Below are 56,753 nucleotides of genomic sequence, written 5' to 3' on the forward strand. Positions count from 1 at the left end.
ACCACCACGTCGGTGAACCTCGCCGCGGCGATGGCGGCCCGCGGACTGTCCGTGCTGCTCATCGATCTCGACCCCCAAGGCAATGCCTCCACCGCGGCGGCGATCCCGCACGCATCGGGCACGCCGGGCACCTACGAGGTGCTCCTCGACGAGCTGCCGATCGACCACGCGGTCCAGACGAGCCCGGACGTGCCGGGACTACGCGTGGTGCCGGCCACGATCGACCTCGCCGGCGCCGAGATCGAGCTGGTGATGCTCGAGCAGCGCGAGCGTCGGCTCCGCAAGGCCATCGACACCTACCTCGCCGGGCCGGGTCGCGATGTCGACTACGTCTTCATCGACTGTCCCCCGTCGCTCGGCCTGCTGACCGTCAACGCCATGGTCGCCGCCCGTGAAGTACTGATCCCGATCCAGTGCGAGTACTACGCGCTGGAGGGCCTGAGCCAGCTGCTCGGCAACATCGAGCTGGTGCAGCAGCACCTGAACTCCGATCTCGACGTCTCCACGATCCTGCTGACGATGCACGACGCGCGCACCAACCTCTCGTCCAGCGTCGCTGCTGAGGTTCGAGGGCATTTCGGCGATCGCGTGCTCTCCACGGCGATCCCGCGCTCGGTCCGCATCAGCGAGGCACCGGGCTATCAGCAGACGATCATCACGTACGATCCCAACTCGACGGGAGCGCTGTCCTACCTGGAGGCCGCCCGCGAGATCACCCAGCGCGGCGCGGCGCCGGCCGACCAAGGAGCATCGTCATGAGCAACCCCCGACCCGGCCTCGGCCGTGGACTCTCCGCCCTGATCCCCACGTCGCCGGCGCAGGCGAAGGAGACCGGTCTGGCGGAGGTCACGGGAGCGCGCCTGCGTGACATCCCGGTCGGCCAGATCTCACCGAACCCGCGCCAGCCGCGCTCGGTCTTCGACGAGGAGGCCATGGCCGAGCTGGTGCACTCCATCAAGGAGATCGGACTGCTCCAGCCCATCGTGGTGCGGCAGACCGGTCCCGAGGCCTACGAGCTGATCATGGGGGAGCGGCGCTGGCGCGCCCACCAGAAGGCCGGACTCGACGCCATCACCGCGGTCGTCCGTGAGACCACCGACGAGGACCTGCTGCGCGACGCACTGCTGGAGAACCTCCACCGGTCCGAGCTGAACCCGCTGGAGGAGGCGGCCGCCTACCAGCAGCTGCTGGAGGACTTCGGCTGCACGCAGGAGGAGCTCTCCGAGCGCATCGGCCGCTCCCGCCCGCAGATCACCAACACGATCCGGCTCCTGAAGCTCCCCCCGGCGGTCCAGCGCCGCGTGGCGGCCGGGGTCCTGTCCGCGGGCCACGCCCGGGCGCTCCTGGCGGTGCCGAACCCCGAGCTGCAGGACCGACTCGCCTCGCGCGTGGTCGCCGAGGGCATCTCGGTGCGTCAGCTGGAGGAGATCGTCCGCTTCGGCGACGAGGAGGCCACGCCCTCGGCTCGCAAGCTCAACACCCGTCCCACCTCGCCCCGCGTGGGCGAGCTGGCGCACCGGCTCTCGGAGCGCTTCGACACCCGGGTGAAGGTCGACTTCGGCAAGTCCAAGGGCAAGATCGTGGTCGAGTTCGCCACGATCGGCGACCTGGAGCGCATCGTCGACCTCATGGACCCCGCGCCGAAGCCAGGCTGACGGTCCACTAGTCCACAAAACAACAAAGCCACTTGTCGACAAATCGACAAGTGGCTTTGTTGATGGTGGTGTGTCAGGCGACGAACTCCGAGATCTCGGTCAGGATCGCGGACTTCGGACGCACGCCCACGATGGAGCGGACGAGCTCGCCCTGGTAGTACAGGTTGATCGTCGGCAGGCCGGTGACCCGGTACTGAGCGGGCGTGACGGGGTTGGCGTCGGCGTCCATCTTGACGACGGTCAGCGCGCCCTCCTTCTCGTTCGCGATCTCCTCGAGAATGGGAGCGAGCTGGCGGCACGGGCCGCACCAGGACGCCCAGAAGTCGACGAGCACGGGGCCCTCGGCCTTCAGGACGGTGGACTCGAAGTCGGCGTCGGTGACGGCGGCGATGTCAGCCATGGATTCTCCTCAGGGGTGGTGTGGTGGTCAGTCGGTCAGGGCGACCGCGGGCTCGGGGAGGCCGGCATGCTCGATGTCGGCCAGGAAGCGCTCGGCGTCCAGGGCGGCCTGGCAGCCGGTGCCGGCGGCGGTGATCGCCTGGCGGTACGTGTGGTCGACGAGGTCGCCGGCCGCGAAGACGCCGCGCAGGTTCGTGGCGGTGGAGCCGGCCTGCGTCAGCACGTAGCCCTCGTCGTCGAGGTCGACCTGGCCGACCAGCAGCTCCGAGCGCGGATCGTGGCCGATCGCGATGAACAGGCCGCTGATGTCGAGGCGGCGCGTCTCGCCGTTCGTGGTGTCGCGCAGGGTGACGCCCTCGAGGATGCCGTCGCCGTGGATCTCGGCGACCTCGCTGTTCCACGCGAACTCGAGCTTGTCGTTCGCGAAGGCGCGGTCGGCCATGATCTTGCTGGCGCGCAGCTCGTCGCGGCGGTGCACGAGGGTGACCTTGTCGGCGAAGCGGGTGAGGAACAGGGCCTCCTCGACAGCGGAGTCGCCACCACCGACCACGGCGATGTCCTTGCCGCGGAAGAAGAAGCCGTCGCACGTGGCGCACCAGCTGACACCGTGACCGGACAGCGCGTCCTCGCCCTCGATGCCGAGCTTGCGGTAGCCCGAGCCCATCGCCAAGATCACCGCGTGCGCCTGGAAGGTGGAGCCGTCGGCGAGCTTCACGGTCTTGACGTCGCCCGTGAGGTCGACCGAGGTGACGTCGTCGGCGACGAGGTCGGCACCGAAGCGCTCGGCCTGGGCGCGGAGGTTGTCCATGAGCGCCGGGCCCATGATGCCGTCGGGGAAGCCGGGGAAGTTCTCCACGTCGGTGGTGTTCATCAGGGCACCACCGGCCGTCACGGAGCCCTCGAAGACGAGCGGCTTGAGGTTGGCACGTGCGGCGTAGATGGCAGCGGTGTACCCGGAGGGGCCGGAGCCGATGATGATGAGACTGCGGACGTCGGTCATGAAGGAGCGCTTTCGATCGGGTTCACGTGCTTCAACGGATTCTAGGCGGTGAATGTTCCCCGCCGTCGCGGTCGACTCACCGGCCGCGGACGATCGCGCGGCGGATCTCGCCGCGGTACTCGCCGTCGCCGATCTGGGGCAGCTCGCGGAGCCACACGACGACGTAGCGGGTGCGCACGTCGCGTGGCAGGGCGACCGAGAGGTCCTCGGCCGCGCTGTTGAGGGTGGCGACCTCGCGCAGGTCGTCGAGGTTCCGCGGCAGCTCCGAGATCGAGGAGGGCGCCGTGAGGATCGACAGGTCGGTCGGGGTGCCCGCGAGGCGCAGCCGGACCTGCTCCACCTGGCGCACGGTGCCGAGGTCGAGGATCAGCCCGACGCCGTCCTTGAGACCGCCGAGGTCGGCGCGTCCGTAGTACGTGGAGGTGCGCCAGCCGGTCTCGGGGTCGTCGTCGAGGATCGCCTGGGTGAGCTCGGGGTTCTCGCGGCGGTCCTCGCCCTGCGGGTCGAAGTCGACGACGCGTGCCAGCGGCAGCACCCGCACGGGCGTCTCGGGCGCCGACTGGGCGTACGGGTCGCCCACCTGGCCGGCTTCACGCCCGACGAGGAACGCCAGCACGCCCGACAGCACGATCGCGGTGATGAGTCCCAGCAGGATCAGGGCGCGGTCGCCGTGCGTCATCATCTGCATGCGCGCGGTGAACCGCTCGCGACGCGTGGGCGGCTTCGGCTCGTACGCCTTGGGCCGGCGCCTCGGGGGCTCGAGACCGGGGGGCGGGCCCGACGGCTCCACCACGGGGTCGAGGCGCAGCAGGTCGGGCGAGGTCACGTCGTAGCCGAGCGGCTCGTCGAAGAGGTCCTCGTCGCCCTCGCCGGCCTCGTAGAGCGCCCGCGCGATCTCCTCGGCCGACGTCAGGGCGTCGTAGGGGTGCCGCGACGGCTCGAGGATGCGGTCGCAGATCTCGTCGACGTCGCGCAGCACCCCGGCGCGCACCTGGCGGGGGCGCAGCAGGTGCCCGTGCTCGGTGGGGGCGGCGCGCAGGCCGTCGACGTGGCCGCCGGGCCACCGGCTGACGAGGCAGGCGTAGAGGACCTTGCCCAGCGCGACCACATCAGCCGCACGGTACGAGGCGAGGTCGTCGTCGGAGTCCTGGTGGTCGGCGGGAGCCAGCGCGGTGGCGACGCCCAGACCCACGATGCGCACCGCGCCGGACTCCTTGAGGAGGATCTGGTGCGGCGTGAGGCGCCGGTGCACGAGGCCCCGGTCGTGGGCGTGCGCGAGGGACTCGGCCACCTCCGCCACGATCGCGGCGGCACGACGGTTGGGCAGCGGCGACTGGGCCAGCAGCCGGCTCAGCGGCGTGGCCTTGGCCCACTCGCGCACCACCACGTGCACGCCGTCCTCGTCCTGCAGCAGGTCGAGGACCCGCAGGAAGCGGTGGTCGGTGACGCTGGTGGAGCGGCGGGCAGCCTCGAGGAAGTTGGCGCCGCGAGGGTCGTCGGCCGGCAGCAGCTCGACCCGCACGTTGCGGTGCAGCACCCGGTCGACCGCGCGCCAGTTGGAGGCACCGAGGCTCTCGCTGACGAGGTCGGCCAGCTCGTACCGCGAGGCGAGCACGTCGCCGGAGACGTGCGGTCTCCGGTCGCTCATCAGTCCTCCTCGGCCGGTGCGGGCGCACCTCCGACCATCGTACGTGCGTCAGCCTCGACGCAGGACGCTGGAGACGACATAGCGCAGCTCCTCGACGCGCAGCAGTCGCGCAGCCAGCACGGTGGCCGCGGCACCGGCCGCTCCGACGACGACGAGCTCGCCGAGAGCCCAGGCGGGAGAGGGGTTCCCGGTCACCAGGAACCGCTCCCAGCCCCAGCGCCCGAGCAGCATCACGACGGCCGCGACGGCGCACACTAGGACGAGCCGCACCACGAAGCGGACGGTCTCGGGATCGGCCAGGGTGCCGATGCGGCGCGACAGCACGGTGGCCGAGACGGCGAGGCCGATCGTGTAGGCCAGGCCGTACGCCAGGGCGAGGCGCGTGGAGACCTCGATCGGCGGGGCGCCGGTGGTGACCGCGACGGCCAGAGCGATGTTGGCCACGGCGATCACGGTCTGGATGAAGAACGGGGTGCGCGTGTCCTCGAGTGCGTAGAAGCCGCGCAGCACGACGTAGTGCAGGCTGAACATCACGAGCGCGAGGGCGAAGGCCGAGATCGTGGTGCCGATCGCGTCGGTGTTGCCGCGCGCGGCGCCGAAGCCGGCGAGCACCGAGGCCACGGGCGAGCCCAGGCACGCCACCGCGACCGCGATCGGCGCGATCAGCATGAGGGCCAGCCGCAGGGTGCGGCTCAGCTCGAGGCGCATCCGGGCGTAGTCGTGCTCGGCCGCTCGGGCCGCCAGCGTGGGGATGATCGCCGTCGCCAGCGACACCGTGATGACGCCGTGCGGCACCTGGCTGATGAGGAAGCCGACGTCGTAGACGACCTGGCCCGCACTCGGGACGCCCTCCTTCTTGCCCTCGATGTCAGCGCTGGACGCCAGGCGCACGATGACGAAGTACGAGATCTGGTTGACCACGATGAACGCGAGGGTCCACGCGCCGAGGCGCAGGGTGTGCCCGAGGCCGACCCCGCGAAAGTCGAAGCGCGGGCGGAAGCGGAAGCCCACCTGACGCAGGTACGGCACGAGCACGAGCGCCTGCACCGCGATGCCGAGCGTGGAGCCCAGGCCGAGCAGCCAGGCCTCACCGGTGCTGAAGCCGTCGGCGGCGCCCGGGGTGGCGACCCCGAAGACCACGGCGTAGGCGCCCAGCACGCCGAGGGCGACGAGGTTGTTGACGATCGGCGCCCACATCATCGGGCCGAACCGCTGGCGCGAGTTCAGGATCTGGCCCACCAGCACGAAGGCGCCGTAGAAGAACACCTGCGGCATGCACAGCAGCATCAGCAGCTGGGCCGACTCGCGCTGGCGCGTGAAGTCGTCGGTGAACAGGTCGGGACCGAACAGCAGCCGCAGCAGCACCGGCACCGCGAGCATGAGCACGACCGTGGCGATGCCCAGGACGAGCAGGCCGAGGGTGATGATCCGGTTGGCGTACGCGTCGCCGCCGTCGGGATCGTTCTTCATCGCGCGCACCAGCTGCGGTACGAGGACGACGTTGAAGATGCCGCCCGCGACGAGGATGTAGAGCGAGTTCGGGATCGAGTTCGCGACGTTGAACAGCGAGCCGTTCAGCGCGGAGCCGACCACGGCCAGCAGCACGAGCGAGCGCAGCAGGCCCGTGATGCGCGAGACGATCGTCCCGAGCGCCATCCAGGCGCTGGCGCGCGCGAGGTTCGGGTCAGTCATCGAGGTCCTCGGCGTCGGTCGCGGGGGCGGCGGCCTCGGCACCCCGGCGGCGCCGGCGGCCGAGGAACCGGCGGGCCCACGTGAAGATCACGAGGAGTCCGGCGGCGGCCATCGTGGCCCACACGATCAGGCCGACGTTGCTGGTGCGGATGTTGAAGACGGCGGGCTCGCCGAAGGTCACGCCGGCCTCGGTGGCCAGGCGGGCGCTCACGGTGCTGGAGGTCTGGTCGCCGAGGTCGACCTGGACGGTGAACGTGTGCCGCTCGCCGGCGTCGATCTCGACGGGCTCGATGTCGTCGACGCTCAACCCGGGGTTGTCGGCGACGAGCTCGAGCCCCACGCGCACGGTGCTGTCGGTCTCGTTGGAGAGCGTGAGCGGGAACCCGCCGCGGCTGCTCGACAGCGTGATGGTGGAGGGACTGTCGATGGAGATGTCGTCGAGCTCGGACTCGAGCGCCTCGGTCTCGGCGGCGATCCTCGCGTCGAGGGCGGCCTGGTCGGTGCGCCAGCGCACGGACAGCAGCGAGGCGAGGTCGCGGTCGTGGTCGGGCCGGCTGGGGTCCACCACGATCGCGTCGTGGAGGTCGGCGACCTTCGACAGGTTGGCGATGCGGTCGAGCGTGGAGGCGCCGAGCGAGGTGGTGTCGACCTCCTCCAGCACGGCGCCGCTGTAGCTGACGGGCGCGGAGCGGACCAGCTCGGTGGCGGTGGCCGGCCGGGTCAGGCCGCCCGAGCCGCGCGTGGTGATCACGCGCGCGACCACCTGGCCGCCCGTGGTGCCGGGATCCCAGCTGGGATCGACGATCGTCATCGCGTCGGCGCGCGACTTCGGGTCGCTCTCGCGCTCGAGCGCTCCCAGTGCGGCGTCGGTGAGGATCCGCTGGCGCAGGGTCACGGCGGTCTCGCTGCCGGGAACGTCGGGGAGGGCGCCGTTGACCAGCAGCGGCAGCGGGCCGTTGCGCGTCTCGAGGCTCACGACCGAGCCCAGCCGCGGCTCCCACCCGGGCACGCTCTGGCGCGACACCACGGTGGGGCCCTCGCCGCGGCTGCGGATGTCCTCGAGCATGGGCAGCGTGGTGCCCGCGATGGTGGGCCACGACGCGCGCGGCCCGGTGAGCGCGTGGTCGGCGAGCGCGTCGGCCGTCGCGTCGTCGACGACGTTCCACAGCGTCTCGGCGTTCTCGGGGTAGCGGTTGAGCGCCAGCTCGTCGGGCCGGGCGTAGGAGACGATCCACGTGGTGGAGCCGAGGGCGAGCTCGCGCAGGTCGGCCAGCCAGTCGACCACCGCCGCGGCCTGGTCGGTGGTGAGCTCGACGTCCTTCGGCGGACTCTCCGCGTCGGTCAGCGGCGCGAGCTCGTCGAGCAGGGAGGGGTCGAGCACCACGGTTCGACCCTCGCGCGGCGTCGCGGCGGCGGCGTCGAGGTAGTGGCGCAGCTGTCCGTCCTGCACGGAGGCGAGGATCTCCTCGGGCTCGGCCTCCTCGGGCGTCCACGTGGGGGTGAACGGCCAGACGAGGCCGGCGGGGATCGGCGTGGCGGGGTTCGGCACCCACGGCAGGAAGGTGGTGGCGCGCGCCACCGCGTCGTTCGAGCGCTGGCCCTCCTCGTCGGTGGCCAGCACCTGCACGCCGACGGGATAGACGCCGCCGGCGCCGGAGAGGCCCAGCTTCGACACCGGCACCTCGATGCGGAAGCGACGGAACGAGCCCGGCGCGATGTCGCCCAGCTCGGCGAACGAGCCGGCGTCGACCACGCGCTCGCCCGTGTAGGACTGGCCGTCCTCGATCGCCGCCTCGATCTGCGCGCGCGACTCGAACGGGCTGCGCGGGATGACCAGGTAGGCCTGCACCGAGGTCCACGGCGTGGAGCCGGTGTTGCGGACGATGCCGCTCATCGTGATGGTGGCCTTCGCGGACAGCCGCGTGGGCGTCAGACCGTCGATCCGCACCCCCAGCGAGCCGTCGGAGGCGGTGGCCGTGGGGCTCGGCGAGCCCACCAGCAGTGACACCGCGACCACGAAGGCGGTCAGCCAGGCGCGGAACGTCACCACGTCATCGTAGTGGGACGGGCGACGGCTTCCGCGGCTGCGACTCAGCGCGCGGCCCACCACGCGCGCAGCGCCTCGATCGCCTGGTCCTCGGGCAGGGGGCCGCGATCCATGCGCAGGTCGAGCAGGAAGCGGTACGCCTCGCCCACCTCGCGGCCGGGTCCGATCCCCAGCACCTCCATGATCCGGTTGCCGTCGAGGTCGGGCCGGATGGACTGGAGCTCCTCCTGCGCCTCGAGCTGGGCGATCCGGGTCTCGAGGTCGTCGTAGGTGCGCTGGAGCCGCAGCGCCTTGCGCTGGTTGCGCGTGGTGCTGTCGGCGCGGGTGAGGATGTGCAGCCGCTCGAGCAGCGGGCCGGCGTCGCGCACGTAGCGGCGCACCGCCGAGTCGGTCCACTCGCCCGACCCGTAGCCGTGGAACCGCAGGTGCAGCTCGACGAGGGTGGAGACGTCGTCGGTGATCTCGTTCGGGTACCGCAGGGCGCGCATCCGCTTGCGGGCGAGCTTCGCGCCGACCACGTCGTGGTGGTGGAACGTCACCTGGCCGTCGCCGGTGAAGCGGCGCGTCCTCGGCTTGCCGATGTCGTGCAGCAGCGCCGCCAGCCGGATCGTGAGGTCGGGACGCTCGTCGAGCCGGTGCTCCAGCTCGATCGCCTGCTCCAGGACGGTGAGCGAGTGCTCGTAGACGTCCTTGTGGCGGTGGTGCTCGTCGCGCTCGAGCTGCAGCGCTGGCAGCTCGGGCAGCACCCGCTCGGCCAGTCCGGTGTCGACGAGCACGCGCAGGCCCTGCACGGGGTGGTCGGACAGCAGCAGCTTGTTGAGCTCGTCGCGGACGCGCTCGGCCGAGACGATCTCGATGCGGTCGGCCATCGCGACCATCGCCTCGGTGACGTCGGGCGCGCAGAGGAAGCCGAGCTGGCCCACGAAGCGCGCGGCGCGCATCATCCGCAGCGGGTCGTCGCCGAAGGAGACGTCGGGCCCGATCGGCGTGCGCAGGGTGCGGTCGGCGAGGTCGTCGAGGCCGCCGTGGACGTCGACGAACTCGAGGTCGGGCAGCCGCACGGCCATCGCGTTGACGGTGAAGTCGCGGCGGGCGAGGTCGTCGGACAGGTTCGTGCCGAACGCGACGACGGGCTTGCGGGACTCGGGGTCGTACTCGTCGGCGCGGTACGTGGTGATCTCGAGCATCTCGGCGCCCTTGCGCACGCCGATCGTGCCGAAGGCGCGTCCCACGTCCCACGTGGTGTCGGCCCAGCCCTCGACGATCGCCTCGATCTGCTCGGGCGAGGCCGAGGTGGTGAAGTCCAGGTCGGTGACGGCGCGGCCCAGCAGGGCGTCGCGGACGGGTCCGCCGACGAGGGCGATCTCCTGACCGGCGTCCGAGAATCGGGCGCCCAGATCGGTGAGCACGGGGTGGTTCGCCCGCAGCTCGTCGAGGCGCGTCGTCTCGTGCGCAGTCAGCTCAGCCACGAGGGTCGAGTCTATCGGTGACGCCGTGACGTCACGTATGCTGGCGCACATGGAGAACTGAGATCCCGCCACGCCCACCCGCGACCCCGGAGATCTCATGTCATCCTTCCTCTCTCTTTCCCATGCCTCGTTCGTGCTGCCCGCGGGGCGCACGATCCTCCATGACCTCACGTTCGGCCTCGCGCCGGGTCGTCACGGACTCGTCGGTGACAACGGCAGCGGCAAGTCCACTCTGTTGCGGCTGATGGCCGGCGAGCTGGCGCCCACGGCGGGCACGATCGACGTCCACGGCCGGCTGGCGTACCTGCCGCAGGCGCGGGCGGCCGCCGGTGCCACCGTCGCCGACGTGCTCGGGGTGGCCGCGGCACTCGCCGCGCTGGCCCGCATCGAGGGCGGATCGGTCGACCCCGCCGACTACGACCTCGTCGGCGACGGCTGGGACCTGCCCGACCGCATCGAGCGCTGGCTCGACCGCGTCGGCCTCGCCGGGATCGAGCCCTCCCGACCCGTGAGCTCGGTGTCGGGCGGCGAGGCGACCCTGCTGCGACTGGCCGGGTTGATGCTCGCCGAGCCCGAGATCCTCCTGCTCGACGAGCCGACGAACGACCTCGACGGCCCGGCGCGCGAGCGGCTCGAGGACATCGTCGACGCGTTCACCGGCGTGCTCGTCGTGGTCAGCCACGACCGTCGGCTGCTCGAGCGGATGGACCACATCGGCGAGGTGCGCGCCGGCGCCGTGCGCTGGTTCGGTGGCGCGTTCAGCGACTACGCGTCCGCGGTCGAGGCCGAGCAGGAGGCCGCGCTGCGTGCGGTGTCCGCCGCGAAGGCCGACGTGCGCCGGCAGCGCCAGGACCTCGTCGACCAGCAGACCAAGCAGGCGCGGCGCGACCGCCAGGGACGCGCCAACGCCGGCAGCCTGCCGAGGATCGTGGCCGGCGCCTACCAGCGCAAGGCCGAGGTCAGCGCCGGGCGGCTCCGCGGGATGCACGAGGACCGGCTGGAGAGCTCGCGCTCGGTCCTGGCGGCCGCGGAGGACCGCGTGCGCGACGACCGGAGGATCCGCGTGGACCTGCCGGACACCGAGGTGCCGCCGCGCCGCGAGGTGCTGCGCGCCGAGGGCCTCGTGCCGGCGTTCGGCACCGCGCGACCGATGGACCTCGACCTGCGCGGGCCCGAGCGGATCGCACTCGTGGGCCGCAACGGCGCCGGGAAGTCGTCGCTGCTGCGGGCGATGCTGGGACGGCAGGAGCCGCGGGCCGGACAGGTCACGGTCCACGTGCCGTGGCGCTACCTCCCGCAGGGGGTGGACCTGCTCGACCCCGAGCTGACGGTCCTGGAGAACGTGCGCCGGGCCGCTCCCGAGGCCGAGCCCCACGCCGTGCGTGCGCAGCTCGCGCGGTTCCTGTTCCGAGGCAATGCGGTCGACCAGGTGACCGGCACGCTCTCGGGTGGCGAGCGCTGGCGTGCCACCCTCGCGAGCCTGCTGCTCGCCACGCCGGCGCCCCAGCTGCTGGTGCTCGACGAGCCGACCAACAACCTCGACCTCGCGAGCGTCGCCCACCTCACCGAGGTGCTCGAGGCCTATCGCGGCGCCCTGCTCGTCGTCAGCCACGACGAGCCCTTCCTGGCCGATCTCGCCCTCGACCGCAGGCTCGAGGTGGGGTGAAGTTTCCCCCCGCTCTGTGACAGAAGACCCGGTTGACCGGGGAAACGTCGGGACACGCGAAAGGGGGCCGACCCAGCCGGGTCGGCCCCCTTCACGTGGTGCTGGATCAGCCCAGGGCGAAGCAGGGCTCGGTGTAGTCGTAGCCCTCGGCCGTCGGGCCGGCCTGCATCTCCTGCTCGATCGAGACGCCGGTGGGCGCCTCCTTGTCGACCTTCGAGATCACGCTCTGACGCCAGGCGACGTCGTTCGGCTCGCCGGTCTGGTTGAACGCCTCGTCGGGAAGCATGCCCTCGTAGTCGACGCTGTCGAGCTCGGTGGCCGCCTTGACGACGTTCTCGCGGGTGATGCCGCCGTCCATGTCGGCCGCCGACTTCAGCGCGGCCAGCAGCGGGTACTCCCACACCCAGCCGGCCGTGTAGCCGTCGCTGGGCGAGTCGACGTCGGCGAGCGCGTCACGCATGGCCGCGTGACCGTCCGACTCGGTGCCCCACGGACCCCACGGCCCCGCCTGGAAGTACATCGCCTCGAGCGCCGGAGCGGCCTCGGTCTGCAGCAGCGCCGGGTTCCACGTGGGGCTCGAGCCCACGACGGTGCCCTTCCAGCCCTGAGCGGCCGCGCCACCGAGGATCGTGGCCATCTCGGCCGGACCCGTGGTGATGTAGAGCATCGACGGCTTCTCCTTCAGCACCGCCGCGACGGCACCGGCCTGGTTGTCCTGGCCCGTGGCGGTCTCGATGGCCTTGAAGTCGAGGTTGTTGGCCTTCGCGGCCGCCTCGACGCCCGCGGCCGCGTCTCCGCCGTAGTCGTTCGGGTAGTGGATCGCCAGGACCTTGCCCTTGACGCCCCGGTTGGCCACGGCCCAGTCGACGCCGTTCATGGCCTCGAAGCAGTAGTTCGCACCGGACTGGAGGATCTGGTCCTCGAAGTCCCACGCCGAGTTCCACGAGGCCGGGACGCCGATGACGTTGTCTGCCTTCATGTCCTCGAGGATCGCCAAGGTCTGGGAGGAGCCCAGGGTCTGGCCGAGCGCCAGGATGTCGTTGCGCATCTCCTGGTACTTCTTGTTGTGGATCTCGGGGTTGTACTCGGCGTCCGCGACGTACTTGTCGATGTTGACGTCGAAGCCACCGACGCCGCCGTCCTGGTTGACCTTGTCCCAGAACGCCTTCTGCGCCTCGGTGATCGGCACGGCGAGCGGAGCGAACGGGCCCTTGGTGAGGTCGGAGATCGCACCCAGGTAGATGCAGCCGTTGTCCTCGTTCACGGCGTCGGGACACGCCTCCTCGGTGATGCCGGGGCCCGACGCACTGTCATCGTCCCCGCCGCCGCGGCAGCCCGTCAGCACGAGGGCCGCCACCGCCGCACCGGCGACCACGCGGGCCAACTTGCGGTGTTGCTTCATTGTTTTCCTCCTGGGTGGTTCGACGGTGCGGACGCACCGCCACGGCCTCGCGGCCGGGGTCTAGTAGGAGAAGGGCCAGCCCTTCCAGTAGTTGCGGATTCGGGTCCAGATCCCGAAGAGTCCGCGCGGCTCGAAGATCAGGAAGCCCATGATCAGCAGGCCGTAGAGGATCGCCTCGAGCTGGAACACGGTCAGCAGCTCGCCGGGCACGTAGTGCGCGATGAACTGGCTGATCCGCGGCAGCAGCGCGATGAACAGCGCGCCCATGATCGATCCGCTGATAGTGGCGACGCCGCCGATCAGCACCATGGCGAGGTACTGGATCGACAGCAGCAGGCTGAACGCGCCGGGCTCGAACACGCCGATCACGGCGTAGTAGAGGGCACCGGTGACGCCGGCGAAGAACGACGACATCGCGAACGCCATGACCTTGTACTTCGTGAGGTCGACGCCGATGACGGCGGCGGCCACGTCGCGGTCGCGGACGGCGCCGAAGGCGCGGCCCACGCCCGAGCGGGCGATGTTGCGGCCCAGGATCGCGAAGACGATGAGGAACACCAGCCCGAGGAAGAACTGGGCCTGTCCGCGCGAGAGGCCGGAGATGGGCTCCATGGACGCGAAGTCGATGCCGAACAGCTCGAGCTCGGCGCCGCGGCGGCCCACGCCGGGACCACCGGTGATGTTCCGCGCCTCGCGGAAGATGTGGTCGCCCAGGAACACCAGTCCGAGGGTGACGATCGCGAGGTAGAGACCGCGCAGTCGCACCGCGAGCGGTCCGACCAGCAGGCCCGCGACCGCGGCGACGACGCCGGCGGCCGGCAGCCAGATCCACATCGGCAGGCCGTAGCCGAGCAGCGCCCCGTCGGGGTCACCGCCGAGCACCGCACCGGTGTAGGCGCCGACGCCGATGAAGAAGGCGTGACCCAGCGAGACCTGGCCGGCGTAGCCGGTGACCAGGTTGAGGCCGATCGCGCCGACGGCGGAGATCATGCCGAGGGTCAGGACCTGCAGCAGGTCGTCGGTGAGCAGGAAAGGCACCACGAACGAGGCGATCACCAGAGCGACGACACTGCGGCGCTTGGCCGGGGTGTTCGCCAGGGTGAGGTCCTGGTCGTAGCTGGTCCGCAGCAGGGGGCGGCCCCGGAGTCCGGTGGCCTTGCGAGCGTGCTTCGAGGGCGTCGAGCGCAGCATCGTGGTCATACCCGCTCCACCTCCTTCGTGCCGAAGAGTCCGTACGGTCTGACGAGCAGCACCACGAACATGAGGGCGTAGGGCGCCACGAGGGCGAAGTTGTTGCCGAGCCACGGCGCGACGTCGGGCTGGTAGACGGCGGTGACCGACTCGACCACCCCCACGGCCAGACCGCCGATGACGGCGCCGGGGATGCTGTCGAGGCCGCCGATGATGATGGCCGGCAGCGCCTTCAGCGCGATGATCCAGGTGTTCTGCTCCAGGCCGGCGCCGGTCGCGGCGACGAAGGTGCCCGCGATGGCGGCGAGGCCGCCCGCGATCGCCCAGGCGAGGGCGAAGATCGCGCCCACCCGGATGCCCTGCGCGAGCGCCGTCTCCTGGCTGAGCGCGGTGGCGCGCATCGCCAGGCCGGTCTTGGCGTACCGGAAGAACAGCGCCAACGCGATGACGGTGACGGTGGTGACGGCGATCAGGCCGAGCCGCTGGTGCGAGATCGACAGGCCCCAGAACTCGTAGCGCTCGCTGCCGCCCGGGTAGGGCACCGACCGCGGGTCGGGGCCCATGTACCGGTTGGCGAAGATGCGCAGCACGATGTCGACGCCGATCGTGATGATCGCCAGCGTGAACACCGGCTTGCCCACCATGGGGCGCAGCGCGAGCCGCTCGACCAGCATGCCCAGCAGCGCGCCGAGGATGACGGCGACGACGAGCGCGGGCCAGAAGCCCAGGCCCCACTCGCTCGTCGCGTGGTAGGCGAAGAGTCCGCCGCACACCATGAGCGCCGGCTGGGCGAAGCTGATGACGTGGGTGGCCTTGTAGATCATCACGTAGCCCAGGGCCAGCAGCGCGTAGATGGAGCCCTGCGCCAGGCCGTTCAGCAGCGATTGCAAGAAGGTGGTCATGCCTTCACCTCCTGGCTCGAGTCGGAGTAGAGGCCTTCGATCGCCTCGGCGAACCGCTCGTTGATGGCCGAGCGCTTGATCTTCTGGGTGGCGGTCAGCTCGCCCTCCTCGTGATCGAGCTCCTTCGGCAGCATCGCGAAGCGCTTGATGGTCTCGACGCTGGCGAACTTGCGGTTGGTCTCGTCGACGATGGACTGCACGAGTGCGATGACCTCGGGCTTCTGCGACAGGTCGCGGTAGGTGGTGAAGCCGAGCTTGCGCTCCTGGGCCCAGTTGCCCACGGTGTCGAGCTCGATGCCGATGAGGGCCGTCAGGTACTTGCGGCGGTCGCCGATGACGATGGCCTCCTTGATGTACGGGGAGGACTTCAGGCTGTTCTCGATCTCGCTGGGGCTGATGTTCTTGCCGCCTGCGGTGATGATGATGTCCTTGATCCGGTCCGTGATCTTGATGTGCGAGCCGTCGACCCACTCGCCGACGTCGCCGGTGTGCAACCAGCCGTCGGCGTCGATCGTGCGCGCCGTGGCCTCCGGGTTGTTCCAGTAGCCGACGAACGTGCCGCGGTGGCGGGTGAGGATCTCGCCGGTCTCGTCGTCGATCCGCACCTCGGCGCCCACCTGGGGCTCGCCGACGGTGCCGACCTTGACGCGTCCGGCCATGTTGGCCGTGGCGATCGCCGAGTTCTCGGTCATGCCGTAGACCTCGTGCATCGGGATGCCGATGCCCATGAAGAACTCGAGCACCTCCGGCGCGATCGGCGCGGCGCCCGAGGCCGCGTAGCGGACCTTGGCCAGGCCGAGTCGCTCGCGCAACGGGCGGTAGAGGCACAGCCAGCCGAGCGCGTAGACCGCCTTGGTGGAGGCCGTGTGGTTGCCCTGGTTCTCCACGAGGGTGCGGCCGATCCACTCGGCGCGCTTCATCCAGAACTCGAAGTTCTTGCGCTTGAACCACGACGCGCCACTCATGCGGATGTGCACGCCGGCCGCGATCTTCTCCCAGATGCGCGGCACGCCGAACAGCAGCGTGGGCTGCACCTCGCGCAGCGCCTGCTGCACCGTCTCGATCGACTCGGCGAAGTTCACCTGCGAGCCGACGGCGGCGTTGAACCACGTGGTGAACACGCGCTCGGCCACGTGGCACAGCGGCAGGTAGGACACGACGAGGTCGCGGTCGCTGGCCGGCGGGTCGACGAACGCGCCGCCGCTCTGCAGCGTCTCGATGACGAACTCGACGTTGTCCATCGAGAGCATCGCGCCCTTGGGCGGACCCGTGGTGCCCGATGTGTAGACGAGCGTGGCGAGGTCCTCGGGGCGGGCGGCCTCGAGCCGCTCGGTGACCGCGTTCGGGTGGTCGGTGCGGTGCTGCTCGCCGAGCGCGAGGAACGCGTCCCACGACATGAGCCGCTCGTCGGTGTAGCGGTCGTGGATGCCGCGCGGGTCGATGTAGACGACCGTGCGCAGATCCGGCAGCTCGTCGGCGATCTCGAGGTACTTGTCGACCTGCTCCTGGTCCTCGGCGATGAGGACGCACGAGCCGGAGTCGCGCAGGACGTGCAGCACCTCGGGCGCCGGGTTGGTCGGGTAGAGCCCCACCGTGCCGGCACGGACGGCGGTGATGCCGATGTCGGAGAACAGCCACTCGCAGCGGTTCTCGCTGTGGACGGCGACGCGGTCGCCGACCTCGACGCCGAGGGCGAGCAGCGCGTGACCGACGAGGGAGGAGCGCTCCCAGTAGTCGGCCCACGTGATCTCGTCCCACAGGCCGTAGTTCTTCTCGCGCATCGCGATGCGGTCGGGTGTCTCCTGGGCGCGCGTGCGGATGCGCTGCGGCAGCGTGGTCATGCCAGTTCCCCCTGCACCTCGGCCAGCGTGGCGTCGTCGACCGGGCCGAGGTAGGCGCGGATGACGTCGGGATGCGACTGGACCTCGTGTGGCGTGCCCGTGGCCACCGGCTTGCCGAAGTCCATCGCCATGACCCGGTCGGCCAGGTCCATCACGAGTCCCATGTCGTGCTCGACGAGGATCATCGGGATGTGCAGCTCGTTGCGGATGTCGAGGATGAACCGGGCCATGTCCTCGGTCTCCTCGCCGTTCATGCCGGCCACCGGCTCGTCGAGCAGCAGCAGCTTCGGCTCCATCGCGAGCGCGCGACCGAGCTCGATCCGCTTCTGGATGCCGTAGGGCAGCATCCCGACCGGCAGCTGGCGGTAGCCCTCGATCTCGAGGAAGTCGATGATCTCCTCCACCCGGCGGCGGTTGGCGACCTCGGCGCGCTTGGCCTTGCCGAGCCAGGCCACCGCGGCGGGCCAGCCGTAGCCCAGGTGGGCGTGGCGGCCGAGCATGAGGTTGTCGACGACGTCGAGGTTCTCGAAGAGCTCGATGTTCTGGAACGTGCGGGCCATGCCGAGGTTCGCGATGCGGTGCGGGCGCATGCCGCGGATGTCGGCGCCGGCGAACTCGACCGAGCCCTGCTGCGGACGGTAGACCCCCGACAGGACGTTGAAGATCGAGGTCTTTCCGGCGCCGTTCGGGCCGATCACGGCGAACAGCTCGTTGTCGAAGACGTCGAAGTCGACGCCCTGCAGGGCCTTGACCCCGCTGAACGACAGGTTGACGTCTCGGACACTCACGACTGGTTGTGACAAGGGAACCCTCCGGGACGGGACGGTGTGGGAAGGGGGACGTGGGGGGACGCAGGGGTCACGACAGCCAACGCTTCCTGCGCTTGTAGTGCTTGACGTCGCGGTAGCTCGTGGCCATGTCGCCGCGGCCGAGGTAGAAGTCGCGGATGTCCTCGTCGTCGAGCAGCTCGGCGGCGGGCTTGTCCATCACGATCTTCCCGTGCTCCATCACGTAGCCGTGCTGGGCGATCGAGAGCGCCATCGTGGCGTTCTGCTCCACCAGCAGCACGGTGGTGCCGCGCTCGTTGATCTGGACGACGATGTCCTTGATCTGCGAGACGATGCGGGGCGCCAGGCCCAGGCTCGGCTCGTCGAGCAGCAGGATCTCGGGCTGGGCGACGAGAGCGCGACCCATGGCGAGCATCTGCTGCTCGCCGCCGGAGAGGTAGCCCGCGGTCTTCTTGCGGCGCTCCTTCAGCACGGGGAAGAGCTCGTAGACCTCCTCGATGCCCTCGGCGAGGCTGCCGCGACGGGTGTGGCCGCCGACGCGCAGGTTCTCCTCCACCGTGAACTCGCCGAACACGCGGCGACCCTCGAGCACCTGGCCGAGGCCGGCGGCGACGATCTTGGGCGCGTCGGCCGACTGGATCGGGGTGTCGCGCAGGGTGATCTCACCCTTGGTGATCTCGCCGTCGTGGATGTCCAGCAGGCCCGATAGCGCGCGCAGCAATGTCGTCTTGCCGGCGCCGTTGGCACCCAGCAGGGCCACGATCTGACCCTGCGGCACCGTCAGGCTCACGCCGCGCAGGACCAGGATGACGTCGTTGTAGACGACCTCCAGGTTCTTGACCGTCAGCAAACCTTCACTCCCTCGATTCGTTCGGCAGCCCCTCAAATGAAGGTGACGACATCCTCACATACGTTGTGAGTCAAGTCACTACCTATCTACACTCGGTGTGTCGAAAGTCGTGCGGGAAGATCCCTGCACGACCATGGAGCGGTGGGAGCAATGGAATATCGGCAGACCGACGGACGGATGCAGCGCAGCGAGCGCACCCGTGCGTTGATCGTGCAGGCGCACGTCGACCTGCTGCGCGAGGGCGTCCTCAAGCCCACGGCCGCGCAGATCTCCGAGCGCGCGGGCGTGTCGCGGCGCACGCTGTGGACCAACTTCCACGACATGGAGAACCTCCTCGGCAGCACCGTGGCGCACTGGTTCCGTCTCGATGACGAGCTGCGGGCCGAGATCGATCCGTCCGCGCCCTTGGAGGAGCGGATCGACCGGTTCTGCGCCGAGCGCCAGCGCCGGCTGGTCAACATCGCGCCCGCCGCGCGGGCCGCCGTGCTGGGCGAGCCCGAGTACGAGGCGCTGCGTGCGAGCCGTCAGGGGCACATCGCCCGGGTGCGCGCCGACATCGAACGGGCCTTCGCCACCGAGCTCGCCCGCGCCGACGACCCCGTGCAGCTCGTGGACTCGCTCACGGTCGCCGTCAGCTGGAACGCCTGGTCGCTGCTCTTCGACGACCACGGCTACTCCGCCGAGCGCTGCCGTCGGGTGATGGAGCGCGCCGTGCGCGCCCTGCTGGCCTCGGTCTGACGGTTTCCCCGGTTAACCGGGGAAACCGTCACTTCACGAGGTTCGCGAACCACGTGAAGTGACAGGAAACCTCGTTCAGTCAGCCCCGGGCGCCGAGGGCGGCAGCGCCGATGATGCCCGCGTTGTTGCGGTGCGTCGCCGGGACGATCGGGGTGCGCAGGTTGAGCAGCGGCAGGAACTTCTCGCTGTTCTTGCTGACGCCTCCGCCCACGACGAACAGGTCGGGCGACAGGATCTTCTCGAGGTGGCTGAAGTAGACCTGCAGGCGCTCGGCCCACTCCTCCCACGTGAGGTCCTCGCGCTCGCGGGCGCTCGTGGCGCACCACTTCTCCGCGTTCGGGTGCCCCGCGACCTCGAGGTGGCCGAACTCGGTGTTCGGCACCAGCGTGCCGGCGTTGATGAGCGCCGAGCCGATGCCGGTGCCGAGGGTGATCACGCAGACCAGGCCGTGCTCCTCGAGGGCTGCGCCGTGGTCGTTCTCGGCGACGCCCGCGGCGTCGGCGTCGTTGACCACGTGCACGTTGCGCCCCAGCACCTCGGTGAAGAGCGCGTCGACGTCGGTGTCGATCCACGAGGGGTCGATGTTGGCGGCAGACCGGGCCACGCCACGCTGCACGACGGCCGGGATGGCAACGCCGATCTGCGGCACGTCGGCCGCGTCGGGGAAGTGGTCGACGATCTGCGCCGCGACCTCGGCGACGGCGCGCGGGGTGGCGGGCTTGGGTGTGGGGATGCGGAACCGCTCACCCACGAGGGTGCCCTGGTCGAGGTCGACCGGTGCTCCCTTCGTGCCCGTGCCGCCGATGTCGATCCCGAACCCCATGGCCATGCCAGAACCCTAGCGGCGCGAGGTCGCTCGGCGACGCTTCCGGGTGTCGCGGCGTCCGCTCAGTCCTCGAAGTAGTAGTTCGTGGTGCCCAGGACGAGGCCCGTCGTGGCCGACGGACGGTTGAGCGCGTCGTGCAGCAGGCCGATGCGGTGACGCTCGATCTTGCGGTTGGCGAACCGCAGCTCGATGCGGCCCTTGCTGATGATCCGGTAGGTGCCGCGCTGGTCGGGCGGGAACGAGGCCCACGACGAGCCGAGGCCCGGCCACGAGCCGATCGACACGCTGCTGCGGACGAACCGACCGGCGCGGTCGAGGGTGAGGTTCGTCGTGGTCGACGTGCAGGAGATGAGGCAGTTGCCGCTCCAGTCGCGGTTCGTCAGGCTCGCGCCGATGCGGGCGCCCTTGCGCGGGAAGGTCGCGGGCTCGTAGGAGCGCCGCTCGTCCTTGCGGTTGGCGCGGTACGTGAAGCCGTAGGTGTTCACCTTGAACTTCTGGCCGCCGATGCGCGCGATGCCCTTCTTGGCGTTGTAGGAGTACTTCTTGCAGGTCCTCGTGGTCTTGCGGCACTTCGGCACGACGCCGTTCCTGACCTCGCCGACGTACGCCCAGCGCTTGTTGAGGAACCAGACGGTCTGGGTGTCCCAGCCTCGGCTGTCGGACAGCGAGGTGGTGGCGAAGCCCCAGAAGTACCGGCCGCTGAGGCTCTTGTACGTGCGCGGCTTGGGTGCCACGCCGACCTTGTAGGCCTTGGTGGCCCGGGCGCCGCTCGCCGTGGCGGTGAAGCGCAGGTTGCGGGTCTTCGCGCCCTTCGCGACGCGCACCTTGAACGTCACGCCGTACTTCGTGGAGCGGGCGCCGATCGTGCCCAGGCTGCGGCTGCGCGGCGAGATCTTCAGACCGGCCCCGCTCGCGACGATCCGGGTGTTCGCGGCCGCGGCGCGGCCGGAGTTGTTGACCTCGAGCCGCACGCGGACCCACTTGCCCTTCTGGGCGGCCTTGACCGGGTGACCGCCGGCGATCGAGAGTCGCGGCGTCCAGCGGGTCACGAGACTCTCGGCGTAGAACGCCTGGGTGACCGTGCTGGCGCCATCGGTGACGTAGACGTAGGCGCAGTCGTACTCAGCGGTGCGGAACGTCGAGAGTGCCTGCGAGGTGAGGGTGAGGACGGAGCCCGAGCGCGAGCGGCTCACCGCGAACTTCGCGCCGTCCTCGAGGAACTGCCCGTCCGTCTCCGAGGTTCTCGCTGCGCCGCCGATGGCGGCCCGGCGGACGCAGCTCGACCCGCTGAGCTCGCCGAAGTAGACCAGCACCGCCGCGTTGGCCGCGGGGGTGCCGCGGAAGGTCACGGTCGCCTTGAGTCGCTGCGCGGCGAGGTCCTGGACCACGTCGGTGCGCACCACGGTGCCGTCGTTCGGCGAGGGCAGCGGGGCGGCGATCCGGGCGGAGCGGTTGATGGCGCCCTGGGAGTAGTCCGTGCTCGAGGAGGCTGGCGTGCGAGCGGCCTTGCTGGCCTCACCGGGAGCCGCGGCAGCGGACCGCGGTGCCCCGCCGAGGTCGACCGGGCCGGGATCCGCGACGGCGCCCGTGGCCGTGGTGGACAGCAGGCTCACCGCCAACGCGACGGCTCCGGTGGTCGCCAGCGACCGTCGAACGAGCAGGTGGCGGCGTGCGGACATGGAGAGGCTCCCCCGAGATCGCGGACAATGGGGGTCATCCTCGCGGCGTCCGCTCGTGGGTGTCAACGCCCGGCCTTACGCTGAGCGCATGGCTGGAGGACTTGTCGCCCTGCTCGACGACGTGGCTGCGCTCGCCCGACTCGCGGCGGCGTCGGTCGACGACGTCGCTGCGGCGGCCGGCAAGGCGAGCGCGAAGGCGGCCGGTGTCGTCGTCGACGACGCGGCCGTGACGCCCCGGTACGTGCACGGCGTCGACCCGAAGCGCGAGCTCAGCATCATCGGCCGGATCGCCAAGGGCTCGCTGCGCAACAAGCTGCTCTTCATCCTTCCCGGACTGCTGCTGCTCAGCCAGTTCTTGCCGTGGGTGCTGACCCCGCTGCTCATGGTCGGTGGCGCCTACCTGTGCTTCGAGGGCGCCGAGAAGATCTGGCACGTGCTGCACCCGCACCACGAGAAGAAGGAGGAGCCCTCCAGTGCGCAGGGCCCCGAGGCCGAGCAGCACGTGGTCTCCGGCGCGATCCGCACCGACTTCATCCTCTCGACCGAGATCATGGTCATCTCGCTCAACGAGGTCGCGGACGAGCCCTTCCTCTCGCGGGCCGTGATCCTGGTGCTCGTGGCGCTGGGCATCACCGCGCTGGTCTACGGCGTCGTGGCGCTGATCGTGCGGATGGACGACGTGGGCGTCAGCCTCGCCGCCCGCACCTCCACGCTCGCCCAGCGCACCGGCACCCTACTCGTCAAGGCGATGCCCAAGGTCCTCTCGGCGCTCGCGGTGATCGGCATCGCGGCGATGCTGTGGGTCGGCGGGCACATCATCCTCGTCGGCACCGACGACCTCGGCTGGCACACGATCTACGGCTGGGTGCACGACCTCGAGCACTGGATCGCCGACGTCATGCCCTTCGCGGACGGCGCCTTCGAGTGGGTCGCCAACACCGCGGCCTCCGCCGTCCTCGGCCTGCTGATCGGCGCCGTGGTGGTGCTGCTGGTCAACGGCGTCAAGCGCCTTCGCCGCGGCAAGGCCTCCGCGGCGCACTGAGCGGGAGTCTCAGGACTCCACGGCGAGCGCGGTGGCGAAGCCGAGCATGACCGCGCCCGTCGAGCCGTCCACCACGCGGCGGAACGTGGGCCGCACCAGCTTGTTGGCCGCGGCGTTCGCGATCTCGATCACGACGAGCAGCACGACGGCGCCCACCGCGACCAGGGTCAGGGCGTAGGCCAGCAGCGCCGGTAGCCCCTGGCCCGGGCTGACGAACTGCGGCAGCACGGCCAGGTTGAACGCCAGCACCTTCGGGTTGGTGATGTTGCAGACGAAGCCCTGACGGAAGGCGGCGCGCGCGCTCACGCTCGGGCCGGACTGACCGACGGCCCACACGCTGGAGTCGCGACGCAGCGCCGAGCGCAGGGCCGTGAAGCCCAGCCACGTCAGGTACGCCACGCCCGCCCAGCGGATCGCCTGGAACACCGGCTCGGCGTGCGCGATGACCGCGCCCAGGCCCGAGGCGGCGAGGATGCCCTGCACCGCGCAGGCCAGCGTGATGCCGGCGGCGGTGAACAGGCCGCGGCGGCGGCCGCCGACCACGGAGGCGCGCAGGGTCAGGAAGGTGTCCGGTCCCGGGGCGACCGCCAGCAGCGTCGCGAACAGCAGGAAGGACAGGTAGGTCGTCACGACCGCATGCTACGGCCGCCCGAGACGAGAGACGCACCGGATCCCGAAGGATCCGGTGCGTCGCTCACTACAGGGGGTGAGGCTGGCTCAGCGCTCCTCGGTGCCCTCGATGAAGGCCTCGAGACGGGCGCGGCCCTCCTCGTCGGGACGCTGCTCCGGCGGCGACTTCATCAGGTAGGACGAGGCCGAGAGCAGGGCGCCCGAGACGCCACGGTCCTTGGCGATCTTCGCCGCGCGGATGGCGTCGATGATGATGCCGGCCGAGTTCGGCGAGTCCCAGACCTCGAGCTTGTACTCCAGGTTCAGGGGCGCGTCGCCGAACGCGCGGCCCTCGAGGCGCACGTAGGCCCACTTGCGGTCGTCGAGCCACGCCACGTAGTCCGAGGGACCGATGTGGACGTTCTTGTCGTCGACCTTTCCGGCCAGCGAGCCGTGCAGGTTGGACGTGACGGCCTGCGTCTTCGACACCTTCTTGGACTCCAGGCGCTCGCGCTCGAGCATGTTCTTGAAGTCCATGTTGCCGCCGACGTTCAGCTGGTACGTGCGGTCCAGGGCGACGCCCCGGTCCTCGAACAGCTTCGCCATGACGCGGTGCGTGATGGTGGCGCCGACCTGGCTCTTGATGTCGTCGCCGATGATCGGGACGCCGGCGTCCTCGAACTTCTTGGCCCACTCGGGGTCGGACGCGATGAACACGGGCAGGGCGTTGACGAACGCGACCTTCGCGTCGATGGCGCACTGCGCGTAGAACTTGTCGGCCTCCTCCGAGCCCACGGGCAGGTACGAGACCAGCACGTCGGCCTGGGTGTCCTTGAGGACCTGGACGACGTCGACGGCCTCGGCGTCGGACTCCTCGATGGTCTGGCGGTAGTACTTGCCCAGGCCGTCGAGCGTCGGACCACGCTGCACGGTCACGCCGAGCGGCGGGACGTCGGTGATCTTGATGGTGTTGTTCTCGCTGGCCTGCGTGGCCTCGGACAGGTCGAAGCCGACCTTCTTGGCGTCGACGTCGAACGCGGCGACGAACTCCACGTCACCGACGTGGTACGGGCCGAACGAGACGTGCATGAGCCCGGGGACGGTGCCCTCCGGGTCGGCGTCCTTGTAGAACTCGACGCCCTGGATCAGGGACGTGGCGCAGTTTCCAACGCCGACGATGGCCACGCGGACCTTGTTCTCCGAACTCATGGAGACCTCACTTTTCCTTGTCTGTCGTACTGGTTTCTTCCTGCTCCGTGAACGCGTCGGCGCGCTCACGGTCGATCAACTCGGTCAACCAGTTGATCTCGCGCTCCACGGACTCGAGGCCGTGTCGCTGGAGTTCTCGGGTGTAGGCGTCCATCCGCTCGCGGCGCTGGACCGCGGCCGAACGGACGTTCTCGAGGCGTTCCTCGAGGCGGGACCGACGTCCCTCGAGGATGCGAACCCGGGTGGGGGAGCTGGTGCGGGCGAACAGGGCGAACCGCACCCCGAAGTTCTCGTCGTCCCACGCCGACGGGCCGCCGTCCTCGAGCAGGGAGGTGAAGTACTCCTTGCCCTCGGCGGTGAGCCGGTAGACGATCCGCGGACGCTTGCCGCGAGGCGACGTCTCGCTGTCGGCGGCGATGAAGCCGCCGCGGGTGAGCTGCTTGAGGCAGGGGTAGAGCGTGCCGTAGGACAGCAGCCGGGTCCAGCCCAGCAGGCCGTTGACGTGCTTGCGCAGCTCGTAGCCGTGCATGGGCGAGTCGGCGAGCAGGCCGAGGACGGCCAGCTCCAGAGCTGCTCCGCGTCGTGCCATGTGTCGCCCCCTTCCCCGCACGGTTCCATTCGATGCCACGAATGGCTATATCGGTACGATACATCGAGTCGGGCGAATATCGAGACCCCGGCCCGGCCGGTCATTCGTTTCTCAGGAATCTCCGTCAGACTGGCTCGTTGGTAGTCGTCCTCCGAAAGGAACCGATTCGTGGCGTCAACTCGCACGAAGCAGAAGAAAGGACCGCTCTCGCGGTTCGCCCGCAGGATCGGCGGCACCGGGTCGTGGCCCGTGCGCGTCCTGCGGTGGTTGCTGTTCCTCGGTGTGATCGGATTCGTCCTCGGCGCGCTCGCCGTGGCGATCCTGTACGCCACCACGAAGATCCCCGACCCCAACGCGGACTTCCAGACCGAGACGACGAACGTCTACTACTCCGACGGCAAGACGAAGCTCGGCAGCTTCGCGACCCAGAACCGCGAGAGCCTCGACTTCGACGAGATCCCCGAGGTCATGCGCGACGCCGTCGTGGCCGCCGAGGACCGCACGTTCTGGGAGAACCAGGGCATCGACGTCAAGGGCATCGTCCGCGCCGCGCGCAACAACGCCACGAGCGGCCAGATCACCGGCGGCGGCTCCACGATCACGCAGCAGTACGTGAAGATCCTGTACCTGAACCAGGAGCGCTCGTACACGCGCAAGATCAAGGAGGCCATCCTCTCGGTCAAGATCCACAACCAGCTGACCAAGTCCGAGATCCTCGAGGGCTACCTCAACACGATCTACTACGGCAACGGCTCGTACGGGGTCGAGGTCGCGTCGCGCACCTACTTCGGCAAGCCGGCCGCGAAGCTCAACGTCGGGCAGGCCGCGTTCCTGGCCACCGTCATCAACAACCCCTCGTACTTCGACCCGTACGCCGAGGGCGCCGCCGACCGTGTGCTGCCGCGCTACAACTACGTGCTCGACGGCATGGTCAAGCAGGGCTCGATCACCGCCGAGCAGGCCGCCGCGCACAAGGGCAAGTTCCCCAAGTTCAAGAAGCAGCGCGCCAACCAGCGGTTCGAGGGTCCGAAGGGTCACGTGCTCGACCTGGTCCGCAAGCAGATGCGCACCGAGGGCTTCCTCGACTCCGAGATCGAGGGCGGCGGCCTGCGGGTCGTCACCACGATCGACAAGGACATGCAGGACGACGCCGTGGCCGCCGTCAAGGAGGTTCGTCCCGACGGCCTCGACGAGCTCAACACCGCGCTCGTCTCGGTGGAGCCGGGCACCGGCGCGGTCCGCTCGCTGTACGGCGGCCCCGACTACCTGAAGAACCAGCTGAACTGGGCCACGCTCGGCACGCAGCCGGGTTCGACGTTCAAGGTGTTCGCGGTGGTCGCGGCGCTGGAGAACGGCTACAGCCTGCAGACCAGCCTGAACGGCAACGCGCCGCTGCGGATCGGCGACGCCGAGATCCAGAACCAGGGTGATTCCGGCGGTCGCTCGTACGGCCAGATCAACCTCGAGCGCGCCACCGAGTTCTCGGTGAACACCGCGTTCGTCGACCTGACCGACCAGATGGAGGACGGTCCGGAGAAGATCATCGAGGCCGCCCGCGAGGCCGGCATCCCCGAGTCCACGATCGACCGCATCGAGCCCGTCATCGGCGTCTCGCTGGGCTACGCCCCGGTGTCGCCGATCGACATGGCCAACGCGTACGCGACGCTCGCGGCCGACGGCAAGCGCGCCGACTGGTTCGTCATCGACCGGGTGAACGATGCGCGCGGCACCCGGGTCTTCGAGCACAAGGTCGCCACCACACAGGCGATCGACGAGGACGTCGCGGCCGACACGCTCGCGGCGATGCAGACCGTGGTCCGCAGCGGCTCCGGCGTCCAGGCCCGGACGTTCTGCCCCACGGCTGGCAAGACCGGAACGGCCACGGCCACCGACGGCGACGGCGACAACGAGCGCGTCTCGTCCTCGTGGTTCGTCGGCGCGACGCCGAAGATGGCCACGGCCGTCATGTACAACCGCGGCAAGGGCAACGAGGAGCTCGAGGGCTACCTCAACCCGTTCTTCGGCGGCACGTACCCGGCGCAGACGTTCCGCGCGTACATGAACAGCGCGCTCGAGGGATCGGAGTGCGGCTCGTTCCCGGCGCGCGCGAACATCAAGGGCGAGAAGGGCACGAAGATCTTCAACCAGGCTCCGAAGAAGAAGGAGCCGGAGAAGAAGAAGACCGAGCCCACGAAGCGTCCGACCACGCCGGCGCCCAAGCCGACGACGCCGGCGCCCACCACCCCGGCGCCGACGACGCCGCCGCCGGTCACGACGCCTCCGCCGTCGCCGGATCCGACCGAGCCGTCGATCCCGGCGCCCGGCGACGGAGCCGGTCAGGACTGAGCCGGGGCCCGCTCACCCCTCGGGGTGGGCGGGCCTCTCAGATCTCGCGGACGGTGTCGAAGCTGGCGATCGTGTAGCGCACCTGCGCCGGCACTGTGTCGCCGACGGCGGGCAGCTTCGCGCCCTCGGGCAGCAGCACCATGCTGGCCTGCATGTGCGGGGGCTCGGCGAACCAGCGCAGCTTGCCGTCGATCGTGAACGGCGAGAGGGCGAGCCCGGCGGCCGCGAGGCCTCCCTTGGCGGCGGCCTTGCCGCGACCCGCGACCCCGGCGACCGCGCGCGGCGCCTCGAGGCCGATGCCGTGGCTGGTGCCGCCGGCGATCACGAGCACGTGGCCGGCGCGGGGCACGCGGCCCTGGCGGTAGCCGATCCGCTCGCCGCGCTGCACGGTGTGCACGTCCATCACGGTGGCGCGCACGGCGAGGGTGTCCAGCCGGCCCAGCCACAGCTGCGTGCCCACGCGGGGGCGCAGCGTGAGGTTCGGACGCTCGCCGCGCAGCTGCTCGAGCTCGGTGAAGGTCAGGTGCGAGCAGAAGACCGTGGTGGTCTCGAGGGCCGACGCCTCCAGGACGGCGCACCACAGGCGAGCCTCGTCGAGGTTGCCGCCGGTCATCGGCAGGTGCATCGCGAAGCCCTCGACCGTGAGGCCGGCCTCCGCGATCGCGCGGGCGGCCTCGGCGAGGTGGTGGCGGTCGAAGCCGTGGCGTGCCATCGACGTCTCGATCTCGACGACCACGCGCGCACCGGGCTGCTGCTGGGCGAGGGCGGGGATGTCCGCGAGGCGGCCGAGCGTGTGCACGAGCCGGGGGTCGGCCACGCGCGGCAGGAACGGGCGCCACGGCGTCAGCACCTGCACGTCGCCGAGGAACGAGCCGAGCAGCTCGTGGGCCTCCTCGTAGGTGCCGACGGCGATCAGGTCGGCGCCGAGCCGGCTCGCCTCGTGCGCGAGTCGCTGGCGCCCGAGGCCGTAGCCGTTGCCCTTGACGACCGGCACGAGCCCCGGCAGGGCGGCGTGGGTCGCGGCCAGGTGGGCCCGCCAGTCGGCGGCACGGATCTCGAGGTCGAACGCCATGGCTCCATCATTCCGGACCGCTCCCGAGGTCCCGCCTCCGGCGGGCGAGATGTGTAGCGGTATCCACCCTTTCTCAGGCGGATCGGCCGAAAAACGGTGGTTACCGCTACAGATCTGGCGCGGGCGGGCCCGCGTGCCGTCAGGACGAGGTCAGCCGCGGCGCTTCATGTAGGCGGTGAAGGCGGCGTACAGCGGCTTGTTGATGGGCAGGTCCCACTCGCCGAGGTACTCCACGGCCTCGCCGCCCGTGCCGACCTTGAACTGCAGCAGGCCCACGTGGGAGTCGTCGGTGTCGAGCGTGTCGGTGATGCCGCGCAGGTCGTAGACCTCGGCGCCGCCCGCGAGCGAGTCGCGCATCATCTGCCACTGCACGGCGTTCGAGCCGCGGACCTCGCGCTTCGCGGTGGTGGACGCGCCGTAGGAGTACCAGGCGTGCGTGCCCACCTGCACGAGCGTGGTGGCGGCGACGAGGTCGCCCTCGTGGCGGGCGAGGTAGAGCCGCAGCCGCTGCGGGTCCTCGGCGGTCATCGCGTCCCACATCGTCTCGAAGTACGACAGCGGGCGCGGCGTGAAGTGGTCGCGCTCGGCGGTCTCGACGTACACGCGGTGGAACTCGGCGAGGTCCTCGCGGGTGCCCGTGGTGACCTCGACGCCCTGCTTCGCGGCCTTGCGAATGTTGCGGCGCCACAGCTGGTTCATGCCGGCGAGGACGTCGTCCTCCGAGCGACCGGCCAGCGGCACCTGGAAGTTGTACTTCGGCTGCCCGGCGGAGAAGCCGCCCTCGGCGGCCTGCTCCTTCCAGCCCAGCGAGCGCAGCTGGGCGGCCACCGCGAGCGCGGCGTCGTCGGTGTGGTCGGCGGGGACGTCGCCGAGCCGGGTGAGGACGTCGTCGGCCAGCGCGGCCTTCAGCGTGGCGGCGCCCCAGCGGCGGGTCACCAGCGCGGGACCCATGCGAATGCCGAACGCGCCGTTCGCCTTGAGGTGGGTGCGCATCGCGTCGAGCGCCTCGGCGACGTCGCCGCTCCAGTCGAGGACCGGACCCTCGGGCAGGTAGGCCAGGTAGCGCTTCAGCTTCGGCACCTGGCGGTAGAGGACGAGGCCGACGCCGACGAGCTCGTCGCGCCGGAACCAGCCGATCGACTCCCCGCGCCATTCGCCCTTGACCGCCGCCCACGCGGGGGTCTGCAGGAAACTCGCGGAACCGCGCGAGGCGACGAACGCCAGGTGCTGATCGGGTCCGATGGTCCGTACGTGCAAGCTCACGGCTCGAGGCTATCCAACAACGTTTGTTAGGCTCTCCTAACGAAGCACCCCGGACGGGCCCGACCGTCGTTCCGGGCCGTCGGCCTCGCGGCCGAAACATCGGAGGAATCCTCGTGAAGACCTTTGTCGCGACCGTGCTCGGTCGCCGTGTCCTGACCCCCCACCTCGTCTCGATCACCCTGGGTGACATCGACGCGTGGGAGTCCACGGGCATCCCGGACGAGTACGTCCGCCTGCTGCTGCCGCCGCGTCCCGGTGCACCGGTGGTGCTGCCCGAGATCGGTGAGGACTGGTCGATCACGTACCCCGAGGGCGCCGAGGAGCTCGTGCCCCGCGTCTACACGATCTCCGACCACCGCATTGTCGACGGCCGCGTGCGCGTGGACATCGACGTCGCTCTGCACGACCACGGCGTCGGCTCCGACTGGGCCCGCACGTGCGAGCCTGGCGACCGTGTCGGCATCCTCGAGCCGCACGGCCTCTACCGCCCCGCGGCGGACGCCACCGACCAGCTGCTCGTATGCGACCTCACCGGCGTGCCCGCGCTCGCGCGCATCCTGCGTGGTCTCGAGCCCGAGGTCCGCGCTGACGTGCACGTCGTCCTCACCGATGCCGCCGACGAGGTCCCGCTGCCGTCCGTCGCCGACGTCACGGTGACGTGGCAGGTCGTCGAGAACGACCACGACATCCCCGATGCGATCGAGGCCGTCGTCCGCGGACGCGACCTGCCCGCCGACCCGTCCGGTCGCTACGTCTGGGTGGCCGGCGAGGCCCGCGCCGGACGCGCCACCCGCAAGCACCTGCGGCGCGAGCTCGGCTGGCCGCAGACGTCGTTCTACACCTGCGGCTACTGGCAGATCGAGGCCGAGAAGTGGAACGCGCGCTACCAGCAGGTCGCCGAGCAGGTGCAGGCCCAGGCCATGGAGGCCTACCAGCGCGCCGGCGAGGACGAGGGCGCCTACCTCGACGAGCTCGACACGATCTACGAGTCCGTCGGACTTTGACGGTCGGCGGCTCCGCGGCGCCAGATCCGTAGCGCTGTCCACCCTTTTCCGGCCGATCAGCCGGAAAAAGGGTGGATGCCGCTACACATCTCGCGCGCCGGAGGCGCGGTCAGGGATCTCGAGCCGGGAGCGCGGTCTGGGCCACGCGAGGATGCCGGCGCCTCCCAGCAGGGCGACGACGAGGCCCACGCGAACTGGATGTGGCCAGGCCACCGCGAAGTCCTCACGGTCGTGGCGGCAGGTGATCGTGCCGAGGGCGTGGTTGGGACGAGCCGCGACGTCCTGCCACTCGCTCTCGGAATGAGGGCCGGGTCCCGACGTCGTCCACCCGAACGCGGCGTCGATCGGCGTCGACAGTTGGCTGCAGAAGGCTCCTCCGTGAGCGGTCGCGGCGATCCGGGTGGGTGCGATCCAGGCGACGGCGGCCACGGCGAGAAGTGCCGCCACCGTGACCGCGCGCCCGAAGCTCACCCGTCGACCCTAGCCACGCTCACTGCCCGGCTCCTGCCAGATTCGTAGCGCTGTCCACCCTTTTTCGGCCGATCCGACCGAGAACGGGTGGATACCGCTACAGATCTCGCGCGCCGGAGGCGCGGTCAGTGGCCGGCGGTGCCGCGGCGCCAGTAGCCGACGAAGCTGATCCGGTCCTTGGGGACGCCGGCGGCGACGAGGTGGCGGCGGGCCCCCTGCACCATCGACTGCTCGCCGACGAGGAACGCGTGCACGTCGGTGCCGGGTGGGACGGTGACCAGGGCCGGCAGGGCGATGTCGCCTGCGTGCGCCTCCGGCGGACGGCTGAGCCACCACACGTCGACGCCCGGCGGGTGGGACAGGTCGAACTGGTCCTCCTGCGTCGGCACGTCGAGGATGGCGGTGCCGGTCGCGGAGTCGGGCAGGCTGGACAGGACGCCCGCCACCGCGGGCACGCCGGTCTCGTCGGCCAGCAGCAGCACGCGGTCGGTCCCGCGGCCGGGGTTGAACGCGATGCCCTCGTCGACGATGCCGATCGGGTCGCCCGGCCGGCAGGTCTGCGCCCACGTCGAGGCGGGGCCGGCGGTCCCGTCCTCGACGTTGCCGTGCAGGACGAAGTCGATGTCCAGCTCGGGCCCGTTTTCGCCGACGGACCGGAACGCCCGCACCGTGTAGTTCCGCAGCACGGGCCGCTCGCCCTTGTCGATCCGCAGGTAGCGCAGGTAGCCGAGCAGGTTGACCCGGTCGGGCAGCTGGTCGAGTCCGGTCTCGCCAGCGGTGGGGATGAACATGCGGAACCACTGGTCCCAGCCCATCGGCGTGAACTGCTCGATCGACCCGCCGCCGACCGTGACGCGCTGGAAGTGCGGCGAGATCCGCTCGCTCCGCAGGACTTCCAGCCGGATCAGCTGCTGACGGTCCGGCTTGACCAGCTCGCTCGCCTTCGCCATGGCTCCTCCTCCATCGAGTTAGGCGAGCCTAACCGACGTGGCGGGCGGGGTCACCCGGCCGTCCAGCAGGCGGATCAGGCGACGAACGAGGCCGGGCGCGACGGGGTGATGAGCAGGGGCATGCCGGCCTCGGCCGGGGTGCGGTTCCCCTTCTTGTGGTTGCAGCGCAGGCAGGCCGCGACGGCGTTCTCCCACGTGAGCGCCCCGCCGCGCGAGCGCGGGATCACGTGGTCGACGGTCTCGGCCAGGCCGCCGCAGTAGGCGCACGAGCGGTCGCGGGCCTTGATGGCGCTCTTCGTGCACAGGTGCGAGCGGCGGTGCATCCACCGCGCGACGACGTAGCGGACCAGGCGCAGCACCCGGGGCCGGGGGAAGGGGCCGAACGAGTCGTCGGCCGCCTCCTCGATGACCGCCACCTCGCGCACCAGCATCTTGATCGCGTGGCGCAGCGACACGCGCTGCAGAGGTTCGTAGCTCGCGTTGAGCACCAAGACGTCACCAGCGGTCATGGGCGCGCCCCTTTCCGCTACGAAGCGTAACCAGAACGCGGTCATTCCGGGGTGAACGCTCGCCGAAACGTGCAAGTGACAAACCGCCCCTAAGGTGGTCTCGTGACCGAGGCGCAGCTGTTCGAGGGATACGGACCCGTCGCGGGCTACGACGAGATGTACGGCGAGTCGGGCGTCCGCGACCTCTACACCGCCGTGCACGCGGCCTTCGGCAAGATGCCGCCCGAGGAGGTCCGTCAGCGGGCCGACGGGCTCGCCTCGTCCTACCTCGAGCAGGGCATCACGTTCGGCGTCGCGGGCGAGGAGCGACCCTTCCCGCTCGACATCGTGCCGCGCATCATCGAGGCCGACGCCTGGGACGAGGTCGAGGCCGGCGTCAAGCAGCGGGTCAAGGCGCTCGAGGCGTTCCTGGCCGACGCGTACGGCGCCGGAGAGCTCTTCCGCGACGGCGTCGTCCCGCGCGAGACCGTCGTGACCTCGAGCCACTACCACCGCGTCGTCGCCGGCATCGACCCCGCGAACGGCGTGCGGATCCACGTCTCGGGCATCGACCTGATCCGCGATGGGAACGGCGACTTCCGCGTGCTGGAGGACAACGCGCGCGTGCCGTCGGGCGTCTCCTACGTCATGACCAACCGCCGCGCGATGTCCAGCGGCCTGCCCGAGGTCTTCGCCGACCACCGCATCCGGCCCGTCGCGCGCTACTCGCGCCAGCTGCTCTCGGCCCTGCGCGCCGCGGCGCCCGCCGGCGTGAGCGACCCGACCGTCGTCGTCCTGACCCCCGGCGTCTACAACTCCGCGTACTTCGAGCACACGCTGCTGGCGCGCACGATGGGCGTCGAGCTCGTCGAGGGCCGCGACCTGGTGTGCCACGGCGGCCGCGTCATGATGCGCACCACCGACGGCCTCGCGCCGGTGCACGTCATCTACCGCCGCATCGACGACGACTTCCTCGACCCGCTGTCGTTCCGCGCCGACTCCGCGCTGGGCGTCCCCGGCCTCATCAACGCCGCGCGCGCCGGCAACGTGACGATCGCCAACGCGGTCGGCAACGGCGTCGCCGACGACAAGCTGCTCTACACCTACGTGCCCGACCTGATCCGGTACTACCTGCACGAGGAGCCGATCCTGCGCAACGTCGACACGTGGCGCTGCGGCGACGCCGAACAGCGCGAGGAGGTGCTCGACCGCCTCGACGAGCTCGTGCTCAAGCCGGTCGACGGCTCGGGCGGCAAGGGCATCGTGATCGGCCCGTCGGCCACCGGCGAGGAGCTCGACGAGCTGCGCGCCAAGGTCATCGCGGCGCCGCGCGACTGGATCGCCCAGCCGGTGATCTCGCTGTCCACCGTGCCCACGCTCGTGGAGGACGGCATCCGTCCGCGTCACGTCGACCTGCGCCCGTTCGCGGTCAACGACGGCGACGACGTGTGGGTCCTGCCCGGCGGCCTCACCCGCGTGGCGCTGCCCGAGGGCGAGCTGATCGTGAACTCCAGCCGCGGCGGCGGCTCGAAGGACACGTGGGTGCTGGCCCGGCCCACCGAGCCGATCGAGGAGCCCGACGACGACCTCGACCCCGTCACCACGACGCAGACCATGGCCCCGATCACCGCTCCGCTGAGGGGGGAGGCCTGATGCTCAGCCGCATCGCCGAGTCGCTCTTCTGGATCGGCCGCTACCTGGAGCGAGCCGACGACACCGCGCGCCTGCTCGACGTGCAGATGCAGATGCTCGTGGAGGACCCCGCCACCGACGAGGTCACCAGCTGCCAGCAGCTGTTCGCCGTCATGGGCATCGAGGACTTCGAGGGCGTGCCCAACCGTTGGTCGATGCTCGACCTGCTGGCCTACGACCAGAAGTCGCCGAGCGCGATCGCCTCGGTGATCGGCTCGATGCGCGAGGCCGCCCGCAGCGCCCGCGAGACCCTCTCCACCGACGTCTGGTCGGCGATCAACACCACGTGGCAGGGCGTCCCGGCCGCCACGTCGATGCGCCCGGTGGAGATGTTCAACTGGGTGCGTCGCCGCACCGCGATGATCTCGGGCACCGCCGACGACTCCATGCCGCGCGACCAGGGCTGGTACTTCTACGTCCTGGGCCGCAGCATCGAGCGCACCGACATGACCGCCCGGCTGCTGTCCACCGCGGCCAGCGCCGGCGCCTCGGGGATCGCGTGGCAGAACACGCTGCGCGCCTGCGGCGGCTACGAGAGCTTCCTGCGGACCTACCGCGGCATCGAGCGCGACACCGCCGCCGCCGAGTACCTGCTGCTCGACCGGTGGTTCCCGCGCTCGATCGTGTCGAGCCTGAGCGAGGCCGAGCGGGCGCTGACCCGGCTCGACGTCGCCGGCCGTCGCGCGGGCTTCTCCGACGAGGGCCTGCGGCTGCTGGGCCGGGCGCGCACCGAGATCGAGTACCGCCCCCTGAACGAGATCCTCGAGACGATGCCGTTCGAGATGGAGCGCCTGCAGCGCGCCTGTGCCGCCGCGAGCGACGCGATCACGGCGCGGTACTTCGCGCAGGAGGACTGGCACAGCTGGACGGGGAGGGTTTCGCTGTGAGCGAGCGTCAGCGAGTGAACGAGGTGGCGGCGTGAGCATGCGTATGCGGGTGCGTCACGCGACGACCTACACCTACTCCGAGCCGACGGTGGCCTCGTACAGCGAGGCCCGCCTGACGCCGCAGACCACCGCCGACCAGTACGTCCGCCGCACGCGCCTGGAGATCGCGCCGACCGCGTGGTCGCAGGAGTACCGCGACTACTGGGGCGCCACGGTCACCGCGTTCGAGGTGACCGACCCGCACGACGAGCTCACCGTCGTGGCCACGTCGGTGGTCGACACCGCCGACCCGGCCGAGCCCGGCGAGTCGATCGGCTGGGACGCCCTCGACGCCAACACCCTCGACCGGTACTGCGAGTTCGTGCACCAGCAGGACAAGGTGCGCCCCGCCGAGTCCCTCGTGGCCGAGCTCGATGCGATCCGCGCCGAGTCCGCCGCCCCGAGCGCCTACGTGGAGCGGGTCGTCGAGCTGATCCGCGGTCGCGTCAAGCGCCTCGTCGCGGCCACCCACGTCAGCGCGACCGCCGAGGAGACCTGGGAGTCCGGCAAGGGCGTCACGCACGACATCACCCACGTCGCGATCGGCGCGCTCCGCCACGCGCAGGTCCCGGCGCGCTTCGTGGCCGGCTACGTGCACCCCGAGGCCGACCCGGAGGTCGACGCTCCCGTGGCGTCCGAGCCGCACGCCTGGCTCGAGTGGTGGGACGGCCGCTGGGTGGGCTGGGACGTCACGCACGGCGAGGCCCCGGGCGAGCGCCACATCGTGGTCTCCCGCGGCCGCGACTTCGACGACAACCCGAACCTGCGCGGCATCTACTCCACCAGCGGTGAGTTCAGCACCGCCGTCGAGGTCGAGATCACTCGCCTGGCCTGAGCGCGGGACGGTTGGCTCCCGCGCCGGTCGCCGGTGTCCGCGGCGCGCCCTACGGTGGAGCCATGAGCACCGACTGGACCCGCAACCGCGTTCCCGAGACCCATCAGCCGTGGCAGGCCGACGCCGACCGCTACCAGGGCCTGGAGTACCGCCGCGTGGGCCGGTCGGGCCTGCTGCTGCCCCCGATCAGCCTCGGCCTGTGGTGGAACTTCGGCGACAACCGCACGTTCGACACCCAGCGCGAGGTGCTGCGCCACGCGTTCGACCTCGGCATCTCGCACTTCGACCTGGCCAACAACTACGGCCCGCCCTACGGCTCCGCCGAGGAGAACTTCGGCCGCATGATGCGCGGTGACTTCGCGCCCTACCGCGACGAGCTCGTCATCTCCACGAAGGCCGGCTGGGACATGTGGCCGGGCCCGTACGGCTTCCTCGGGTCGCGCAAGTACCTGCTGTCGAGCCTCGACGCGTCGCTGCAGCGGATGAGCCTCGACCACGTCGACATCTTCTACTCGCACCGTGCCGATCCGGACACGCCCGTCGAGGAGACCGTGGGCGCGCTCGACACCGCGGTGCGCCAGGGCAAGGCCCTCTACGTGGGCATCTCCTCGTACTCGGCCGAGCGCACGCGGCGCGCGGCCGAGGTGGCGGCCGACCTCGGCACGCCGCTGGTGATCCACCAGCCCGCGTACTCGATGGTCAACCGCTGGGTCGAGGACGAGCTGTTCGCCACCCTGGAGGACACCGGCATGGGCTCGATCGCCTTCACGCCGCTCGCGCAGGGCCTGCTCACCGACCGCTACCTCGGCGACGAGCCGGTCGAGCGGTCCGGGGGGCGGTCGTCGTTCGACGTCTCGGTGGTCGAGGGCAACCGCGACCGGCTGCGCGGTCTGGCCGACGTGGCGCGCGAGCGTGGTCAGACCCTGGCCCAGCTCGCGATCGCCTGGGTGCTGCGTCCGGGCGCGGCCACGTCAGCCCTGATCGGCGCCTCCAGCACCCGCCAGCTCGACGAGAACGTGGCCGCCGCGAGCAGCACGGACTTCACCGCCGAGGAGCTCGAGAGGATCGACGAGCTGGTCGGCCACGACGCCGATGCGCGGGTCGACCTCTGGGGTGGTTCTGCTCACATCGTGTAACTCTGAGTGACACCGCATGGATTCTGGGCGTTTCTCGCCTAGGCTCTCCGCCATGGAGAAGACCGTCGCGGCGCACGCGCACGAGCTCACGAAGACCTACGGCAAGGGCGACGCCCAGGTCCGAGCGCTGGACGGCGTCTCGCTCGAGATCTACGAGGGCGAGTTCACCGCCGTGATGGGACCGTCCGGCTCGGGCAAGTCCACGCTCATGCACTGCATGGCCGCGCTGGACACCCCCGACTCCGGCCGGGTCACGATCGGCCCCACCACCCTGGCCAAGCTCGACGACAAGGCGCTCACGGTGATGCGCCGCGAGAAGATCGGGTTCGTCTTCCAGGCGTTCAACCTCGTGCCCACCCTGACGGCCGAGGAGAACATCCTGCTGCCGCTGTCGATCGCGAACCGCAAGCCCGACCCCACCTGGTACCGCAACGTCATCGACGCCGTCGGCCTCGCCGACCGCCTCAAGCACCGCCCGAACGAGATGTCGGGCGGGCAGCAGCAGCGCGTCGCGTGCGCGCGGGCGCTGGTCAGTCGGCCGTCGATCGTGTTCGCCGACGAGCCCACCGGCAACCTCGACTCCACCTCGGGCGCCGAGGTCCTCTCGTTCCTGCGCCGCAGCGTGGACGAGTTCGGCCAGACGATCGTGATGGTCACGCACGACCCCCACGCCGCGAGCTACACCGACCGGGTCGTCTACCTCGCCGACGGCCGCGTCGTGTCCGAGCTGCGCGAGCCCACCGCCGAGAAGGTCCTCGAGCGCATGAGCGCGGTGCAGCGCCGGATCGGCGCGTGACGTGCGACGGGTCACCTGGCGCAACCTCGTCGCCCGCAAGGTCCGCCTGCTCCTGAGCGCCTTCGCGATCGTGCTGGGGATCGCGTTCCTGTCCGGCTCGCTGGTGTTCACCGACACGATCGGCCGGAGCTTCGACCAGATCGCGTACGGCACGGTCACCGACGTCGCCGTGCGGCCGGTCACCGGAGACGGCGACGCCATCGCGATGAGCGTCAACCGCGAGGCGCGCACGATCCCGGCTTCCGTCGTGGACGACGTCGCGGCGCTGCCCGACGTGGCGCGTGCCGAGGGTGCCGTCAACGGCGGTGGCCTCTTCGTGGTGAAGAAGAACAACAAGCTGCTCGGCGGCACCGGCGCCCCGACGATCGCACTCAACGCCGGGCCTGCCGACCCGATCCCCAACGCCGCAGGCCAGCAGATGCTGAGCTGGGAGCGCGGCCGTCCCCCGGCGGCGGAGGGCGAGGTCGCGCTCGACACGCGCTCGGCCGAGGTCGCGGGCTACCGGGTCGGCGACACCGTCAAGATCGCGCTGCCGGCGGACCCGCCGATCCTCAAGGCCAAGCTCGTCGGCCTCTTCGACTTCACCTCCGGTGGACTCGCCGGCGCGACCCTCGTGATGTTCGACGACGCGAGCGCGCAGCAGTACTTCCTCGGCGGAGAGGACGCGTACAGCGTCATCCAGGTCGAGGCCGCACCCGGCGCGACGCAGCAGCAGGTCGCCGACGAGGTCGCGAAGGTCATCCCCGAGGGGACCGAGGCGGTCACGGGCGACGCCGTCGCCGAGGAGTCCAAGGACCTCTTCGACCAGCTGCTCGGCTTCCTCAACACGTTCCTGCTGGTCTTCGCCGGGATCGCGCTCGTGGTGGGCACGTTCCTCATCGTCAACACGTTCTCGATCCTGGTGGCCCAGCGCAGCCGCGAGCTCGCGCTGCTGCGGGCCCTCGGTGCCTCGCGCCGCCAGGTCAGCCGCTCGGTGCTCACCGAGGCCTTCGTCATCGGCGTCATCGGGTCCACGCTCGGCCTGGCGCTGGGCTTCGGCCTGGCGATGCTGCTGAAGGTGCTGTTCAGCAACTTCGGCCTCGACCTGTCGGGCACGTCGTTGGTCTTCCGCCTGCGCACCGTCGTGCTGTCCTACGTCGTGGGCGTGCTGGTGACGATGCTCGCGGCGTGGATCCCCGCCCGGCGTGCCGCGCGGGTCCCGCCGGTGGCCGCGATGCGCGACGAGGTCGCGATGCCGGAGTCCTCGCTGCGCTGGCGCCTCGTGATCGCGCTGCTGTTCGGCCTCGTCGGTGCCGGCGCGATGGCCGCCGGGTCGTGGCTCGACGTGCCGCGGCCGATCATCTGGGTGGGCGCCGGCATCTTCGGCGTGCTGATGGCCGTGGCGCTGGGCAGCCCGATCATCGCCACCCCCGTGCTCGCGGTCTTCGGCGCGATCTACCGCACGGTCTACCGCTCGGTGGGCCTGCTCGCGGCCCAGAACGCGCGCCGCAACCCGCGTCGCACGGCCGCCACCGCCTCCGCCCTCATGATCGGCCTCGCGCTGGTCACGACGATGTCGATCCTGGGCGCCTCCATCAACAAGTCGATCGACGCCGGGGTCGAGCGCGAGTTCTCGGCGGACTTCGTCATCCAGAACGTCAGCGGTCAGGCCTTCTCGCCGGGCATCTCGAAGAGCGTCAGCGAGGTCCCGGGCGTCGCCGCCGTGTCGCCGGTCCAGGCGATCGTGTTCCGCGCCGACGGCAGCCAGGTGTTCGGGTCGGCCACCGACCCGGCGCGGTTCGGCGAGGTCTTCGACCTCGACTACGGCTCCGGTCAGGCACCCGCCGCGGACGACACGATCGCGCTGAGCGAGTCGCTGGCCGAGTCCCTCGGCAAGACCACCGGCGACACGGTCGAGCTCTCGTTCACCACCGGCAAGGTGCCGGCCACGGTCACGGGCGTCTTCGCCGACAGCAACATCGTCGGGCAGGCGGTGGTGCCGCTGTCCACGGTCACCACCGCCGGCATCCAGCGCGGCGACACCACGCTGGCCGTCAACGCCGCCCCCGGCACCGGCACGGGCACGGTGCGCGCGAACCTCGAGCGCGCCGTCGGCGACAACCCCACGATCGTCGTGCAGGACAAGGAGAGCTACGCCGAGGCGCAGCGGGCCCAGGTGAACACGCTGCTCTACCTCATCTACGCGCTCCTGGGCCTGGCCATCGTGATCGCGGTGCTGGGCATCGTGAACACGCTCGCGCTGAGCGTCATCGAGCGCACCCGCGAGATCGGCCTGCTGCGCGCGGTCGGTCTCACCCGGCCGCAGCTGCGTCGGATGGTGCGCCTGGAGTCGGTCGCCATCGCGATCCTCGGCGCCGTGCTGGGCATCGGGGCGGGCCTGCTGTTCGGGGTCGCGCTGCAGCGCTCCTTCGCCGACGACGGCATCAGCGACCTCGCGATCCCGGCGGGCTCGCTCGCCGTGTTCGTCGTGGTCTCGGCGTTCGTGGGCGTGCTCGCCGCGGTGCTGCCCGCCCGGCGCGCGGCGCGGCTCGACGTGCTGCGCGCGATCACGGGCGAGTAGCCGGGCATCGGCGGATTCGTCCGGAACGACGGCCCGCTGCTAGACTCGTGAGGTTGCCGTTCGAGGCGACACCCTCCTGTGACGGAAAGCCCGTCACCGCTCAGTCCAAAGGAGAACCCGCAGTGGCACTGCGCAAGTATGAAGTCATGGTCATCCTCGATGCCGACATCGATGAGCGTTCCGTCGAGAAGAGCCTCTCGACCTACCTCAACAACACGATCGTCGCCGACGGTGGCTCGGTCGACAACATCGACGTCTGGGGCAAGCGCCGTCTTGCCTACGAGATCAACAAGAAGTCCGAGGGCATCTACGCCGTCATCGGTCTGTCCGCCGGTCCCGACTCTGTCAAGGAGCTGGATCGCCAGCTCTCGCTGAACGAGTCCGTCGTCCGCACGAAGGTCACGCGTCCCGACGCGAAGTGATTCTGTGGACGGAGTGATTCCGTCCCCCGAATCCGACAGACTCGTCGCGAAGAGCACCTCGAGAGAAGGCTGATCCATGGCAGGCGAAACCACCATCACCCTCGTCGGCAACCTGACCCGCGATCCCGAACTGCGGTTCACGCCGTCGGGCGCGGCCGTCGCCGACTTCACCGTCGCGTCCACCGCGCGCACGTTCGACCGTCAGACGAACGAGTGGAAGGACGGCGACACGCTGTTCATCCGCTGCTCGGCCTGGCGCCAGCTGGCCGAGAACGTCGCCGGCTCGCTGACCAAGGGCACCCGCGTCATCGTGACCGGCGCCCTGAAGGTCCGTGAGTACGAGCGCCAGGACGGCGGCCGCGGCACGAGCGTCGAGATGACGGTCGACGAGGTCGGCCCGTCGCTGCGCAACGCCACCGCACAGGTCACCCGCACGTCGGGTGGCGGCGGTGGCCAGGGCGGCTTCGGCGGGGGCAACTCCGGAGGCTTCGGTGGCAACGCCGGTGGCAACTCCGGCGGCTTCGGTGGCCAGCAGCCCGGTCAGCAGTCCGATGCGAGCGCGTGGGCCCAGCCCTCGGCGCCGCAGGCGCCTTCCGGGGGCAACGACCCCTGGGGCGGCGGATCCGGCTCCAGCGACGAGCCTCCCTTCTGATCCATCACACGTAGCAAGAACATTTCCAGGAGCATCATGGCCAAGCCCGTTGTCCGGAAGCCGAAGAAGAAGAGCAACCCGCTCGCGGCCGCCGGCGTCACCACCATCGACTACAAGGACACTGCGCTGCTGCGCAAGTTCATCTCCGACCGCGGCAAGATCCGCGCCCGTCGCGTCACCGGCGTCTCCGTCCAGGAGCAGCGCCAGATCGCCAAGGCGATCAAGAACGCGCGCGAGATGGCGCTGCTGCCCTACACGTCCAGCGGTCGCTGAGTCAGGAGCACGAGACAGATGAAGCTCATCCTCACGCACGAGGTCAGCAACCTCGGCCAGCCCGGCGACATCGTCGAGGTCAAGGACGGCTACGGCCGCAACTTCCTGCTGCCCCGCAACTTCGCCATCCGTTGGACGAAGGGCGCGGCCAAGCAGGTCGAGTCGATCAAGGCCGCGCGTGACGCGCGCGCCGTGCACGACCTCGAGACCGCCCAGTCGATCAAGGGCAACCTCGAGTCGTCGCCGATCAACGTCCCGGCCCACGCCGGTGAGGGCGGCCGCCTGTTCGGCGCCGTCACCGTCACCGACATCGCCGACGCGCTGGCCCAGGCCGGCGCGAAGGTCGACAAGCGTCGTATCGAGGTCGGCAACCCGATCAAGAGCCTCGGCGCGCACACGGTCTCCGTCCGCGTGCACCCCGAGGTCGTCGCGACGGTCAAGCTGAACGTCGTCGCCTCCAAGTGATCCTCAAGACGCCGGGTCCCGCTTCACGCGGGGCCCGGCGCCTTGCTGTCGGGGCGCTGGCGGGCCTGCTGCTCGCCGGCTGCCTCGGCGGCGGGGGCGATGACGCCTCCGGCGAGAAGCAGGCCGCGAAGGAGGACACGTCGCTGCCGATGGCCGACGTGCACGCGGCCGAGCGGGCCGACGTCCGCGACGGCGGCACGCTGCGCCTGGGCATCACCTCGTTCCCCGCGCAGTTCAACCCGGTGCACACCGACGGCGTCGCCAGCACCGCCCCCCAGATCCTCGAGCCCACGCTCGGCAGTGCCGTGCGAGTGGGCCCCGACGGCTCGTGGACGGTCGACACCGACTACGCCAGCAGCGTCGAGGTCGTCGACAAGGACCCGTTGACCGTCCGCGTCGAGCTCAACCGCCGCGCCGTCTGGCAGGGCGGCACCCCCATCACCTCGGCCGACATGGTCGCCTGGGTCGACGCGATGCAGGACGACGAGTTCGCCGCGGCGCCGTCGCCCGTCTACGATCTCGTCGACTCCGTCGAGCCCGACGGGAAGTTCGCGTACGAGGTCGAGTTCGAGGAGCCCACCGCCGACTGGCCAGCCGCGGTCTACCCCACGCTGCCGAAGGCGTACACGAAGTCGGTCAAGACGTTCAACCGCGGCCTCGTCGCGAAGGCGCCCTCGGCGAACGGCCCGTACGTGGTCACCGAGATCGAGCGCCGCACCGGCACGATCACGCTCGAGCGCAACCCGCGCTGGTGGGGCGAGCCGGGCCGCCTCGACTCCATCGTGTGGCGGATCGGCGACGAGGACGTGCTGGCCCAGGCGTTCACCGCCGGCGAGCTCGAGTCCGCGCCGGTCACCCCCGCGAACCGTGAGGCCCTCGCGAAGGCCGACGTGCGGGCGGCACTCGGCTCGGAGTGGTCGCACCTCACGATCAACGGCGGCACCGGTGCGCTCGCCGACGCCGACGTCCGGCGCGCGGTCATGCTCGCGGTCGACGCCGAGGGCATCGTCGCCGACACCTCGAAGCGCTACGGCGTCGAGGCGGTGCCGATGGACTCGGTCGTGCTGCTGCCGGGCCAGGTCGGCCACCCGGCCGGCAAGCCGGTCACCCGTGACCTCGCCCGTGCCGAGAAGCTGCTGGCCAAGGCCGGCTGGCGGCGCAAGGACGGTGCCGGACCCGCACTGCGCAAGGGCAAGCCGCTCACCCTCAGCCTGCCCGTGCCCGACACCCGCTCGGGCGCCGTGCAGCGGGCCGAGGCGATCGCCGAGGACCTCGCCGAGATCGGCATCCGCGTGAAGGTCACCACGGTGCCGGGCCCCACGTTCTTCGAGAAGGTCGTCATCCCGCTGGACTTCGACCTCACCACGTTCGCGTGGGGCGTGCGGCCGTTCGACCTCGCCGACACGCGGCGCCTGTTCACCCCGATCGACAGCCCGATGAACTTCACCGGCAAGGCGTCCAAGGCGATCGGCCAGGCGTTCGACGACGCGATCGCCGAGCTCGACGACGACGCCCGGGCCCGCCAGGTGGCCGAGATCGACGAGGTCGCGCGGGCGCAGGCGTCGATCATGCCGCTCGCGGTCGTCCCGCAGGTGCTGGCGGTCGACCCCACGGTGCGCAACTACGGCCCCGCGGCGCTGGCCGACACGGACTGGACCGAGGTCGGGTTCGCGGCGAAGAAGAAGGGCGACTGATGGCCCGCACCCGGCGCCGGGCGGTGGCCTGGCCCACGATCCTGCGCGAGCTGCGTGTCGTGCGGGTCGCCGACGTCACCGAGTCCACGCGCCGAGTCACCCTGGCCGGCGCGCAGCTGGAGGAGTTCGAGGTCGCCGGCGGCACCGCCGCGCCGTTCCGCTCCGAGGGCTTCGATGACCACGTGAAGCTGCTCGTGCCGCTCGAGGGCACCGATCGCCCGCCGCTGCCGGTGCAGGGCCCCGATCGTCTCGAGTGGGGTGGTGCGGGCGGCCGTCCCGTGGCCAAGGACTACACACCGCGACGGTTCGCCGACGGCGAGCTCGACCTCGACTTCGTGCTGCACGAGGGCGGCTTCGCGGCGGGCTGGGCGCGTCGGGCCGCTCCGGGCGACCCGGCGTGGATCGTCGGCCCCACCCGGTCGCTGCTGCTGCCCGAGGGGGTCGAGCGGATGGTGCTGGCGGGCGACGAGACCGCGCTGCCGGCCATCGCTCGGCTGCTCGACGCCTGGCCGGGCACGATGACCGCCGACGTCGTGGTCGAGGTCGCCTCGCCCGCCGGCATCCAGGACCTGCCCGAGCGGCCCGGCGTCACGGTGCGGTGGGTGCACGGCGCCGACGCCTGGGTAGAGGCCGTGCGCGACGTGCCGTGGTCCGACGTGCCCACGTTCTGCTGGGTCGCGGGCGAGTCCGGGGCCGTGCGCCAGGTGCGCCGCCACCTCGCCGACGACCGCGCCGTCCCGCGCGACTGCCTCGACGCCACCGGGTACTGGCGGCGCTGACGGTTTCCCCGGTTAACCGGGGAAACTGTCACTTCACGAGGTTCGCGAACCACGTGAAGTGACAGGAAACCTCGTTCAGTCAGGCCGCGTGGAGCTGACGGGCGGCCACCGGGTGGCCCTGCCACCACAGCGTGTGGTCGAGCTCGGAGCCGTCGCGCGGGGCCCACGTGCGCACGACGACCCGCTGGGTGCCGAGCTCGCGGTCGATCCAGGCGCGGCCGTTCGGGAGGTCGATCTCGGTGCGGTCGACATCGCCGCACGGCACGTGACGCGGACGCCCGACGAGACGCAGCCAGCCGACGGGTCGTGTGGTCCCGCGGACCACGTGGCTGGCCAGTCCCTCGTGCGAGACGACCTCGTGCGGCCCGAGGTGCCGCAGCACCGAGTCGAGCTCGGAGGTGGAGACGACGTAGACGCGGCCGATGCGGTCGCGACGTGAGCGCGGGCCCCGGAGGGCGTCGATGACGGGAAGGCTCATGTCTCCACCTCAGCGGGCGAACCTGTCAGTGGGCTGAAACGCAGGTGAACGTTCGGCGTGATCTCAGCGCGCGCCGAGGACGAGCCACCGGTCGCCGCGCTGGCGCAGCCAGAGGGTCACCCAGCGCGTGGCCTGGAACAGCGCGTAGGCCGCCCACAGCCACGTGAATCCGGCCTCGGTCTCGCGGATCAGCAGGGCCACCGGCGTGTAGACGAGCAGCGTGACGAGTCCGGCCCACGCGAGGTAGACGCCGTCGCCCGCGCCGATCAGCACGCCGTCGAGGACGAAGACGACGCCGGACACGGGCTGGATGAGCGCCACGATGAGCAGGGCGGGGATCGCGGCCGCGCGCACGTCGGCGTCGGGGGTGAAGGCGCGAGCGACCCACGGTGAGGTGACGGCCAGCAGCACGCCCGACACGATGCCGAAGCCGAGACCCCACGCGATCACGCGGCGGGTGACGTGGCGGGTGCCCTCCGCGTCGCCCGCGCCGAGGGAGTGGCCCGTGAGGGTCTGGGCCGCGATCGCGAACGCGTCGAGGGCGAACGCCAGCAGCATGACGATCGTGGTCGCGATCTGGTGGGCGGCCAGGGAGGCGTCGCCGAAGCCGGCGGCCACGAGGGTCGCGAGGAGCAGCACGGCGCGCAGGCTGAGGGTGCGCAGCAGTAGTGGCACCCCGTCGTGGCCGGCGCGGACGACGTCGGCCCACTGCAGCCGCGCAGAGGCCTGGGCGGCACGGCTGCGCCGGACGACCTGTCCCACCAGGGCGAGTGCCGCCGCCCACTGCGCCAGCACGAGGCCGAGTGCCGCGCCGCGGATGCCGAGGTCGGCGCCGTAGACCAGCGCCACGGTCAGCATGACGTTGAGGACGTTCGCGGCGATCATCACCACGAGCGGGGTGCGCAGGTCCAGCACGCCGCGCAGCGCGCCCGTGGCGGCCAGGACGAGCAGCACGGCGGGGATGCTCGCGGCGGCGATCGTCAGGTACTGGGTGGTGAGGTCGGCGACCTGCGCCGAGCTGGCCAGCGCCCCGCCGAGCGGCCCGGCGGTGAGCGCGGCGAGGACGCCCAGGACGACGCCGATGAGCAGAGCCAGCCAGACGCCGCCGAGCGCGGACTCGAGAGCCCGCCGCGGCTCGCCGGCGCCCTGGTGCCGCGCGACCGTCGCGGTGCTGCCGTAGGCCAGGAAGACGCACAGTCCGACGATGGTCGTCAGGATCGTGGAGGCCGCTCCGAGGGCCGCCAGCTCGGCCCGTCCGAGGTGTCCGACGATGGCCGTGTCGGCCATCAGCATGAGGGGCTCGCAGATCAGCGCGGCGAAGGCGGGGAGGGTGATGGCCAGGATCCGGCGGTCGAGAGAGGGGATCGGCACGCGGGCGACGATACTCCTGTGACGAATGTGGTGGATTTATCGACATGTCGGTGCTCTGCGTGCTAGCGCCCGTGGAAAACCTCGGCCGTGAAAATCACACCCCGGATTCCTCGCTCCACACCGTGTGACTCACGTTTTCGCAGGTCAGAGGCGTGTGTGACGCGTGCCACACACGTCTTTCCACAGAGTCGTCCACCGACTGTGCACACTCGCCCCCGGCGTTTTCCACAGCTTTGCCGCAGTTCTTCACACCCCCTGTGCACCGCTGTCTCGACCCTGCTCCTACCGGCCCGTAAGGTCACCCGAGGTGGATGTCCCGCGCCGGGGGGAGCCGGTGATCGGCAGGACTGTCGGTGGGACTGCGTAGCCTCCAATCCAGCTGCCGATCACGTCGAGGAGTGCCGTGAGCGTTACCGATCTGTACGAGTCCGAGCGACCTTCGGACTCCGCGGCGTCGGGCTACGTTCCGCCCCAGGACATGGCGGCCGAGCAGAGCGTCCTCGGCGCGATGCTGCTGTCGAAGAACGCGATCGACCCGGCCACCGACCTGCTCGAGAGCCGCGACTTCTACCGTCCCGCCCACGAGCTGATCTTCGACGTCATCACCGACCTGTCCGGACGCGGCGAGCCGGCCGACGCGATCACCGTCGCGGCCGAGCTCACCCGCCGCGGCGAGATCGGCCGCATCGGCGGCGCCGCCTATCTGCACGACCTCGTCCAGGGCGTGCCGATCGCGGCCAACGTCGACTACTACGCCGAGATCGTCCACGAGAAGGCCGTGCTGCGGCGCCTCGTCGAGGTCGGCCAGCAGGTCGCCCAGCTGGGCCAGGCGGGCACCGGCGAGATCCAGGACATCGTCGACCGCGCCCAGAAGGCCGTCCTCGACGTCGACGGCACCAAGTCGGGCGAGGACTACAACGTCCTGTCCGACCTCATGTCCTCCACGATCGACGAGCTGGAGGAGCTCGAGACGCGCTCCGGCGAGGTGCACGGCGTCATGTCGGGCTTCCCCGACCTCGACCGTCTCACCACGGGCTTCAAGCCGGGTCAGATGATCGTCGTCGCGGCCCGACCCGGTGTCGGCAAGTCCACGCTGGGGCTCGACTTCGTGCGCAACGCCTCGATCCGCCAGGGCATGACCTCGGCGATCTTCAGCCTGGAGATGACCGGCTCGGAGATCGCGATGCGTCTGCTGTCGGCCGAGGCGAAGGTCGCGATCCACCACATGCGTGCCGGCTCGATGTCCAGCCGCGACTGGGACGCGATCGGTCGCGCCATGGCCACGGTGCAGGCCGCGCCGATCGTGATCGACGACAGCCCCAACATGACGATGCCCGAGATCCGCTCGAAGGCCCGCCGCATCAAGAAGCAACACGGCCTCGACTTCGTCGTCCTCGACTACCTGCAGCTGATGACCTCGGGCAAGAAGGTCGAGAACCGTCAGGTCGAGGTCTCGGAGTTCTCCCGTCAGATCAAGCTGCTGGCGAAGGAGCTCGGCGTCCCGGTCGTCGCGATCAGCCAGCTGAACCGAGGCTCGGAGCAGCGCACCGACAAGACGCCGCAGATCTCCGACCTGCGCGAGTCCGGCTCGATCGAGCAGGACGCCGACATCGTCCTGCTGCTCAACCGCCCCGATGCCCACGGCGCCGGCGAGTCCGAGCGTCCCGGCGAGGCCGACATCATCGTGGCCAAGAACCGCTCGGGCCCGGTCAACAAGGTGGCCGTCTCGTTCCAGGGTCACTACTCGCGCTTCACGCCGATGGCGCGCGAGCCCGAGAGCGCCTCCGGCGGTGCCTCGGGGGCCGACTTCGCCTGACGCGAGGCCGTCGCGCCGCATCGCACGAACCCCGTCCGTGGCGGCGTGCGCATTCCTCCATTTTCGCTCGCATCGCAGACCGATTCCAGTTTCGTCGCTGTCTGCATCTTCACAGTCCTCGCCCCTTCGGTGCCGCTCGGACGCGACATAACGTGGATGATGCGGGCGGCGAGTGCCGGCCGTAGGACACGAGGCGAAGGAGGGCCATGTCCACGCAGGCATCGGGAGGGAACACCACACGCAAATGGCTTCGACTGGCCACGTCCCTGGCGGTCGTCGGAGTGCTGACCGCCGGCGCCGGCGGCGTCGTCCTGGTCAGTGGGGAGACGGCCAGCGCCACTCCCGGCAACGGTCAGGAGAAGATCGGCGTCTGCCACCGCACGGCGTCGGAGTCGAACCCCTACGTCTATCTCGAGGTGCCGGCCGCCGAGGCCAACGGGCACATCACCGGGACCGGGTCGCAGCACCACCAGCAGGTCACCTGGAAGAGCGAGGGCAGCTGGCGAGGCGTCGCCCACGCCGCCGGCGACCTGAGGCTCGACTACTACGCGCACGAGGACGAGATCGCCGCGCGGCAGTGTCTCGACACGAGCACGCCGACCGAGGACCCGACGACTCCGCCCACCGAGGATCCGACGACCCCGCCGACCGAGGAGCCCACGGACGAGCCGACGGACCCGGGCACCGAGCCCTCGGACGAGCCGAGCCAGCCGAGCGACGATGTCACCCACGATCCGTCGAACGAGTCGCGGGACGACACCGACGGGCAGGAGCAGGCTCCTGACCAGGACGCCGACGACGCCACCGCGAGCCCGTCCACCGAAGCGGTGCCGCGCCGCATCGACGCCGGTGTCACCACGGACGCGTCCACGCTGTGGGGCGCGGGCCTGGTCGGCGGCGGCAGCGCGCTCGTCCTGAGCTCGGGCGGCATCGTCGTGGGCGCCAGGCGGTTCGAGGACCGCTGACATGACGCGCGTCCCGCGCACGCGGGGTCCGGCACCTCAGCGCCGGACCCTCGCGGCGTTCCTCGCGCTGGTGCTGCTCGCGCTGCTGGGTGCCTGCGTCGTGGGCGGGCCCGACCCGGCCCCCTCGTCCGTGACGGCCCAGCCGACGGTCACCGTCACCACCGAGCCGATGACGTGCACCGAGGAAGCCGCGAGCCCGACGCCGGACCCCGCTCGGGGCGAGCCGGTGCGCCTCGTGATTCCGTCGATCGACGTCGATGCGACCGTCGTGCCGATCTCCCTGAGCGCCGACGAGACGCTGGTCCCGCCGGCCGACGTCACGCAGACCGGCTGGTGGTCCAGAAGCGCGCTCCCTGGCAGCACGGCAGGGACGACGCTCATCGCGGGTCACACGGTCCACGCCGGCGGTGGGGTCTTCGACGACCTCGACCAGCTCGAGGCCGGCGACGTCGTCCGGGTGAGGACGTCGGAGGGATGGGTCGCGTACCGCGTCACGGAGGTCTCCGACCTGACGAAGGAGCAGGTCGGGAAGGACGCCCACGAGCTGTTCTCCCAGGACTCCGACGGGCGGCTCGCGCTGGTGACGTGCAGCCACTATCGCCTCGGTGCCTACGCGAGGAACACCGTCGTCCTCGCCGAGCCCGCCTGAGGAGAGCCGGCCCGGGTGACCGGGCCGGCTCCCCGGCTCAGCCGGTCTTGCCGGCGATGAAGTTGACCCCGCCGACCCGCGGGGTCGAGCGCGCGGTGAAGTACGAGCGGTGGATCGTCAGGCCCGTCGGGTTGTTGTTGAGGGCCGTCAGGTTCTGGCCGCCGCGCTTGGTCGAGCCCTGGCAGGCCGGGTCGCCGGAGTAGCAGTACGACTTGAGGCGACCCTCGAAGGCCTTGAGGTCGCCCGTCGCCCGCGTGCCGAGCATGCCGAACTTCGTCAGTCCCTTGGTGGCGACGAACGGCTCGGTGGGGTTGTACATCGGGTCGCCGTAGAGCACGACCGCGGCGATCTTGCCGCGTGCGGTGGCGTTCGGGCGGACCCCGCTGCTGGCAGAGAGGGCGTCGCCGATGACGTGCGCACCCTGGGAGAACCCGATCAGTGCGGTCTTGGAGTTCGGGCACTGCGTGGCGAGGTAGTTGAGGGACTTCTGCAGGGCGACCACCCCGCCGTGCCGGCTGTTGTTGTACGCCAGCCCGACCCAGCCGATGGCCGCCGCGTACTTCAACCCGGAGATGTAGACGGTCTTCTTGCTCACCGTCTGGAGGTCACCCGCCACGGGGCCGGGCCGGCCCATGCCGGTGCGGTAGGCGTACAGCGCGGTGTTGGTGGTGGCCGTGTTGGTCGTGCCGGCGGCCTCGTCGCTGCCGCGGACGACGACCGTGATGACGTTCGAGCACAGGGAGGACGAGGCCGCGGCCTGGCTCGGTGGGGCGGCGAGCATCGTCAGGCCGAGCACGGCCGTCGCGCCGGCGATGGCGCCGCCGCGCAGGGTTCGGGAGGTGGTCATGGTGGGTCCTTCCGCCGAGGGCCCGCGTCGTCGAGGACCCGATGACCCCACGATCGGGCCGGACGGATCCGGCGAATACCCCCGCAAACGGGGGCTGAACGCGGGCCGGACCCGTGTCGGCTCGCCCTCGGCGCGCGGTCCGTCGCCGCGACCGGTCATGATGGTCGCGATGACCGGAACGGGGACGGCGCGCGGCGGCTCGGTCGCCGAGGTGTTCTGGGTGTTCCTGCGCCTGGGACTGACCTCGTTCGGCGGGCCCGTGGCGCACCTGGCGTACTTCCGTGAGGCGTTCGTCGAGCGTCGCCGCTGGCTGACCGACGAGGCCTACGCCGACCTCGTCGCCCTGTGCCAGTTCCTGCCCGGTCCCGGGTCCAGTCAGGTCGGCATGGTGATCGGTCTGCGGCGCGCGGGGCCCGGCGGCCTGCTCGCCGCGTGGGTCGCCTTCACGCTGCCCTCGGCGATCCTGCTGGTCGCGTTCGCCTACGGGGTCGCGGCGTTCGGCGACGTCGCGGACGCGGGCTGGCTGCACGGCGTCAAGGCCGCGGCGGTCGCGGTGGTCGCGCAGGCCGTGATCCAGATGGCGCGCACGCTGACCCCCGACCTCAAGCGCATCGTGATCGCCGCGGTGGGCGCGGCGGTCCTGCTGGTCGTCGCGAGCCCGGTGGCGCAGGTCGGCGTGATCGTGCTGGGCGGCCTCATCGGCTGGCTCTGGCTGCGGGCCGATCAGCCCGGGACGGTGCGCGATCTCGCCCGCGTCTCGCACCGCGGCGGCATCGTCGCCCTCGTCGTGTTCACGGTGCTGCTGGTCGCGCTGCCGATCCTCGTCGCGCTCACGAACGACCCGACCCTGCGGCTCGCGGACATCTTCTACCGGACCGGCGCGCTGGTGTTCGGCGGCGGCCACGTGGTCCTGCCGCTGCTGGAGGCGCAGACCGTGCAGGCCGGACTCGTCGACGCCGACACGTTCCTCGCGGGGTACGGCGCGGCCCAGGCGGTCCCGGGCCCGCTGTTCACCTTCTCGGCCTACCTCGGCGCCAGCATGGAGTCCGGACCGAGCGGCGTGCTGGGCGCATCGATCGCGCTGGTCGCCGTCTTCCTCCCGGCCGGCCTGCTGGTGGTGGGCGTGCTGCCGTTCTGGGACCGGCTGCGCCAGGCACCCACTGCGCGACGCGTGGTGATGGGCGTCAACGCGGCCGTCGTCGGGATCCTCGCCGCTGCGCTCTACGACCCGGTGATCACGCAGGGGATCATCTCGTGGGGCACGCTCGCCGTGGCCGTGGCGGTGTTCGCCTCGCAGTGGTGGGGCCGGATCCCGATCTGGCTCGCGGTCGTCGCGGCCGGCGTCCTCGGCCAGCTGTTCCTATGACTGCAGCACGCCGAGGCTGCGCAACCGCCGCTCGAACAGGGGCGCCAGCGAGCGCGTGTAGGTCGCGGTCAAGTGCTGGTGGTCGCGGAACATGATCTGACCGCGCGGCGCGACCACCCGGCACCGCCGCTTCGGGCAGAAGGTCTCCTTCATCGAGATCCGGAAGGCCGCTCGCGACCCGTACTGCTTCCGCGCGAGCTGCACCGACGGCACGGTCCAGTCGAACCACATGACGTCGCCGACGTCGGCGGAGCACCGGCGCCACTCGCGGGGCGCGGAGTTCTTGCGCAGGCACTGGGTGGGGGAGGGACGCGTGAGGACCCAGTTCGGCGAGTCGGACACGGCGATCACGGGGATGCGCCGGTCGAGCGCGACCTTCCACGACCGCACCGTGTCCGGTCCGCGCTGGGCCTTCGTGCCGGGCATCGTCGAGGCGCGATGGTGCGTGACGATCGCGCTGACGTTCTTCTGGCGCCGGACGTAGCGGGTCACGTTCGCCCGCCAGGTCTGGCAGTCGTCACGGACCCAGGCCTTGAGGTTCTTGATCGGGCGCGACGACCATCCGCACCGCGACCGGATGAGGAGGGTGACGCGGATCGTGCCTGCCTCGGCGAGTCGTCGGAACGCGGGCGAGAGCGCGCGCATGTGCGAGTCGCCGATGAGCAGCAGGCGTGGGCCCTTCCGGCCGTAGTGGCAGGTGAGCGCCTTGGTCTGGCCCGACTCGGCGCCGGAGAAGCAGGCGCGGGTGCCGGGCGCGATGTCGCGCTCGGCCGCGGCGATGCTCGACAGGCGCGGCGGGTCCTCGGCGAGGGCCGGCGCGGTGCCGAGCACCAGCGCCGCGAGGGCGAGGACGACGACGAACCGAGCGCGCATGGGACCTCCCGCCCTCAGGGTGGCACGCCCCGGGCCCGCGATCGCCGCTCCGCGCGCGGGGAGGCGCCGGAGGCACGGTGCAAGATGTGTAGCGGTATCCACCCTCTCGTCTCCGGAATGGCCGGAATTCCGTGGATACCGCTACACATCTGGTTCGGGGGACCCCGAAGGGTCAGGCGCGGGCGAGCGCGAGCCCGGCCGCGCGGCCGGAGAAGATGCAGCCACCCAGGAACGTGCCCTCGAGGGCGTTGTAGCCGTGCACGCCGCCACCGCCGAAGCCCGCGACCTCGCCCGCCGCGTACAGCCCGGGCACCGGAGCGCCGTCCTGGCCGAGGACCTGCGAGTCGAGGTTGGTCTGGAGGCCGCCGAGGGTCTTGCGCGACAGGATGTTGAGCCGCACGGCGATGAGCGGACCCTTCGTGGGGTCGAGGATCCGGTGCGGCCTCGCCACGCGCACGACCCTGTCCATCCGCGAGCGCCGCGCGTTGTGGATCGCCATGACCTGCACGTCCTTGGTGAACGGGTTGTCGAACTCGCGGTCGCGGGCCACGATCTGCCGCTCGAGGAGCGTCGGGTCGAGCTGCGGTCCGCGGGCGATCTCGTTCATGCCCACGACGAGGTCGTCGAGCGACGACGCCACCACGAAGTCCACGCCGTGCTGCTTGAACTTCTCGACCGGGCCGGGGGCGCCCTTCGCGAGACGGCTCTTGAGCAGGAACTTGATGTCACGACCGGTCATGTCGGGGTTCTGCTCCGAGCCCGAGAGCGCGAACTCCTTCTCGATGATCGACTGCGTCAGCACGAACCACGAGTAGTCGTGGCCGGTCGCGAGGATCTGCTTCATCGCGCCGTTCGTGTCGGCGCCGGGCACGCCCGACATGCCCTGCAGGCGCCGGCCGTTCGCGTCGAACCACATCGACGACGGGCCGGGCAGGATGCGGATGCCGTGGTCGGGCCAGATCGGGTCCCAGTTGGTGATGCCCTCGGTGTACGACCAGAGGCGGTCGCGGTTCACGATGCGGCCGCCGGCCTGCTCGGAGATCTGCAGCATGCGGCCGTCGACGTGCGCGGGCACGCCCGAGATCAGGTGGTCGGGCGCGGCGCCGATCCGCTCGGTCGGCCAGTTGGCGCGCATGAGGTCGTGGTTGTGGCCGATGCCGCCCGAGGTCACCACGACGGCGCCGGCGCGGTGCTCGAACTCGCCCACGACGGTGCGCGAGGACTTCACGCCGCGCTCCGACTCGTCGGGCTCGAGGACCGAGCCGCGGATGCCGACGACCGCACCGTCCTCGACGACCAGCTCGTCGACCTGGTGGCGGAACGCGAACTGTACGAGGCCGCCGGTCTCGGCCGCGAGCACGGGGTCGGCGAACGTCTCGACCAGGCGCGGGCCGGTGCCCCACGTGATGTGGAAGCGCGGCACCGAGTTGCCGTGGCCGGTGGCGGAGCCGTCGCCGCGCTCGGCCCAGCCGACCATCGGCATGACGCGGTGGCCGAGCTCGCGCAGGTACTCGCGCTTGCCGCCCGCGGCCCAGGCCACGTAGGCCTCGGCCCAGCGGCGGCCCCACACGTCCTCGTCGTCGAGGCGGTCGAAGCCGGCCGAGCCGAGCCAGTCCTGGATCGCCAGCTCGGGGGAGTCCTTGATGCCCGTGCGGCGCTGCTCGGGGCTGTCGACGAAGAACAGTCCACCGAGCGACCAGAACGCCTGGCCGCCGAGGTTCTTGCGGTTCTCCTGCTCGACGACCAGGACGCGCTTGCCGGCCTGGGCGAGCTCGTGGGTGGCGACGAGACCGGCGAGGCCGGCGCCGACGACGATGACATCGGGCGTGAAGGACATGGGAACACGGTCGCCCACGGAGCGCCACGAGACCAGTACGTTTGTGCCCAGGTGACAACGAACGTTGTCAGGACCGTCGAGGAGCCATGCCACCGTCCACCGACCGACGCCGGACGATCGCGGCCGTCCTCATGGAGGACGAGGGACCGCTGGCCGAGACCTTCCTGGCGACGATCTCGCGCGAGATCCCGGCCTACGCCACGCTCGACGAGCGACAGCTGCAGGAGGTCCGCTCGATCATCGTGTGGACCCTGCGCCGCGTGCTGGACCTCTGGGCCGAGGAGGGCTCGCTCACCGAGGAGGACATCCGGCTGTTCCGCGGTGTCGGCGCGGTCCGCGCGCGCGACGGGCGCCCGCTCTCGGCCGTGCTGCGGGCCTACCGCGTGGCCGCCACCGTCTTCCTCGACCAGGTCTCCGACCACTTCCGCGACGACGTGTCGATCGACGACGTGACCTCGCTCGTGCGGGTCTGGTTCGCCGTCCTCGACGAGCTGTCCGAGGCGATCTACGACGGGTACGAGGCCACCGGTCGGGTGCTGGGCGCCGACCGCGAGAGCTCGCTGCGCCAGCTGCTGTCCGACCTGCTGCTCGGCCGGCAGAGCCATGCGGGCACGCTCGCGGGCCGGCTGCGCGAGCTCGAGGCGCAGCTGCCGCCCACGTTCGACCTCGTCGTCGTCCGCCCCGGCGGCCTCGATGCCGCGGAGGCCGCCGCCGCGATCGCGGGCGTGCGCGAGCAGGCCGACGGCCCGCTGGTCTCCTCGATCCACACCGTGATGGACGGGGTCGGGGTGGTGCTGCTGGCGCACGCGGACGACGCCGCCCTGCGCGCGGAGCTGGAGCGCCACGGCCTGCGGGCCGCCCACCAGCGCGGCGTCTCCCCGCGCCTCGCGCCCCGGGCGCACCGTCTCGCCCTGCACGCCGTCTCGCACGCGCCCGAGTTCGCCTGGACGCGCCCGGTCCTGAACGACGGCGACCTCGAGGTCATTGCCCTCACGGCCGGCCACGCCGACGCCGACCCGGCGCGGGTCGCCGCCTCGGTCCTGGGCCCGGTGTCCACCGACGGGGACGCCCTGGCCACCCTCGACGCGGTGCTGCAGGCCGGCGGTGCCGCGCCCGCTGCGGCGCGACTGCACCTGCACCCGCAGACCGTGCGATACCGGCTGCGCCGCCTGGCCGAAGCGACCGGGCGCGATCCTCGTGACCCGTGGAACCGCTACGTTTTCCAGACCGCGCTGATGGCGGCGGGCGCCGGCGCGTAGGAGGACGGATGAAGGTCGACCTCAAGCGGCTGGTCCCCACGTACTCCGCGCGGCACGGCGAGTTCGAGGTCGTCACCGTGCCGCCCATGCGCTACCTGATGATCGACGGCCACGGCGACCCCAACGTGGCCGCTGAGTACGAGGACTCGCTGGCGACGCTCTACCCGATGGCCTACGCGCTGAAGTTCCTCAGCAAGAAGGAGCTCGAGCGCGACTACGTGGTGCC

General features: G+C 70.9%; 52 protein-coding genes (2 of these 52 only partly in view). 25 read left to right on the forward strand and 27 right to left on the reverse strand.

The features are described 5' to 3' along the window. Positions 1 to 759 carry the 3' portion of a ParA family protein gene (locus O3S82_RS17015; RefSeq protein ID WP_269307081.1) on the forward strand. 90 nt of this gene lie to the left of the window's left edge, so only the last 759 of its 849 coding nucleotides appear in the window; its start codon lies beyond the left edge, outside the window; its stop codon occupies positions 757 to 759. Continuing rightward, a complete protein-coding gene (locus O3S82_RS17020; protein WP_269304457.1) occupies positions 756 to 1,655 on the forward strand; it encodes a ParB/RepB/Spo0J family partition protein in 900 nt (299 codons plus the stop codon). The genes O3S82_RS17015 and O3S82_RS17020 overlap by 4 nt, the downstream gene beginning before the upstream one ends. 73 nt (positions 1,656 to 1,728) lie before the next feature. On the opposite strand, the gene trxA is transcribed toward O3S82_RS17020, so the two are convergent. From trxA to O3S82_RS17050, 6 genes are all read right to left on the reverse strand, one after another. Further along, positions 1,729 to 2,055: a thioredoxin gene (gene trxA / locus O3S82_RS17025; RefSeq protein WP_179427359.1), complete on the reverse strand. Its 327-nt coding sequence runs from the start codon at positions 2,053 to 2,055 to the stop codon at positions 1,729 to 1,731. Between the two features lie 27 nt (positions 2,056 to 2,082). Then, positions 2,083 to 3,054: a thioredoxin-disulfide reductase gene (gene trxB / locus O3S82_RS17030; RefSeq protein WP_179427357.1), complete on the reverse strand. Its 972-nt coding sequence runs from the start codon at positions 3,052 to 3,054 to the stop codon at positions 2,083 to 2,085. Positions 3,055 to 3,130: 76 nt separating this feature from the next. Next, positions 3,131 to 4,702: a protein kinase family protein gene (locus tag O3S82_RS17035; RefSeq protein ID WP_179427355.1), complete on the reverse strand. Its 1,572-nt coding sequence runs from the start codon at positions 4,700 to 4,702 to the stop codon at positions 3,131 to 3,133. 48 nt (positions 4,703 to 4,750) lie between these two features. Next, positions 4,751 to 6,394 (reverse strand): murein biosynthesis integral membrane protein MurJ, encoded by a 1,644-nt coding sequence (gene murJ, locus O3S82_RS17040; protein ID WP_269304461.1) that lies wholly within the window; start codon positions 6,392 to 6,394, stop codon positions 4,751 to 4,753. After that, on the reverse strand, positions 6,387 to 8,441 hold the full coding sequence (locus O3S82_RS17045; protein WP_269304464.1) for a DUF6049 family protein: 2,055 nt from the start codon (positions 8,439 to 8,441) through the stop codon (positions 6,387 to 6,389). Before O3S82_RS17045 ends, murJ begins: the two co-directional genes overlap by 8 nt. 44 nt (positions 8,442 to 8,485) lie before the next feature. Then, entirely contained in the window at positions 8,486 to 9,961 is a 1,476-nt protein-coding gene (locus O3S82_RS17050; RefSeq protein WP_442864736.1) for a CCA tRNA nucleotidyltransferase, read from the reverse strand. Positions 9,962 to 10,007: 46 nt separating this feature from the next. On the opposite strand from O3S82_RS17050, the gene O3S82_RS17055 reads away from it, so the two are divergent. Further along, positions 10,008 to 11,576, forward strand: coding sequence for an ABC-F family ATP-binding cassette domain-containing protein (locus O3S82_RS17055; protein ID WP_269304468.1), 1,569 nt, complete (start codon positions 10,008 to 10,010; stop codon positions 11,574 to 11,576). A 106-nt stretch (positions 11,577 to 11,682) separates the two neighbouring features. Here the strand turns inward: O3S82_RS17055 and O3S82_RS17060 are convergent, their stop codons facing one another. The 6 genes from O3S82_RS17060 to O3S82_RS17085 all read right to left on the reverse strand — a co-directional run bounded on the left by O3S82_RS17060 (position 11,683) and on the right by O3S82_RS17085 (position 18,550). Beyond that, complete coding sequence (locus O3S82_RS17060) at positions 11,683 to 12,978, reverse strand: ABC transporter substrate-binding protein (RefSeq protein ID WP_179427346.1); 1,296 nt, start codon at positions 12,976 to 12,978, stop codon at positions 11,683 to 11,685. A 60-nt stretch (positions 12,979 to 13,038) separates the two neighbouring features. After that, positions 13,039 to 14,178, reverse strand: coding sequence for a branched-chain amino acid ABC transporter permease (locus tag O3S82_RS17065; protein WP_223302983.1), 1,140 nt, complete (start codon positions 14,176 to 14,178; stop codon positions 13,039 to 13,041). After that, positions 14,175 to 15,071: a branched-chain amino acid ABC transporter permease gene (locus O3S82_RS17070; RefSeq protein ID WP_179427344.1), complete on the reverse strand. Its 897-nt coding sequence runs from the start codon at positions 15,069 to 15,071 to the stop codon at positions 14,175 to 14,177. The genes O3S82_RS17065 and O3S82_RS17070 overlap by 4 nt, the downstream gene beginning before the upstream one ends. Next, on the reverse strand, positions 15,068 to 16,912 hold the full coding sequence (locus O3S82_RS17075) for an AMP-dependent synthetase/ligase (protein WP_179427342.1): 1,845 nt from the start codon (positions 16,910 to 16,912) through the stop codon (positions 15,068 to 15,070). The genes O3S82_RS17070 and O3S82_RS17075 overlap by 4 nt, the downstream gene beginning before the upstream one ends. Then, positions 16,909 to 17,700: an ABC transporter ATP-binding protein gene (locus O3S82_RS17080; RefSeq protein ID WP_269304473.1), complete on the reverse strand. Its 792-nt coding sequence runs from the start codon at positions 17,698 to 17,700 to the stop codon at positions 16,909 to 16,911. The genes O3S82_RS17075 and O3S82_RS17080 overlap by 4 nt, the downstream gene beginning before the upstream one ends. Positions 17,701 to 17,770: 70 nt before the next feature. After that, positions 17,771 to 18,550, reverse strand: a complete 780-nt coding sequence (locus tag O3S82_RS17085; RefSeq protein ID WP_179427337.1) for an ABC transporter ATP-binding protein — start codon at positions 18,548 to 18,550, stop codon at positions 17,771 to 17,773. Between the two features lie 150 nt (positions 18,551 to 18,700). On the opposite strand from O3S82_RS17085, the gene O3S82_RS17090 reads away from it, so the two are divergent. Beyond that, the gene (locus O3S82_RS17090) at positions 18,701 to 19,288 is read left to right on the forward strand and encodes a TetR/AcrR family transcriptional regulator (RefSeq protein ID WP_179427335.1); all 588 of its coding nucleotides are present in this window, start codon (positions 18,701 to 18,703) and stop codon (positions 19,286 to 19,288) included. Between the two features lie 79 nt (positions 19,289 to 19,367). On the opposite strand, the gene ppgK is transcribed toward O3S82_RS17090, so the two are convergent. After that, positions 19,368 to 20,117, reverse strand: coding sequence for a polyphosphate--glucose phosphotransferase (ppgK, locus tag O3S82_RS17095; RefSeq protein WP_179427333.1), 750 nt, complete (start codon positions 20,115 to 20,117; stop codon positions 19,368 to 19,370). A gap of 59 nt (positions 20,118 to 20,176) precedes the next feature. Further along, a complete protein-coding gene (locus tag O3S82_RS17100; protein ID WP_269304478.1) occupies positions 20,177 to 21,793 on the reverse strand; it encodes a hypothetical protein in 1,617 nt (538 codons plus the stop codon). Positions 21,794 to 21,881: 88 nt separating this feature from the next. On the opposite strand from O3S82_RS17100, the gene O3S82_RS17105 reads away from it, so the two are divergent. Beyond that, positions 21,882 to 22,835, forward strand: a complete 954-nt coding sequence (locus O3S82_RS17105) for a DUF808 domain-containing protein (RefSeq protein WP_269304479.1) — start codon at positions 21,882 to 21,884, stop codon at positions 22,833 to 22,835. A gap of 9 nt (positions 22,836 to 22,844) precedes the next feature. Here the strand turns inward: O3S82_RS17105 and O3S82_RS17110 are convergent, their stop codons facing one another. From O3S82_RS17110 to O3S82_RS17120, 3 genes are all read right to left on the reverse strand, one after another. Then, entirely contained in the window at positions 22,845 to 23,465 is a 621-nt protein-coding gene (locus tag O3S82_RS17110) for a LysE family translocator (RefSeq protein ID WP_179427327.1), read from the reverse strand. An 87-nt stretch (positions 23,466 to 23,552) separates the two neighbouring features. Then, on the reverse strand, positions 23,553 to 24,653 hold the full coding sequence (locus O3S82_RS17115) for an inositol-3-phosphate synthase (protein WP_179427324.1): 1,101 nt from the start codon (positions 24,651 to 24,653) through the stop codon (positions 23,553 to 23,555). Positions 24,654 to 24,660: 7 nt separating this feature from the next. Continuing rightward, a complete protein-coding gene (locus O3S82_RS17120; RefSeq protein ID WP_179427322.1) occupies positions 24,661 to 25,242 on the reverse strand; it encodes a PadR family transcriptional regulator in 582 nt (193 codons plus the stop codon). 168 nt (positions 25,243 to 25,410) lie between these two features. Between O3S82_RS17120 and O3S82_RS17125 the strand changes: the two genes are divergently transcribed. Next, a complete protein-coding gene (locus O3S82_RS17125) occupies positions 25,411 to 27,588 on the forward strand; it encodes a transglycosylase domain-containing protein (protein ID WP_179427320.1) in 2,178 nt (725 codons plus the stop codon). A 37-nt stretch (positions 27,589 to 27,625) separates the two neighbouring features. On the opposite strand, the gene O3S82_RS17130 is transcribed toward O3S82_RS17125, so the two are convergent. Continuing rightward, entirely contained in the window at positions 27,626 to 28,660 is a 1,035-nt protein-coding gene (locus tag O3S82_RS17130; RefSeq protein WP_269304482.1) for an alanine racemase, read from the reverse strand. Between the two features lie 150 nt (positions 28,661 to 28,810). Then, entirely contained in the window at positions 28,811 to 29,923 is a 1,113-nt protein-coding gene (locus tag O3S82_RS17135) for a lipid II:glycine glycyltransferase FemX (protein ID WP_269304484.1), read from the reverse strand. A 113-nt stretch (positions 29,924 to 30,036) separates the two neighbouring features. Here O3S82_RS17135 and O3S82_RS17140 point away from each other — a divergent pair, with 113 nt between their 5' ends. After that, positions 30,037 to 30,927, forward strand: a complete 891-nt coding sequence (locus O3S82_RS17140; RefSeq protein ID WP_269304485.1) for a siderophore-interacting protein — start codon at positions 30,037 to 30,039, stop codon at positions 30,925 to 30,927. 81 nt (positions 30,928 to 31,008) lie between these two features. Here the strand turns inward: O3S82_RS17140 and O3S82_RS17145 are convergent, their stop codons facing one another. From O3S82_RS17145 to O3S82_RS17155, 3 genes are all read right to left on the reverse strand, one after another. Beyond that, entirely contained in the window at positions 31,009 to 31,398 is a 390-nt protein-coding gene (locus tag O3S82_RS17145; protein ID WP_269304487.1) for a hypothetical protein, read from the reverse strand. Between the two features lie 125 nt (positions 31,399 to 31,523). Further along, positions 31,524 to 32,348, reverse strand: coding sequence for a siderophore-interacting protein (locus O3S82_RS17150; protein ID WP_269304489.1), 825 nt, complete (start codon positions 32,346 to 32,348; stop codon positions 31,524 to 31,526). Positions 32,349 to 32,422: 74 nt separating this feature from the next. Next, positions 32,423 to 32,857 carry an HNH endonuclease gene (locus O3S82_RS17155; protein WP_179427310.1) on the reverse strand — a complete coding sequence of 145 codons (435 nt, stop codon included), beginning with the start codon at positions 32,855 to 32,857 and terminating at the stop codon, positions 32,423 to 32,425. Positions 32,858 to 32,959: 102 nt separating this feature from the next. Here O3S82_RS17155 and O3S82_RS17160 point away from each other — a divergent pair, with 102 nt between their 5' ends. From O3S82_RS17160 to O3S82_RS17215, 12 genes are all read left to right on the forward strand, one after another. Next, positions 32,960 to 34,489, forward strand: a complete 1,530-nt coding sequence (locus O3S82_RS17160) for a circularly permuted type 2 ATP-grasp protein (RefSeq protein WP_269304492.1) — start codon at positions 32,960 to 32,962, stop codon at positions 34,487 to 34,489. Then, positions 34,489 to 35,415, forward strand: coding sequence for an alpha-E domain-containing protein (locus tag O3S82_RS17165; protein WP_179427308.1), 927 nt, complete (start codon positions 34,489 to 34,491; stop codon positions 35,413 to 35,415). The genes O3S82_RS17160 and O3S82_RS17165 overlap by 1 nt, the downstream gene beginning before the upstream one ends. Before the next feature lie 37 nt (positions 35,416 to 35,452). After that, positions 35,453 to 36,289, forward strand: a complete 837-nt coding sequence (locus O3S82_RS17170) for a transglutaminase family protein (RefSeq protein ID WP_223303159.1) — start codon at positions 35,453 to 35,455, stop codon at positions 36,287 to 36,289. Positions 36,290 to 36,351: 62 nt separating this feature from the next. Further along, positions 36,352 to 37,425 carry an aldo/keto reductase gene (locus O3S82_RS17175; RefSeq protein ID WP_269304495.1) on the forward strand — a complete coding sequence of 358 codons (1,074 nt, stop codon included), beginning with the start codon at positions 36,352 to 36,354 and terminating at the stop codon, positions 37,423 to 37,425. Between the two features lie 52 nt (positions 37,426 to 37,477). Beyond that, the gene (locus O3S82_RS17180; RefSeq protein ID WP_179427302.1) at positions 37,478 to 38,221 is read left to right on the forward strand and encodes an ABC transporter ATP-binding protein; all 744 of its coding nucleotides are present in this window, start codon (positions 37,478 to 37,480) and stop codon (positions 38,219 to 38,221) included. A gap of 1 nt (position 38,222) precedes the next feature. After that, positions 38,223 to 40,781: an ABC transporter permease gene (locus O3S82_RS17185; protein WP_269304497.1), complete on the forward strand. Its 2,559-nt coding sequence runs from the start codon at positions 38,223 to 38,225 to the stop codon at positions 40,779 to 40,781. 128 nt (positions 40,782 to 40,909) lie between these two features. Next, on the forward strand, positions 40,910 to 41,203 hold the full coding sequence (gene rpsF, locus O3S82_RS17190) for a 30S ribosomal protein S6 (protein ID WP_179428349.1): 294 nt from the start codon (positions 40,910 to 40,912) through the stop codon (positions 41,201 to 41,203). 76 nt (positions 41,204 to 41,279) lie between these two features. After that, positions 41,280 to 41,855, forward strand: a complete 576-nt coding sequence (locus O3S82_RS17195) for a single-stranded DNA-binding protein (RefSeq protein WP_179427297.1) — start codon at positions 41,280 to 41,282, stop codon at positions 41,853 to 41,855. Between the two features lie 36 nt (positions 41,856 to 41,891). After that, positions 41,892 to 42,128, forward strand: coding sequence for a 30S ribosomal protein S18 (gene rpsR, locus O3S82_RS17200; protein WP_067861076.1), 237 nt, complete (start codon positions 41,892 to 41,894; stop codon positions 42,126 to 42,128). A gap of 18 nt (positions 42,129 to 42,146) precedes the next feature. Beyond that, on the forward strand, positions 42,147 to 42,593 hold the full coding sequence (gene rplI, locus O3S82_RS17205) for a 50S ribosomal protein L9 (RefSeq protein ID WP_179427295.1): 447 nt from the start codon (positions 42,147 to 42,149) through the stop codon (positions 42,591 to 42,593). Continuing rightward, complete coding sequence (locus O3S82_RS17210; RefSeq protein ID WP_269304505.1) at positions 42,590 to 44,287, forward strand: ABC transporter family substrate-binding protein; 1,698 nt, start codon at positions 42,590 to 42,592, stop codon at positions 44,285 to 44,287. The genes rplI and O3S82_RS17210 overlap by 4 nt, the downstream gene beginning before the upstream one ends. Further along, entirely contained in the window at positions 44,287 to 45,066 is a 780-nt protein-coding gene (locus O3S82_RS17215; RefSeq protein WP_269304507.1) for a siderophore-interacting protein, read from the forward strand. Before O3S82_RS17210 ends, O3S82_RS17215 begins: the two co-directional genes overlap by 1 nt. Positions 45,067 to 45,145: 79 nt before the next feature. Here the strand turns inward: O3S82_RS17215 and O3S82_RS17220 are convergent, their stop codons facing one another. Together O3S82_RS17220 and O3S82_RS17225 are read right to left on the reverse strand one after the other, a co-directional pair. Next, positions 45,146 to 45,544 carry a hypothetical protein gene (locus O3S82_RS17220; RefSeq protein ID WP_269304509.1) on the reverse strand — a complete coding sequence of 133 codons (399 nt, stop codon included), beginning with the start codon at positions 45,542 to 45,544 and terminating at the stop codon, positions 45,146 to 45,148. Positions 45,545 to 45,607: 63 nt separating this feature from the next. Next, positions 45,608 to 46,915 (reverse strand): MATE family efflux transporter, encoded by a 1,308-nt coding sequence (locus tag O3S82_RS17225; protein WP_269304511.1) that lies wholly within the window; start codon positions 46,913 to 46,915, stop codon positions 45,608 to 45,610. A gap of 478 nt (positions 46,916 to 47,393) precedes the next feature. Between O3S82_RS17225 and dnaB the strand changes: the two genes are divergently transcribed. The 3 genes from dnaB (at position 47,394) to O3S82_RS17240 (ending at position 50,345) form a co-directional block, all read left to right on the forward strand. Next, positions 47,394 to 48,731: a replicative DNA helicase gene (dnaB, locus tag O3S82_RS17230; RefSeq protein WP_179428345.1), complete on the forward strand. Its 1,338-nt coding sequence runs from the start codon at positions 47,394 to 47,396 to the stop codon at positions 48,729 to 48,731. 206 nt (positions 48,732 to 48,937) lie between these two features. Further along, positions 48,938 to 49,696 (forward strand): hypothetical protein, encoded by a 759-nt coding sequence (locus tag O3S82_RS17235; protein WP_269304513.1) that lies wholly within the window; start codon positions 48,938 to 48,940, stop codon positions 49,694 to 49,696. Position 49,697: 1 nt separating this feature from the next. After that, positions 49,698 to 50,345 carry a class F sortase gene (locus O3S82_RS17240; RefSeq protein ID WP_179427285.1) on the forward strand — a complete coding sequence of 216 codons (648 nt, stop codon included), beginning with the start codon at positions 49,698 to 49,700 and terminating at the stop codon, positions 50,343 to 50,345. 37 nt (positions 50,346 to 50,382) lie between these two features. Here O3S82_RS17240 and O3S82_RS17245 read toward each other — a convergent pair whose 3' ends face one another. Beyond that, the gene (locus tag O3S82_RS17245) at positions 50,383 to 51,192 is read right to left on the reverse strand and encodes a cutinase family protein (RefSeq protein WP_269304515.1); all 810 of its coding nucleotides are present in this window, start codon (positions 51,190 to 51,192) and stop codon (positions 50,383 to 50,385) included. A 169-nt stretch (positions 51,193 to 51,361) separates the two neighbouring features. Between O3S82_RS17245 and chrA the strand changes: the two genes are divergently transcribed. Further along, positions 51,362 to 52,558: a chromate efflux transporter gene (gene chrA, locus O3S82_RS17250; protein ID WP_269304517.1), complete on the forward strand. Its 1,197-nt coding sequence runs from the start codon at positions 51,362 to 51,364 to the stop codon at positions 52,556 to 52,558. On the opposite strand, the gene O3S82_RS17255 is transcribed toward chrA, so the two are convergent. Together O3S82_RS17255 and O3S82_RS17260 are read right to left on the reverse strand one after the other, a co-directional pair. Further along, complete coding sequence (locus tag O3S82_RS17255) at positions 52,553 to 53,431, reverse strand: SGNH hydrolase domain-containing protein (protein ID WP_269304518.1); 879 nt, start codon at positions 53,429 to 53,431, stop codon at positions 52,553 to 52,555. The two genes, chrA and O3S82_RS17255, sit on opposite strands and share 6 nt — an antisense overlap. A 172-nt stretch (positions 53,432 to 53,603) precedes the next feature. After that, entirely contained in the window at positions 53,604 to 55,268 is a 1,665-nt protein-coding gene (locus O3S82_RS17260; protein ID WP_269304520.1) for an FAD-binding dehydrogenase, read from the reverse strand. 86 nt (positions 55,269 to 55,354) lie between these two features. Between O3S82_RS17260 and O3S82_RS17265 the strand changes: the two genes are divergently transcribed. Next, positions 55,355 to 56,527, forward strand: coding sequence for a helix-turn-helix domain-containing protein (locus tag O3S82_RS17265; protein WP_269304522.1), 1,173 nt, complete (start codon positions 55,355 to 55,357; stop codon positions 56,525 to 56,527). An 8-nt stretch (positions 56,528 to 56,535) separates the two neighbouring features. Next, positions 56,536 to 56,753, forward strand: partial view of a GyrI-like domain-containing protein gene (locus O3S82_RS17270; RefSeq protein ID WP_269304525.1) — the beginning only. The gene runs 394 nt beyond the window's last position; 218 of the gene's 612 nt are visible here — the first part of the coding sequence; its start codon is at positions 56,536 to 56,538; the stop codon falls past the right edge of the window.

Source organism: Aeromicrobium sp. HA (assembly GCF_027171405.1).
GTDB classification, from domain to species: Bacteria; Actinomycetota; Actinomycetes; order Propionibacteriales; family Nocardioidaceae; genus Aeromicrobium; species Aeromicrobium tamlense.

Bases quoted from the DNA above. Each gene is read 5' to 3' on its own strand.
- O3S82_RS17020 (WP_269304457.1), top strand. From the start codon at position 756: ATGAGCAACCCCCGACCCGGCCTCGGCCGTGGACTCTCCGCCCTGATC.
- trxA (WP_179427359.1), bottom strand. From the start codon at position 2,055: ATGGCTGACATCGCCGCCGTCACCGACGCCGACTTCGAGTCCACCGTC.
- trxB (WP_179427357.1), bottom strand. From the start codon at position 3,054: ATGACCGACGTCCGCAGTCTCATCATCATCGGCTCCGGCCCCTCCGGG.
- O3S82_RS17035 (WP_179427355.1), bottom strand. From the start codon at position 4,702: ATGAGCGACCGGAGACCGCACGTCTCCGGCGACGTGCTCGCCTCGCGG.
- murJ (WP_269304461.1), bottom strand. From the start codon at position 6,394: ATGACTGACCCGAACCTCGCGCGCGCCAGCGCCTGGATGGCGCTCGGG.
- O3S82_RS17050 (WP_442864736.1), bottom strand. From the start codon at position 9,961: ATGTGCGCCAGCATACGTGACGTCACGGCGTCACCGATAGACTCGACC.
- O3S82_RS17055 (WP_269304468.1), top strand. From the start codon at position 10,008: ATGTCATCCTTCCTCTCTCTTTCCCATGCCTCGTTCGTGCTGCCCGCG.
- O3S82_RS17060 (WP_179427346.1), bottom strand. From the start codon at position 12,978: ATGAAGCAACACCGCAAGTTGGCCCGCGTGGTCGCCGGTGCGGCGGTG.
- O3S82_RS17065 (WP_223302983.1), bottom strand. From the start codon at position 14,178: ATGACCACGATGCTGCGCTCGACGCCCTCGAAGCACGCTCGCAAGGCC.
- O3S82_RS17070 (WP_179427344.1), bottom strand. From the start codon at position 15,071: ATGACCACCTTCTTGCAATCGCTGCTGAACGGCCTGGCGCAGGGCTCC.
- O3S82_RS17075 (WP_179427342.1), bottom strand. From the start codon at position 16,912: ATGACCACGCTGCCGCAGCGCATCCGCACGCGCGCCCAGGAGACACCC.
- O3S82_RS17090 (WP_179427335.1), top strand. From the start codon at position 18,701: ATGGAATATCGGCAGACCGACGGACGGATGCAGCGCAGCGAGCGCACC.
- ppgK (WP_179427333.1), bottom strand. From the start codon at position 20,117: ATGGCCATGGGGTTCGGGATCGACATCGGCGGCACGGGCACGAAGGGA.
- O3S82_RS17100 (WP_269304478.1), bottom strand. From the start codon at position 21,793: ATGTCCGCACGCCGCCACCTGCTCGTTCGACGGTCGCTGGCGACCACC.
- O3S82_RS17105 (WP_269304479.1), top strand. From the start codon at position 21,882: ATGGCTGGAGGACTTGTCGCCCTGCTCGACGACGTGGCTGCGCTCGCC.
- O3S82_RS17115 (WP_179427324.1), bottom strand. From the start codon at position 24,653: ATGAGTTCGGAGAACAAGGTCCGCGTGGCCATCGTCGGCGTTGGAAAC.
- O3S82_RS17120 (WP_179427322.1), bottom strand. From the start codon at position 25,242: ATGGCACGACGCGGAGCAGCTCTGGAGCTGGCCGTCCTCGGCCTGCTC.
- O3S82_RS17130 (WP_269304482.1), bottom strand. From the start codon at position 28,660: ATGGCGTTCGACCTCGAGATCCGTGCCGCCGACTGGCGGGCCCACCTG.
- O3S82_RS17150 (WP_269304489.1), bottom strand. From the start codon at position 32,348: ATGGCGAAGGCGAGCGAGCTGGTCAAGCCGGACCGTCAGCAGCTGATC.
- O3S82_RS17155 (WP_179427310.1), bottom strand. From the start codon at position 32,857: ATGACCGCTGGTGACGTCTTGGTGCTCAACGCGAGCTACGAACCTCTG.
- O3S82_RS17165 (WP_179427308.1), top strand. From the start codon at position 34,489: ATGCTCAGCCGCATCGCCGAGTCGCTCTTCTGGATCGGCCGCTACCTG.
- O3S82_RS17170 (WP_223303159.1), top strand. From the start codon at position 35,453: ATGCGTATGCGGGTGCGTCACGCGACGACCTACACCTACTCCGAGCCG.
- O3S82_RS17175 (WP_269304495.1), top strand. From the start codon at position 36,352: ATGAGCACCGACTGGACCCGCAACCGCGTTCCCGAGACCCATCAGCCG.
- O3S82_RS17180 (WP_179427302.1), top strand. From the start codon at position 37,478: ATGGAGAAGACCGTCGCGGCGCACGCGCACGAGCTCACGAAGACCTAC.
- O3S82_RS17195 (WP_179427297.1), top strand. From the start codon at position 41,280: ATGGCAGGCGAAACCACCATCACCCTCGTCGGCAACCTGACCCGCGAT.
- rpsR (WP_067861076.1), top strand. From the start codon at position 41,892: ATGGCCAAGCCCGTTGTCCGGAAGCCGAAGAAGAAGAGCAACCCGCTC.
- rplI (WP_179427295.1), top strand. From the start codon at position 42,147: ATGAAGCTCATCCTCACGCACGAGGTCAGCAACCTCGGCCAGCCCGGC.
- O3S82_RS17215 (WP_269304507.1), top strand. From the start codon at position 44,287: ATGGCCCGCACCCGGCGCCGGGCGGTGGCCTGGCCCACGATCCTGCGC.
- O3S82_RS17220 (WP_269304509.1), bottom strand. From the start codon at position 45,544: ATGAGCCTTCCCGTCATCGACGCCCTCCGGGGCCCGCGCTCACGTCGC.
- dnaB (WP_179428345.1), top strand. From the start codon at position 47,394: ATGGCGGCCGAGCAGAGCGTCCTCGGCGCGATGCTGCTGTCGAAGAAC.
- O3S82_RS17235 (WP_269304513.1), top strand. From the start codon at position 48,938: ATGTCCACGCAGGCATCGGGAGGGAACACCACACGCAAATGGCTTCGA.
- O3S82_RS17240 (WP_179427285.1), top strand. From the start codon at position 49,698: ATGACGCGCGTCCCGCGCACGCGGGGTCCGGCACCTCAGCGCCGGACC.
- O3S82_RS17245 (WP_269304515.1), bottom strand. From the start codon at position 51,192: ATGACCACCTCCCGAACCCTGCGCGGCGGCGCCATCGCCGGCGCGACG.
- chrA (WP_269304517.1), top strand. From the start codon at position 51,362: ATGACCGGAACGGGGACGGCGCGCGGCGGCTCGGTCGCCGAGGTGTTC.
- O3S82_RS17255 (WP_269304518.1), bottom strand. From the start codon at position 53,431: ATGCGCGCTCGGTTCGTCGTCGTCCTCGCCCTCGCGGCGCTGGTGCTC.
- O3S82_RS17260 (WP_269304520.1), bottom strand. From the start codon at position 55,268: ATGTCCTTCACGCCCGATGTCATCGTCGTCGGCGCCGGCCTCGCCGGT.
- O3S82_RS17265 (WP_269304522.1), top strand. From the start codon at position 55,355: ATGCCACCGTCCACCGACCGACGCCGGACGATCGCGGCCGTCCTCATG.